The following is a 54358-nucleotide window of genomic DNA, read 5'->3' on the forward strand; positions in this document are numbered from 1 at the left end:
GATCGTCACCACCCACGTCTCCGGCTTCTGATCCGACTGCCGATCCGACTGCCGTGCCGGGTTCCGAGCCGGTTTCTGGGCGGAAGTGCCCTGCACCGGGCGGGAGTTCCGTCCGGTGCAGGGCCCCGGCGGCTCACTGCTGAGGATCGGACTCCGTGTTCCGGGCGGCGATGACGGCGGCGATCGCCTCCGCGACGAAGGTCTCCGCCTCCGACTTGTCGACCTTCAGCCCGGCCAGCACGCCCTGGCCGTTCTCCTGCTCCAGCAGCGCGAGCAGGATGTGCTCGGTGCCGACGTAGTTGTGCCCGAGCTTGAGCGCCTCGCGGAAGGTCAGTTCCAGCGCCTTCTTGCTCTCGGCGTCGAACGGGATCAGCGCGGGCAGTTCGTCGGCGGCGGCCGGCAGGGCGGCGCCGGCCACCGCCCGCAGGGCCTCCGGGGTGACGCCCTGGGCGGCGAGCGCCTTCGCGCCGATGCCCTCGGGCTCGGTGATCAGGCCGAGCAGCAGGTGCTCCGTGGTGATCTCGGGGTTGCCCGCCTTGCGGGCCTCCTCCTGTGAGGCCACCACGACCTTGCGGGCCCGGGGGGTGAACCGGCTGAAGCCCTGGCTGGGGTCGAGGTCGTTGGGGGTGCCCGGGTCCTTGGGGACGAACCGCTTCTGGGCGGCCTGCTTGCTGACGCCCATGCTGCGGCCGATGTCGGTCCAGGACGCGCCGGAGCGGCGGGCCTGGTCGACGAAGTGGCCGATGAGGTGGTCGGCGAGGTCGCCGAGGTGGTCGGCGGCGATGACCGCGTCGGAGAGCTGGTCGAGCGCGTCGGGGTGGACCTTCTTGATCGCGGCGATCAGGTCGTCGAGGCGCAGCGGAGTGCTGTTGGGAACAACGGGATTCTCCATGCGTCAACCGTAGGTTGTCGATCCGGGGATCGTCAACCATCGGTTGACGCTATTCGCGGGCGGTGTTCCGGCGTCCTCAGGCGTCCGGCAGAAGCCGCCGTCGGACGGCGGCGATCCGCTCGGGCGCGACACCCGCCGCGAGCAGGTAGCCGTCCGGGTCGAACCCGTCGAGCGCCGCCGCCAGCGCGGCCTCGGCGGTGGTCCCGGCCTCGGCGAGCGCCGCGTCGATCCGGCGGAACGGGTCCGGCAGGCCCAGCATCCCGTACAGCGGGCGGATGTTGGGGCCGCTCAGCAGGTAGTCCCCGGCGATCGCGTCCCGGTCGACCCCGGACAGGGCGAGCAGCAGCAGGGCGGCCAGGCCGGTGCGGTCACGGCCGGCGCCGCAGTGCACGACCACGCCGCCGGGGCGGGCGCCGGCGATCGCGGAGACCAGCGCGGCGGCGGCGTGCGGGCAGTGGTCCAGGTACGGGCGGAGCGCGAGTGGGGTGCCGTCCAGCTGTCCGTGGGCCTCCCACCAGGCGGGGCCGGCCAGCTCGTCCAGCGGGACGCGGATCAGCTCGACGTCGTCGGGGAGCGGGAGGAGCGGCTTGTACTCCTCGGCGTTGCGCAGGTCGACCACGGTACGGACGCCGTGGTCGAGGAGGGCGTCCCAGCCCTCGGCGGTGAGGCGGTCCAGGTTGTCCGCCCGGACTATCGCGCCCCGGGCGGTGAGCCGGCCGGAGGCGGTGGGCAGTCCGCCCAGGTCGCGGACGTTCAGGCAGCCGTCCCAGACGAGCATGCGGTCCTCGGTACTGCTCGGCGCGTGCGTCGTCCGGTTCATGGGGCTCCCCGTTTCCTCGTCGGGGGTCCCGTTACCCCCTCGTTATGAACGACTCCCGGGAGATCCGGATGGTTCCTCGCTGTTCGAGTCCTCGGAACCGGCTGTTCAGAGAAGGAGGCGGGAGGAGTGGCCGCCCGCTCAGGCGGCGGTCGGGGCCTCGGCCTCGGCGCCGACCAGCCGCTCCATCGGCTCGACCGCGATCTGACCGAGCATCGAACCGCCCACGATCGAGCCGATCAGGAAGACGGTGGACAGCCAGGCCATGGTCGACACCGGCAGGGTGAAGGCGCCGATCACCCGGGCCGCGCACTCGGCCAGCAGCGCGGTGCCCCAGATGCCCGAGAACAGGCGCTCGTGGCGGTGGAAGGCCCGCGACCCGGCCGCCCGGCCCTCGACCAGGCGCTGCCAGGCGGCGGCGCGCTCCCGTCGGCCCTTGGTGACGAAGGGCATCAGCATCGGGGTCATCACCGGCCGGCCGATCAGCGCGGAGACCAGGATCGCCACCGCCACGGTGCCGCTCAGCCCGCCGTCCTTGGCGATCATCATCCGGGCGTCGCCGGTGACGAAGGTCAGCGCCAGGCCAGCCAGGTTGACGGCCAGCATCAGGGAGGCCCACAGGTTGAGCCTGCGCTCGGACAGCAGGCCGAGGACGGTCCGGGCGGCCGGGAAGGCCGTGCTCCAGGCCAGTGCGGCGAACTCGCTCAGGCCGAGGGCCGAGTGCAGCAGGTAGTAGCCGGCCAGCGGGGCGACCACGTCGAGGGCGAGCGGGCGGAGCCCGGAGACCAGCGGGTTGGGGGCCTTGGCGTGGGCGGCGCCGGTGGCGGCGGTGCCGGTGACGGCGGCGACCGGGGAGGCGACGGTGCTGGTGACGGCGGCGGCACTGACGGTCTGGCTCACGGTGGGTTCCTCCCCGGCTGGTGGCCGCGGGCCACTGCCCGCGTCGTGCCTCCAGTCTTTCCGTCCGACCCTCCGTCAGAGCAGTGCCGTCCGTTGCGTCATCCGCGTGACAGTTGTCATGGTGAGCGCCGTGACACCGCCTCCGACCTGCGGCTTTCCGCTCCCGGGCGGCCCTAGTCCTCGGCGGGGAAGGTCCACAGCTCGCGGCCCAGGGTGTCCAGGCAGCGGACGGTACGGAAGCGCTCGTCCCCGGCGGACAGGAAGCCCCGCGCGACACCCGCCAGGACGGTCCGGGCGACACTGTCGCCCCGGGTCCAGGCGCCGGTCAGCAGCAGGGCCTTGTCGGCCAGCTCGGCGCGCCGCACCCGGGCCACCGAGGCGGCCTCCAGCGCGGCGTTGACCGTCTCCAGCTCGGTGGGGAGGAGGTACGTCTCGCCGGTGGGAGCGCGGTCCGCCTCGGCCCGGCGCCGCAGTTCGGGCAGGCCGTAGTGGCGGACGGCGGCGACGGCGTCGTCCAGCGGGAGCTGCCAGCGCGGCCCGGGCAGCACCTCCCACCAGACGTCCTCGCCGACCGGCAGCACCTCGCCGATCCTGGCCCGCCAGGCCTCGAAGCCGTACCGGGTGCGCGGGTCGGGCCGGTGGCCGGGGAGGTCGGCGACGGTCCAGTCGGTGCGGCGGACCACGCTGAGGTCGAAGGTGAAGGGCACCCGGTCGGCGGTGGGGCGCTCGACCAGGCCGAGCAGCAGCCAGTGGGTCTCGTCCGGCAGGCTGAAGGTCCGGCGCCACCCGGTGAGGCCCAGGGCGCGCAGGGCGGGGGCGAGGTGCTCGCGCAGGCCCTTCGCGTGGAGCTCGCGGAGCTCGTGGGCGGTCGTCATCGCGGTCTTTCCCTGCTGGTCGGGCTGCCGGTGGAGGGCGTCGGCGGTGCCGGCTCCCCGCCCCTGCCGGGCCGGCCGGTGGCGGTCCCCGGCGCGACGGCTCGTACCGCCGGGGAGGGGCGTGCGACCGGGGCCCGCACGGGTCGTGCGTGCGCCCTCGGGCACGGCGGGGCCGGGTGGCGGGCCGGGTGCGTCGGCGGACCCGGCGTCCGGGGCGTCGGCGGCCCGGACTGCTTCGCCTACCGACAACGTAGGCCGGGCGGGCCTCTTCGGGCCGTGGGCGAACGGCAGCAGTCCTCGGGACCTTGGCCCCGGCCGGACCGGTCCTTCGGCCGGAGCCGAAGTGTTCGCCCGAATGGCGCATCATGTGGCGGGTGCAGAGTGCAGAGCGCCCCGGAGCGGGCACCGACGGCCCCGTCGGCCGGTCCGGACCAGTACCACCCGCCGGCCTGCCACCGGGCCCGGCGGCCGCCGCTCCCCCCGATCTGACGGAGGCGGTGCGGGCCGCGCAGGGCGGGGACGAGGAGGCGTTCCGGCTGCTGTTCCGGACCGTCCAGCCGGGCCTGCTGCGCTACCTGCGGGTGCTGGTCGGCGGTCGGCCGGAGGGTGCCCAGGACGCCGAGGACATCGCCTCCGAGGCCTGGCTGCAGATCGCCCGCGACCTGCGCGGCTTCTCCGGCGACGGGGACGGCTTCCGCGGCTGGGCCGCCACCATCGCCCGCCACCGCGCCCTCGACCACCTGCGCGCCCGGCGCCGCCGTCCGGTCGCCGACCTGCCCTTCGAGCAGCTGGTCGAGCTGGCGGCGGGGGACGACACGGCGCGGGCGGCGCTGGCCACGGTCGGCACCGCCGACGCGCTGGCCCTGATCTCCCGGCTGCCGCGCGACCAGGCCGAGGCCGTGCTGCTGCGGGTGGTCATGGAGCTGGACGCGGAGAGCGCCGCCCGGGTGCTCGGCAAGCGGGCCGGCAGCGTCCGGATGGCCGCCCACCGGGGGCTGCGGCGGCTGGCCAAGCTGGTCGAGCCGCTCGCGTCCGGGGGCGGCATCCCGGCGGCCCGGAGCGGCGAGGCGGCGGGTGGGGCCGGCACCGGAACGGTGGACGGAACGACGGACACGGCGGCGGCCGGAGTGGGCGCGGGCGAGGCCGCCGGGCGACCCGCGGGGAAACCCGCGAAAAAAAGTTCTCCGCAGGGTGTGACAGAACGCCGGGCCGCGACGCTGAAGGACATGAGATGAGCACCAACCGATCCCGTCGGATCGACCGTGATGCCGCCGAGCAGCTGCTCGGTGGTGCCGTGGGCGGCCCGTCGGCCGGGCAGGACGCCTCGCTCACCGGACCGGACGGCGGTCCCGGGCAGCTCGCCCGGGTGCTCGCCGCGGCCGCCGCCCCCGCGACGGCCGGCGAACTGGCCGGGGAGGAGGCCGCCCTGGCCGCGTTCCGGGAGGCGAGTCTCACGCCCGACCCGACAGTGACCCCCGTCCGGAGACGATCGATGGCAACCGCCGCGCTGGCCAGGGCCTTCAGCACGAAGGCCACCGCCGTCGTGCTCGGCGCCACCGCGCTGTGCGGTGTCGCCGTCGCCGCCGGCACCGGCAACCTGCCGTCCGCCCTGGGCGGTGGCCCGTCCGCGCCGGAGCACACGCTCGCCGGCCAGGACGCGGCCACCGGTCCCGCGGCGGGCTCGCCCGCTGCCGGACCGTCCGCGGGTGCGGCCCCGTACGGTGCCGTGGCGTCCGGCTCCGCCCGTCCGTCCGGAAGTGCCTCCGCCGGACCGCAGGCGGTCGTCCCGTCCGACCCCGCGACGCCCGGCACCCCCTCCGCCGAGAGGCGCGGCGGCCGTTCGGCCGTCCCGCCCGCACTGCTCGGCCTCTGCACCGGCTTCACCGACCGTACGGCCAAGGGCGACCGCCCGGCCCGGCTGGTCGGCGATCCGCTGTACGGCCCGCTGGTCACGGCGGCCGGCGGCGCGGACCGGGTGGCGGACTACTGCGAGGCCGCGCTCGACGACGAGGACGGCGACCACCAGGGCGCCGGCACCCCGACGGGCGACCCCGGCCGCGGCGGCACCGGCAAGGGGAACAGCGCCAACAGCGGCGGCAACGGCAACGCCAACAGCGGTGGCAACGGAGGCAATGCCGACGGCAACGCCAACGGCAATGCCAACGGAGGCCGTGGCAACGCCAACAGCGGCGGCAACGGCGAGGACGGCGGCGGCAGCGGGACCAGACCGGGCAAGCCCGGCGTGACCGTGCCCCCACCGGGCGCCGTCCCCCCGTCGGACGTCCGCCCGAGCAGGTCCGCCCGGCCCGGGAACGAGCAGTAGGCCGGGAGGCACCCCCCCAGGACTCCGGGTGGGCGGCGAGCGACTCCCCCCGGGCTCGCCGCCCACCCGGAATAGCACCACCCGAAGTACCGCACCACCCGCAGGAAGCAGTACCACCCGAAGACCCCGGGTGGCCGGTCGGCTCCCCCGTGCCAACCGGCCGCCCGGCCGGCTCCGGCCGGACCGGTAGGCGCACCCCGGACGCGCCTCCGGCCCGGCCGGCCCGGAAACGTGCGGCCCGCCCTCCCGCAGTCAGGGCGGGCCGCACCCCCGTGCCGGCGGCCGGGGGACCGCTGCCCGGTCCCCCGACCGCCACCCTCCGCCCCCGGCGGACCCGCTCGGCGGTGCGGCTATCGTGCACGGGTGCACGAGGCGGCCCGGGACCCCGGGGCCAGGGCACGTGAGGGGAGCTCCAGGTGATCGGACGGGCGCTGAACGGGCGTTACGAACTCGTCGGGATACTCGGCGTCGGCGGCATGGCGACCGTCTGGCGCGGGGTGGACCGGGTGCTGGGCCGTCAGGTGGCCGTCAAGGTCCTCAACGGAGGCCTCGCCGACGACCCCCGCTTCGCCGAGCGCTTCAGCCGCGAGGCCCAGCACGCGGCCATGCTGGTGCACCCGAGGATCGTCATGGTCTTCGACTCGGGCGTGGACCAGGGCACCCCGTTCATCGTCATGGAGCTGGTCACCGGCCGTTCGCTGGCCGCCCTGCTGGCGGAGCAGCAGGTCCTGCCGGTGGAGCGCGCGGTCGGCATCGCGGCGGCGGTCTGCGAGGCGCTGTCGGTCGCGCACGCGGCCGGGCTGGTGCACCGGGACATCAAGCCCGGGAACATCATGATCACCGACGACGGCGGGGTGAAGGTCGTCGACTTCGGCATCGCCCGGGCCGGCTCCTCCAGCAACCTGACCCAGACCGCGAGCGTGCTCGGCACGGCCGCCTACCTCTCGCCCGAGCAGGCCACCGCCTCGGCGCTGGACGGCCGGACCGACCTGTACGCGGTCGGCTGCGTGCTCACCGAGATGCTCACCGGCGCGACCCCGTTCACCGCCGAGACCCCGGTGGCGATCGCCTTCAAGCACGTCAGCGAGCAGCCGCTGCCGCCCTCCGTCCGGCGCCCCGGCCTGCCGCCCGCGCTGGACGGGGCAGTGCTGCGGCTGCTGGCCAAGAACCCGGCGGACCGCCCGGCCGACGCGGCTGCCGCCCGGGCCGAACTCCTCGGCACGGTACCGGGACTGATGGTCGGGGACCCGACAGCGGAACTGCTCGCGAACACCGCCGGCGCCGCCACCCAGCTGCTGCCGCCCGTGCCCTTCTCCCCGCCGTCGAACCAGCCGTACCAGCCGAACCAGCTGAGTCAGCCGGACCAGCAGCACACCACCCTGCTGCCGCCCCAACCCCCGGCCGCCACCTCGGTGATGGCGCCCATTCCCGGCCCGGTCCCCGCCCCGATGCGCGCCCCGGCGCCCGCCCCCGCCGCCAGGCCCGCGCCCGCCCGTGGCCGCCGAAAGCCGCTGGTGCTCGGGGCGTTGGGCGTGGCGGGCCTGGCCGGCGTCACGGCGCTGGCCCTGACCGCCTTCGACGAGCCGGCCGGCAACGCGGCCGCCGCCAAACCGGCCGCGGCCACCGCCCCCACCACCCCCGCCGGTTCGGCCGCGACGCCCACCCAGAAGGCCTCCCCGACCGCGACCTCGGCGGCCCCCACCACCCCCTCGGCGCCCCCGTCCGCGCCCCCGGCCCCCACCCAGGCCGTCCCGCGCAACCAGCCCGCCGCGCTGCAGATCCAGGCCTTCCGCCAGGCCGTCGCCCAGGCCCAGGTCGGCAAGGAGCGGGACAAGCAGGCGGAGCTGCTCAGGATCCTCGACACCACCGCCGCCCGCCTCAACGAGGGCAACCCGGACGACGCCGCGCAGGAGCTCAAGGACGCCCAGAAGGTGATCCGGGACATGGGCAAGAAGCACGCCGTCGACGTCCCCACCTACGCCAACTGGAACGCCCGCCTCTCCGCCCTGTACGCCACCCTCCACACCACCGCCGACTTCCAGGACGACTGACGGGCCGCCACGATGGCGGTGTGCCGACGCTCGGTACCGTCGCCCTCGGCGCCGAGCGCGTCGACTGGAAGCGCTACCCCGAGGACCCGGACTTCGTGGTCCTGGCCGACACCGAGGGCAATCGCTTCTGCGTGATCGACACCGGCCGATCCTGAGCCCACAGTGTTGTCCACAGGCTGTGGACAACACTGTGCGGCAACCGGTCCATACGTCGGGCCGGTTCAGCCCCGCTCGCGGATCCTGCGTTCGACGTTGCCGCGGATCGCCCGGGAGGCCGTTCCGGCGGCCGCCGCGAGGAAGACGAAGTTGTACCCGATCTGGAGCACCACCACGAGCCGTGCGGTCTGCCCGGCCGGGGTGATGTCGCCGTAGCCCACCGTCGCCATCGTCACGACGGTGAAGTAGAGCGCGTCCAGCCGGGTCTCCAGTCCGGCGAACTCCGCCTTGTGGGCGCCCAGGACGTAGTACGTGGCGGCGAAGATGGTCAGCGCCAGGAAGATCAGGAAGGCCAGCCAGAGCACCGGCTGCCTGGCCGTCCCCCGCATCACCCCGACGATCTTGGCGAGCATCAGCCAGGTCAGCCCGACCAGCGCCCCCGCGAACACCAGCCAGCTCAGCAGCGGCCGGCGCTCACCCAGCAACTGCAGTGGCAGCAGGAAGTACCCGAGCATCAGCAGCGTGGACGCGCCGAGCAGCCAGGACCAGGCCCGCAGGTCGGCGGGCGGCGGCAGCGGGTTCTCGGACATCCCGCTCAGCCTCGGCCACCGCACCCTCCGGCGCGCGTCGGACTGCTCCGCTCAGGCCAAGCCCGGTGCCCGGGCGGGCCGGCCCGCTCAGGCCGGGGCCTGGGTTCCTTCCCCGGGCTGCCCCGGCTCGTCCAGCAGCTCCAGCACCGCCAGGACGGCGACCAGCCCGAGCGCCAGACAGAGCGTCACCAGCACCGTCGGGTAGCTCCACAGGACGAAGGCCAGCGCCGCGAGCGCCACCGCCAGCCAGCCCAGCGGGGCCTTCCAGCGGTGGACGAACCGGCCGACCGGCCCGAGCCGCAGCCCGGACCGTCCGGCCACCCGCCGTACCGCGCCCAGTCCGGCGCGCCAGCCACCCCGGACGGCGCGTGCCCAGCGCCCGGGGCCGATGACCCAGGCGCCGAGCGCGACCAGCAGCCCGAGGGTGACCACCACCCGGACGGCCGAGCGCAGGTACCGCACCAGGGTGTCGTACACCGCCTGGGCGACGGCCTGGTCGACGTCGGCGGGGAGCCGGTCCAGGTAGACGGCCCGGAACACGCTCAGCCCGATGCCCAGCAGCAGCGCACCGCCCGCCATGCCGAGGGCCGTCGTCACCACCGCCTGGCGCCGCCGGGTCGCGAGCAGCACCCCGCCGAGCGCGCAGGCGCCGGCCAGCACCGGGACCCAGAAGCCGGCCAGGTCCAGGACCCGCAGGGCGGTGCGGACCTTGGGGATGGCGTCGGACTGCACCAGCGGGTACGAGGTGTGGATCTCCGGGATCCGGGAGGCCAGCGGGACGCCCTGGTCGACCAGCGCGGACTTCACCCGGGCGATCACCGGGGCGAGGTCCAGCACCACGGTGTCGTTGCGGACCTCGACGGCGCCGCCGCCCTGTCCGGTCACCATCTTCTCCAGGGCGGCGTGCGCGTTCCGGTTGACCTCCGTCCAGAGGGCGACGAAGGCGTCGCTGTCCACGAGCCGGGCGACCTGGGTGTGGACGAGGCCGCTGAGTCCGTCGGTCAGGGCCTGGCCGATGCCGCCCAGCAGGGCGCCGAGCTGGGGCCGGTCGGCCGGGGCGAGGCCGTCGAGCAGCGAGTCGAGCGGGAGCTGCTTCACGATCTCGGCGGTCACCCGGTCGGTGACGGCCGTCTTGATCCGGGGGTCCCTGGCCAGCGGGGCCATCGTCGCGAGGTAGCGGTCGGTGTCGCTGATCTGGGACCTCGCCCAGAAGGCGAGGGCGCTGAGCGGGGTGAGCACGCAGGCCAGCACGATCAGCAGGGCGGCGAGGAAGGAGCGCACCCGGTGCCGGGGCGGCGGACGGTCCGTCGGGTGCGGCGCCGGGCCGGTCGCCAACTGTCGGGCGAGCCGTGCCTCCTGGGCCTCGACGGCGCTCAGCCGGGCCCGCAGCTCGGCCAGCTCGTCGCCGGGCCGGTCGGTCGGCATGCCGGGACTCCGTTCCTCCGGGGGTGCAATCCAGGAGACAACGGATCAGATCGGACGGCCAGTCGGGAGGCGCGGTGGCGCGAACGGCCCCGCGACCAGCCCCTGTGCGGGCCCGCGAACGGCCCCGCGAACGGCCCGGAACGGCGGAAAGCCCCTGGTGGGGTCACCAGGGGCTTTCCGGAGGAGAAAGGAGGATCAGGCGGTCGTCTCGGGCCGCTTGGTCTCGGTGGCCTTGGTCACGTTGGTCGGCGTGACGGCCGGGCGGTCGGCGCTCTGCTGGGGAGCGGCGGTGCTCTGCGCGGTACCGGCGGCAGCGGCGTCCGCCGGGGTGTCGTCCTCGCGCATGGCCTTCGTCTCGGCCTTCAGGATGCGCATGGACTTGCCCAGACCGCGGGCCATCTCGGGCAGCTTCTTCGATCCGAACAGCAGGATGACGACCGCCAGCACCACGAGAATGTGCCAGGGCTCAAGACCGTTCCGCAGCATCCCTGGCCACCGGTCCCTTCTTGTCTAGAGTCGTGGCGGGCGCCAGCGCCCGTGTTGGCCAGTATGCCTGGCCATGACGGAGAACGGATACACCAGCTGGGAAACGCTGGCCAAAAACCAGGTGCCGTTCGAGCGGATCGCGAGCGCCGCGCCGTCCACCTGGCCGAATGCGGGTGCCGAAGCTCACACCCGCCGACCGCTCCGGTCCGATCGGTATCCGATCAGTAGATGAACGGCACCAGACGCTTCGACACCCGGCGGTACTCCGCGTACTCGCTCCCGAGGGCGTCCAGCAGCAGGCGCTCCTCGGCGGAGATCCGCCAGCCGTACGCGGCGAGCAGCAGGGCCGCGACCACCAGGGCGGCGGCCCAGCCGCCGGTGCCGACCGCGTAGCCGACCCAGACCAGCAGGCTGCCGGCGTAGCCGGGGTGCCGGATCAGCCGGTACGGGCCGGTGCGGACCACGCGCTGGGTGTCCACGGTGCGCAGGGTGCGGGTGTAGTAGCGGCCCAGGGTGCGCATGCCCCAGGCCCGCAGCGCCAGCCCGGCGGCCACCGCGGCCACCCCGAACCAGCGGGCCCAGGTGGGCAGTTCGCCGACCGCGGCGCGGTCGAACAGCACCACGGCCAGGACGGAGAGGGCGTAGCAGCCGAGCAGCAGCCGGGTCGACCCGCGGTCGCCGCGGTCGGCGTGCCAGCTGCCGGCGGAGGCGTCCTCGCGCCGGCGCAGCAGCAGCTCGTAGGCGATCCAGCAGAGGAGGCCGAGGAGGGAGAGGAGGGCGGGCAGGGACATGAGGGGCTCCCGGCGGTCGGGTCCGAGGTGTGCCTCCATGGTCCTCCCCGGCGGGCGGCCGGGGCACGCACCCGGGGGTGGACCCACCGCGGTCCACCCCCGGGTGGAGGCCGGGCGCGGGCGTCGCGCGGCGTTCGGGCGGGGTTCGGGGCGCGGACGGCGGAGAGCCCCCGCCCGGGTGGGCGGGGGCTCTCGATGACTCGCGTGGATCGGGCCGGCCGGGTCAGGCGGTGACGGGCTCCGGGGCGGGGGCGGGGGTGGCGGCCGGGAGGTGGCGCATCAGGCGGTAGGCCAGGGCCGCGGCGCCCAGGGCGAAGACCAGGCCGACCACGGCGGCGACGTGCAGGCCGTCGGTGAAGGCGGTGCGGGCGGTCTCCAGCAGGTCGGCGCCGAGCCGGCCGGGCAGGTGGGCGGCGACGGTGGCCGCGCCGCCGAGGGTGTCCTGGGCGGTCCGGGCGGCCTCGCCGTCGACGCCGGCCGGGAGGGCGCCGTCCAGCCGGTGGTGGTAGACGGCGGCGCCGGCCGCGCCGAGCAGGGCGATGCCGAGGGAGCTGCCGAGTTCGACGGCGGTCTCGGAGGTGGCGGAGGCGGCGCCGGCCTGCTCGACCGGGGCGGCGGAGACGACCATCTCGGCGGTCATCGTCATGGTGCCGACCGTCCCGGCGGCCAGTACGCCGGCCGCGGTGAGGGCGAGTGCCAGCGGGGAGTGCGGGCCGACCTGGGTCATCATCGCGAAGCCCGCCGAGCCGACCAGGAAGCCGCCGCCCATCAGCACCGCCGGGCGGACCCGGCCGGCCAGGGCCGAGCTGACGCCGACCGCCGCGCCGACGCCCAGGCTCGGCACCAGCGACCAGAGCGAGGCGGTCAGCGGGCTCATGCCCTTGACCAGCTGGAGGTACTGGGAGGTGAAGAGGGCGAAGCCCATCATCGCGAACATCGCGATGCTGTTGACGCTGATCGCGCCGCTGAAGGTGCGGATCCGGAACAGGCCGAGGTCGAGCAGCGGGTTCGCGGCGGTGCGCTGGCGCTGGACGAAGGCGCCGGCCAGCAGGAGTCCGGCGACGACGGCGAGCCCGGGCAGGAGGCTCCAGCCCTCGACGGCGATCGTCTTGACGCCGTAGACCAGCGGCAGGATCGCGGCCAGCGACAGCGCGGCGCCGAGCAGGTCGAAACGGCCGGTGCGGCGGGTGGAACGGTACTCGGGGAGCAGGACGGGCGCGGTCAGCAGGACCAGGGCCATGACCGGGACGGCGAGCAGGAAGGCCGAGCCCCACCAGAAGTGCTCCAGCAGCAGGCCGCCGGCGACCGGGCCGAGGGTGGCCCCGGCGGTGAGGATGCCGCCCCAGGCGCCGAGCGCGATCTGCCGCTGCCTGGGGTCGTGGAACATCGTGCGGATCAGCGCGAGGGTCGAGGGCATCACGGTGGCCCCGGCGGCGCCGAGCACGGCGCGGGCCGCGATGAGCTGGCCGGCGTCGTGCGACCAGGCGGCCAGCAGCGAGGCGCCCGCGAAGCCGGCGGCGCCGATCATCAGCAGCCGGCGGCGGCCGATCCGGTCGCCCAGCGCGCCCATCGTGATGAGCAGCCCGGCCAGCAGGAACGAGTACATGTCCATGATCCACAGCTGCTGGGTGCCGCTCGGCGCCAGCGTGGTGGAGATGTACGGGACGGCGAAGAAGAGCACGCCCATGTCCATGGTGAGGACGAGGGTCGGGAGCAGGAGGACGGCCAGGCCGATCCATTCGCGACGGCCTGCGCGGCCGGTGGTTGCGGTCATGGGGAAGACGGTACGGATGTGTCAGACGCTTGTCTAGTACACATGTGCAAGACATCTGTTCAGTTCTTCCGTAGGATCGGGGCATGGGAAACCGCGAAGACCTGATGGCCGGCGCCAAGCGCTGCCTGTACGAGAAGGGCTACGGGCGCACCACCGCCCGTGACATCGCGACCGCCTCCGGCGTCAGCCTGGCCGCGATCGGCTACCACTTCGGCTCGAAGGAGACGCTGCTCAACGCGGCGATGATCGAGGCGATCGGGGAGATGGGGGAGGCGCTCGGCGCGGTGGTGATCGCCGCCAACCAGGTGTCGGACGACCCGGAGGTGCGCTTCGCGGCCGTCTGGGACGGGTTGCGGGACGTCTTCGTCGAGCACCGCGGGCTCTGGGCGGCCCAGTTCGAGGCGCTCGCCCAGGCCGGGCACGCCCCCGAGCTGGCGCAGGCCTTCGCGGCGGCGCAGAAGGAGGGCCGGCTGGGCCTCGCCGCGGTGTTCCGGGGGCTGCCGGAGGTGCCGGACACCGAGGAGGAGGTCGCCCGCGGGAGCTTCTACCAGACCCTGCTGGCCGGTTACTGCGCCCAGTGGCTGGCCGCGCCCGAACTCGCGCCCAGCGGGCAGGACTTCCTGCGCGGGCTGCGGCTGGTCAGCGACAGCGTGTTCAACCCCGTGCGGCCGTAGGGAACGTCCCGCCCGTGGGGTGCGCCCCGCCCGGGGGGAGCGCCCCGCGCGCCCGTAGCGGGTGTTCCGCCGCCCGCTACGCGGTGACGGCGGTCAGCAGCACCACCGAGTCGACGTGCGCCAGCAGCCCGTGCCGCTCCTGCGGGACGGGCTCCAGGCGGCCGGCCGCCAGTTCCAGCCGCCGGCCGGCGATGGTCAGCGAGACCCGGCCGCGCAGCACCTGGACGCTGCCCGCGGTGGGCGGGTTGTGCTCGTCCAGCGCGGTGCCGGCGGTCAGCGCGATCACGGTCTGCCGCAGGATCCCGTCGTGCAGGACCAGGTGGGCGCTGCGCCCGTGCGGGCTCTCGGCCGCCCGGGCGGCGTGCTCCACGGCGAGCTGTTCGAGATCGGGCATCGCGCCTCCTCCTCGCTCCGGGCGCACTCCGTGTGCCCAGGGTCGCGGACGCCCGGGGGCCCCGCACCCGGAAGCGCTCCGCACCCCGGAAGGGCCCCGCATCCCGGAGCGGCCCGAGGTGCAGCCCCCGCCGACTGCCCGCATCGTGGAGGCATGGCGACCAACCAGATCTTCAACGGGCTTCAGGTCAACCGCTCGCTGCTGGCCGGCGGCGTGGTGCTCACCGGCGTCGGATCGCTGCTCGGCGCGGCCGGCGCGGCGATGGTGTGCGCCGCGCTGTTCACCGCCGGCCGCGGCTGGCTGCGGAGCCTGGAGACCGCTCCGACCGCGCTCGCCCAGCGGGCCCTGCACGACGCGAAGGTGGCGTCCTCGGCCGGCTGGGACGCCTGGCGCGCCCAGCACGGCTCGCCCAACTGAGCCGGTACGGCTGTCGGGCCGGGTGCGGCGGGTCACGCCTCCGGGCGGCCCGCCGCACCCGGCCCGAACGGCCCGAACGGCCCGGGCGACCCGAACGGCCCTACAGCCCGAGCGACTTGGCGATGATGCTGCGCATGACCTCGCTGGTGCCGCCGTAGATCCGGAACACCCGGTTGTCGGTGTAGAGCCGGGCGATCGGGTACTCCAGGATGTAGCCGTAACCGCCGTGCAGCTGGAGGCACTTGTCGATCACGGTGGAGGCCGACTCGGTGCAGAACAGCTTCGCCGCGGCCGCGTCCGCGACGGTCAGCTCGCCGTCCTGGTACAGCTCCAGCGCCCGGTCCACCATCGACTGCTGCGCCACCACCTGGGCCTCGCAGTCGGCCAGGGTGAACTTGGTGTTCTGGAACTCGGCCACCGCCTTGCCGAACACCTTGCGGTCCTTGACGTACTGCACCGCGAACCGCACCGCCGCCGCGGACGCCGCGTAGGCGCCGACGGCGATCGCCAGCCGCTCCTGCACCAGGTTGTGGGTCAGGTAGGAGAAGGCCCGACCCTCCTCGCCGAGCAGGTTCTCCACCGGCACCCGGACGTCGCTGAACGCCAGCTCGGCGGTGTCCGAGGTGCGCAGGCCGATCTTCTGCAGCTTGCGGCCGACGGTGTAGCCCGCGGAGGAGGTGTCCACGCAGAGGATGGACAGCCCGGCCCGGCGGTTCTCCGGGTCGTACGGGGCGGTGCGGCAGACCACCAGGACGAGGTCGGCCAGCACGCCGCCGGTGATGAAGGTCTTGGCGCCGTTCAGGACGTAGTGGGTGCCGTCCTCGGAGAGCCGCGCGGTGGTGGTGATGCCCGCGAGGTCGGAGCCGGCGCCCGGCTCGGTCATCGCGATCGCGGTCATGATGTCGCCGGAGACGAAGCCGGGCAGCCAGCGCCGCTTCTGCTCCTCGGTGGCGTACTCCAGCAGGTACGGCAGCACCAGGCCGGTGTGCACGCCCGAGGAGCCGAAGCTGACGCCCGCCCGGGCGGTCTCCTCGGCGACCACCGCCTGGTACTTGAACCCGCTCTCGCCCGCGCCGCCGTACTCCTCCGGCACCTCGATGCCGTAGACGCCGAGCGCGCCGAGCTGCCGGTAGAAGTCGCGCGGCGGGTGGCCCTCGGCCTCCCAGCTCTCGTAGACCGGGACGACCTCGTTGGCGATGAAGTCCCGGATGGTCTCCCGGAAGGCCTCGTGGTCCTCGTTGAACACGGTGCGGCGCACGGCGGCGCTCCCTTCGACGGCACCGGCCGGGGCTGCCGGCCGGGGCGGAACGTGCCTGGTGATGGCCCCACAAGTTAATCCGGGGTAGCTTCGACTGTCCAGCGTCCGAAGGCTATTGGAGCACGGGCGGCGGAGGCGGCAAGTGAATCCTTGCTAGCCTGCTGGGAGTGTCCGGGGAGACAGCGGGGAGGCGCGCCATGGTGGTCCGACGGCCGCCCGGGCGGCGCGCCCAGATCCTGGCCGTGGCCGCCGACCGCTTCCACCGCAGCGGCTACCACCAGGTCTCGATGACCGAGGTCGCCGCCGGTGTCGGCATCACCGCGCCCGCGCTCTACCGGCACTTCCGCGGCAAGCCCGAACTGCTCGACCGCGCCGTCCGGTTGGGCCTGGACGCGCTCGCCGAGGGCCTGCGCCCGGCCCGCACCACCGCCGACCTCGGAGCCGCGCTGGCCGCCGTCGCGGTCGGCCACCGTCCGCTCGGCACCCTGGTGCAGCGCGACGCCCGGCTGCTGCCGCCGGCCCGGCGGGCGGCGCTGCGCCGCGAGCTGCGCGCGGACGTCACCCTGATGGTCGCCGTGCTGCGCGCGGAACGGCCGGAACTCGCCGTCGGGGACGCCGAGTTGCTCTGCTGGTCGGCGCTCTCGGCCTGCGCCGGGCTCTCCTACCAGTCGGCGGCGCCGCAGCCCCGACGGGCCGAGGCGCTGCTGCGCGAGGTGGTCGCGGCCGTCCTCGCGGTCTCCCCGGGCGGTACGGCCGCGGGGTCCGGCGCCGTGGCCGAGCCGCGGCCGACGCCGGAGCCCAGGGCGCGGGCGCGCCGGGAGGAACTGCTCGCGGCGGCCGTACGGCTGTTCCACCAGCGCGGCTTCGACAACGTCAGCACCGACCAGCTCGGCGCCGCCGTCGGCATCTCCGGCCCCAGCGTGTACCGGCACTTCGACAGCAAGGCCGAGCTGCTCGCCGCCTCGCTGGTGCGCAGCCGCGAGCGGCTCTGGCACGAGGTGGACGGCGCGATCGCGGCCGCCGCCGGGCCCGGGGCGGCGCTCGACGCCGGGCTGGGCGCGTACGTCGACTTCGCGCTGCGCAACGGGGACTACCTGGGCGCGATGCTCAGTGAGACGGAGCGGCTGGCCCCGCCCGACCGCCGGGCCGCGGTGGACTTCCGGCGGGACTTCCTGCGCACCTGGGTCGGACTGCTGCGGCAGGTGCGTCCCGGGTACGACGCGGCGGCCGCCCGGATCCGGGTGCACGCGCTGTTCGCGCTGGTCAACGACGGGGTGCGGAACCGTCCGCACAACGCCCGGCCGGACCTCGGGGACTGCCTGCTGCGGCTCGGCCGGGCGGTGCTGGGGCTCTCCTGACCGAGGCTCCCCCGGGGCGAGTCGGCGGCGGGGCCTAGTAGAGGACGTGCGGGTAGTAGACCTGCGCGTCGACGCCGCGGTCGCGCCGGGGAGCGTCGCGCCGGAGGGACTTGTGCTGGACGGTGTTGCCCTGGTCGGCGCTGACCGTCCCGCCGTTGCCCGTCACCGCGACGCCGTTGTTCTGGTTGCCCGCACCCGAACCGGTGGCCGTCTGCTGGGTGTTGACCACATTGCCGTGGACGGTGCCGATGATGTTGCCGGAGCCGGAGTCGCTCACCACGCTGCCGTTGGAACGGTCGCCCGCACCGGCGCCGGAGCCGCTGTCGGCGTGCGCGGTGGCGGCACCGAGGCCGACGAGGAGGAGTGCCCCGAGGGCGGTGACGGCGGCGGCTGCGCGAATACGGGACACGCTGGTCTCCCTGGCGAGAAGCGAATGGTGGTGCCGCCCGGAGCGGCCGCCCCGGGGCGCCGGGACCTGGCGTCGCGCCTTCAGCATTCACCAGTGGGGTGGACGAACTCCACCGAACGGGTGGCAATTCCCCCGATGGTGGAGGGGTGGTCAATTCGACGTTGTCGAAGTTGACCGCATTCCGTCATTCCATCGGGAAGGCGTCAAGAAGAAAGAAATGGTCGCCAGATAGTCGCACTGGCACACTGAGGACCCATGTCTGATGGTGCCCCGCCCGAGTTCACCCCCGCCGAGGAGCTGCGCACGACCGAGGTCGATCTCGGCGGCCTGGTGAACGTCCTCGCCACCCACCTCTACTCCACCCCGCTGGTCGCCCTGCGCGAACTCGTCCAGAACGCCCACGACTCGCACACCCGCCGGCTCCTGGAGGACCCGGACGGCGACCACCGCCCGCTGATCCGGGTGCGCGCCGACGCCGCCCGGCGGACCGTCGCCATCGAGGACACCGGCGCCGGCCTCACCGAACCCGAGATCCACTCCTACCTGGCCACCGTCGGCACCGGCTACACCCGGATGCTGCGCGAACTGACCGGCAACCAGGAGCTGATCGGCGCCTTCGGCCTGGGCTTCCTCTCCGCCTTCTCGGTCGCCGACGAGGTCACCGTCACCACCACCTCGCACCGCGAGCCGGGGCTCGGCCACCGCTACCGCAGCCGCGGCGGCGAGCAGTACCAGGTCGAGCCGGTGCCCGCCCGGCCCCGGCCGGGCACGGTGGTCGAGCTGGCGCTCAAGGCCGAGCACGGCCACCTCGCCGACGAGGACGTCCTGCGCGACGTGCTCGGCCGCTACTGCGTGCTGCTGTCGGTCCCGGTGCACGTCGGCGAGGACGAGCGGCCGGTCAACTCCGTCGAGGTGCCCTGGCGCGGGCGTCCGGAAGGCGACCCGTACGCCGCCCGGATGCGCTTCGCCGCCGCCTTCGGCCGCCGCTTCGAGCCGCTCACCGCCTTCCCGGTCGAGCCGGTCGAGGGCGCCACCGACGCGGTCGGCCTGCTCTGGGTCCAGGACGGCGGCAGCTACGGCAGCAGCGACAACCGCGACCTCGCCGTCTACCTGCGCGGCATGCTGCTCGCCGAGGACGCCCGCGACCTGCTGCCCCGCTGGGCCGGGTTCATCGGCGGCGTGGTCGAGTCCGACCGGCTCACCCCCACCGCCAGCCGCGAGGACCTCCAGCGCGACGAGCACTACCACGCGCTCCGGAAGGCCCTCGCCGACGCCATCGTGGACGGCCTGTACGAGACCGCCCGGCTGCGGCCCGCCGCCTGGCGCCGCATCCTCACCCGGCACGGCAACGACCTGCTCGGCGCCGCGCTCTGCGACGAGCGGCTGTTCACCCTGCTCGCCGACGACGTCCCGGTGCCCACCTCCCAGGGCGACCTCACGGCCGGCGCGCTGCGCGCGGCGGGCGGCGGCGCGGTGCACGTCGCGCTCGGCAGCGGCGGCGGCTTCGAGGAGATGCTGTACCGGGCGATGCGGGTGCCGATCGCGCGCGGCGACCGCTACGCCGTCCTGCCGTTCCTGCACCGCTACGCCGAACTGCGCGGCTGCCGGGTGGTCGAGCTGGGCAGCGAACGGGGCAACCGCGAGCTGTTCCGCGACCCGGAGCGCCCGCTGCCGGAGCACGAGGCGGCCTGGCTGGCCGGCGCCCTCGCCGACCCGGGCGAGCAGCTCGTCCCGGCCCGCTTCGACCCGCCCGGCCTGCCGCTGGTGCTGGTGCCGGACCGCGAGGCCGAGCTGAAGGCCCGGATCGAGGACGACCAGGCGGACGCCCGGATACCGTCCGCCGCCCTGCGGCTGGCCCGCGCCTTCACCGCCCGCACCGACGGCGGGGTCCGGGCCCGGCTCTACCTCAACCTGGCCAGCCCGGCGGTCCGGGACCTGCTCGCCGCCTACCGCGCCGGGCACACCGGCAGCGCGACCGCGGCCGGGCTGCTCCGCTCGATCAAGGTGATCATGGCCGCGGCCTCGTCCGGCCCGTCCGAGGGCGACCTCACCGCCGCGCTGGCCGGCATCGGCACCGCGGTCTCCGCGCTGACCGCCGCCGTCCCGGCCGGGCTGCCGGAGGTCCCGGACAGCCCCGGCGCGCTCACGGAGGAGCCGTGACGGACGGACTGTCAGTGGGGTGCGGTAGACAACTCATCAGCACGACGCAGGGGGAACAGCCATGACCACCGACATCTGGGCCTGGGTGCGGGACACCCACCGGCAGCTGGCCGAGGCCGGCCACCACCGGCTGGCCGACGCCATCGTCGAGCTGCCCGAGCACGCCACCGAGGGGCGCAACGAGCAGCTGGACGCGCTCTACCCGGAGGCGGTGGCCGCCGCCCGGGCGCTCGGCCTGCCCTGGGTCGAGGTCTACCTGCGGCACTGGCGGATGCAGAACCTGCTGAACAAGCGCCAGCAGGGCGAGGCGGTGCTGCCCGAGGCGGTCGACCTGCTGGAGTTCGCCCACCGGGAGGACACCGAGGGCTGCCCGCAGTCCGTCTGCGTGGTGCAGGACTTCGCGATCTGCCACGCCCGGGTCGACGGGCCGGGGTACGTGGCCGAGCGCCTCGCCGTGGTCGGCGAGACGCTCGACCGGATCGAGCCCGACCGGGCCTGCTACGACTGCCTCTCCCGCGAGTACTCCGACGCCCTGGAGGACGACGGCCGGGCGGCCGAGGCGCTGGACCACCTGGACTCCGCGGCCAACCGGATGCGGGCGGCCGGCCAGCCGGTCTCGCTCCGCTTCCACCAGGCCCGGGCCGGCACCCTGCACCTGCTGGGCCGGCACGAGGAGGTGCTGGAGCTGCTGGCGACGGCCGAGCGGGCCGAGCAGACGCAGGGGCGCCGCCTGGACGAGCGGGACCAGCGCTGGGGCGCCCTGCTGCGGGCCCGCGCGCTCGCCGCGCTCGGCCGCACCGAGGAGTCGCTCGCCCTGCTGCCCGAGCGGGCCGAGGCCGAACGCCACGCCGACCTGCGCGGCACCTGGGCGGAGACGGCCGAGCTGCTGGTCGCGGCCGGCGCCCGGGAGAACGACGCCGAGCTGGGCGCCGTCCTGGCCGGCTGGGTCGGCTACCTGGACGGCGTCGGCGCGCACCGCCCCTGCGTGGACCTGCTGCTGGCGGCGGGCCGGCTCGCGCTCGCCCGCGGCGCCCGCACGGTGGCCCTGACCCTCGCCGCGACCGGAGAGCGCAAGCTCACCCGGCTGCGGCGCACCGACGGCGTGTCGGAGCAGGTCGCGGCCCTGCGCGCGGCCGCCGAGGCCCTGCCGGAGCCCGAGCTGCCCGTCCCGCCGGGCGAGCTGGCGGCGCACCTGGCCGAGGTCGGGGTGCCCTACGAGACCGGCGCCGACCTGCTCTCCGTCGCCCTGGACCGGTACCGGGGTGAGCAGGCCGGCGCCACCGAACTGGCGGTGCTCCTGGCCACCGTGCTGGGCGGCCTCGGCCACGCCCGCGCCGCGGCCGACCTGCTGTGGCGGCACCTGGAGGACGACCCGGCCGACCGCGAGCTGACCGGCGCGCTCGGCGAGATGCTGATCGACGCCCGGGACGCCGAGGGCATACGCCGCCTCGCCGACCGGGTGGCCGTCACCGCCCCGGCCGACGGGCACTGGATACGGGCCCGCTGGGCCGCCGCCGAGGGCCGCTGGGCCGAGGCGCTGGAGCGGTGCCAGGAGATCCTGGCGCTGGACGACGAGGTGCTCAACACCCGCCGCCTCGCCGCCCACGCCGCCACCGAACTGGGCGACCACGCCACCGCCCAGCGGATGTACCTGGAGCTGCTGGAGCGCGCGGCGCCGGCCGACGGCGCCGCCGAGGAGGAGGACGGCCACCGGACGGTCCAGGAGCCGGACCTCTGGCACCTGATCACCGCCGCCACCGCCAACCGGGACTGGGCCGTGGTCCGCTCCACCGGCGCGCTGCTCGACATCGAGTTCGACGAGCCCGAGGGCCCGGTGGACGAGGAGTGGCAGCTGGTCACCGTCCGCGCCACCCGCACCAACGGCGCGACGTCCGACCTGCCCGCGCTCCGGACGGGCCCGGCCACCGCCCGCATCCTGCCGGTGCTCGGCGACGACCTGACGCTCAACCACGGCGACGTGGTGGTCTTCGCCCCGGCCCTGCTGGAGCGCCCGCCGGCCGAGGACGCCCCCGAGGAGGAGCGGCAGCGCTGGCGCCCGGTGTTCGAGCTGCTCACCCTGCTCGACCCGGCCGGGTACACCACGTACTGGATCGACGGCGGCTGGCCCGGCGACGAGCCGTGGTCGGCGCTGCGCGAGGAGCTGCACGAGGCCGGGTGCGCGGTCTGGGTGTACAGCGGCGACGAGTACCGGATCACCGACCCGGCGGAGGGCGGTGACACCCTGCCCGGCGTCTACGCGGCCCTCGGCGTGCCGCCGACCGCCTCGGCCGCCGAGGCCGACGCCCTGCTGCTGCGGCTGACCGGCGGCTGGGCGCACCCGCTCGCCTGGCCGGAGCTGGCCAAGGCGGCCGGCGCGGACCTCGCCCAGCACGAGGAGACGGTCGAGCGCTACGGGCTCTGACCGCCCCCGACCGTACGGCCCCGGCGGGCCGGCCCTCCCGGGCCCCCGCCGGGGCCGTACGCGTTCCCGGGCTCTCACCGCGCGGCCCGCTCCCTGCCCGCTTCCTGCCCGCGCCGCGTCCGTCCGTCCGACGGGAACCATCCGGTGCCGCCCCGAGTCTTTGTCAATGCTTTACCATTCCATTGCCAAGACCCGACCTTCGGAGTGCCCGCACCGTGACCAGCCTCGCCCTCGGCCCGTCCTGGCTCGATCCGACCACCCTGATCTCCACCTTCGGCCTGATCGGCATCCTGGCCATCGTCTTCGCCGAGTCCGGCCTGCTGATCGGCTTCTTCCTGCCGGGTGACTCGCTGCTGTTCACCACCGGCCTGCTGGTGGCCGGCGGCACCTACCTGCACCAGCCGCTCTGGCTGGTCTGCGCGCTGATCGTGGTCGCCGCGGTGGCCGGGGACCAGGTCGGCTACCTCTTCGGCCGCAAGGTCGGCCCGAGCCTGTTCCGCCGCCCCGACTCCCGGGTCTTCAAGCAGGAGAACGTGGAGAAGGCCGCCGCCTTCTTCGACCGGCACGGGCCCAAGGCGATCGTGCTGGCCCGCTTCGTGCCGATCGTGCGCACCTTCACCCCGATCGTGGCCGGGGTGAGCAGGATGAACTACCGCGGCTTCGTGGTGTTCAACCTGGTCGGCGGCGTGCTGTGGGGCGGCGGGGTCACCGTGCTCGGCTACTTCCTGGGGCAGATCCCGTTCGTCCGGGACAACATCGAGGCCATCCTGGTCGGCATCGTGCTGGTCTCGGTGATCCCGGTGGCGGTCGAGCTGCTGCGGGCACGCCGCTCCGGCGCGGCCGCCGCCGACCGGCACCGCGCCGGGTAGGCGTCCGCCGCTCCGGCCACGGGACGCCGCGTACATGTGCGTCGGGCTGTTCGATCAGGCAAGGTGTAACCCGAGATCGAGCGGTGGCCGGCGGCCGCCAGGGGCGGCAAGGAGTGGAAGTGCCTAAGCGGGGCCGACCGGGTGCGGGCAAGCGGGCGAGGGGAGGCCGGGCGGCCCGACAGCCGCGGCAGGCGTCCCCGAAGCCGGTGCACCCCGCCGACGCCCCGCCCACCGAGGGCCTGCTCGGCCACCCCGCCCCGGTGGTCGAGCCCACCACCGTCGTGCCGCTCGTGCCGCCCGTCCCGGAGACCAGGGGCCTGCTGGCCCCGGAGCCCGAGCGGGTGTCCGAGCCGGTGCCCGCGTCCGTGGCCGGGCGGGTCGAGGCCGGGCGGGTCGAGGACGAGCGCCCGGTCCGCCGCCGCTCGGTCGCCGAGGACACCCTCACCCCCGAGGAGTGGCGGGCGGCCGGCTACACCCCGCCCACCGGCATCCCGGTCCCGGACCTGACCGCCGGCGCCCCCGGCGAGGCGCCCTGGCCGGACCGGATGCGCACCCTGCTGCGCACCCCGATGTCCGAGCGCCCCGCCTTCGAGCGCACCGCCCGCGAGATGCACCCCTCCGCGGCCGTCACCCGCAACGTCCCGCGCATCCTCGACCTGACGCTGCGCATCGGCGAGCTGCTGCTGGCCAGCGGCGAGGCCGCCGAGGACGTCGAGGCCGCGATGCTCGGCATCGCGCACGCCTACCGGCTGGACCGCTGCGAGCCGCAGGTCACCTTCACCCTGATCGGCATCTCGTACCAGCCCTCGCTGGTCGAGCCGCCGGTCACCGCCGACCGCGTGGTGCGCCGCCGCACCTCCGACTACACCCGGCTCGACGCGGTGTACGCGCTGGTCGCGGACATCACCGCGGAGCAGGTGACGGTCAACGACGCCTACCGCCGGCTCGCGGCGATGCGCCGCAACCGGCACCCGTACCCGGCCTGGTTCCTCGCCCTGACCACCGGCCTGCTGGCCGGCGCGGCGACCTTCCTGGTCGGCGGGAAGATCGACGACAAGGCCTGGCTGGTGTTCGCGAGCGCCTTCGTCGCGGCCGTCCTCGGCGACCGGCTGGCCTCCGCCCTGGCCAAGCGCCGGCTGCCGGAGTTCTACCAGTTCGTGGCGGCCGCGATGCCGGCCGCGGCCTCCGGCATCATCCTCTCGCTCAACGACTGGGGCCTGCGCGGCTCGGTCGTGATCACCGGCGGCCTGTTCGCCCTGCTGCCCGGGCGCGCCCTGGTCGCCGCCGTGCAGGACGGCCTGACCGGCTTCTACATCACCGCCGCGGCCCGTCTGCTGGAAGTGGTCTACCTGGTCGCGGGCATCGTGATCGGGGTGATGGTGATCCTCTACCTGGGGGTCGGCTTCGAGGCGAACCTGCGCCCGGACGAGAGCCTGGTGGGCGTCAACTACCCGCCGGTCCAGATGATCGCCGCGATGCTGCTGACCCTGGCCTTCGCGACGCTGCTCCAGACCGACCGCCGGACGCTGGCCCTGGTCACCGTCAACAGCGGCATCGGCTGGGCCAGCTACGGCGCGCTGGTGTACAACGCGGGCGTCAACCCGATCGCGGCGACCGGTGTGGCGGCCGGCCTGGTCGGCCTGTTCGGACAGCTGATGGCGCGCTACCGCAACGGTTCGGCGCTGCCGTACGTGACCGCCGCGATCGGCCCGCTGATGCCCGGTTCGGCGCTCTACCTCGGGATGCTCGCCTTCGCCCAGGGGCACTCCAGCGCCGGTCTGGTGTCGGTCTTCCGGGCGGCGGCGATCGCGATGGCGCTGGCGGTCGGGGTGAACCTCGGCGGGGAGATCGCCCGGCTGTTCCTGAAGCTGCCGGTCGGCGCCGAGCGCCCGTCGCTCTACCCGGTCATGCCCCGCCGGGCGGCCAAGCGCACCCGGGGCTTCTGACCGGACGGCGACCCGGTGTTGGGGGAGGCGTGGGCCCCGGGCCACGTCACGGCAGGCAGGACGCAGGACCAGGAACGAAGGTAAGACCCATGACGACACTGCTGGACGGCTACCGCGAGCACATCGTCGCCGCGCACAAGCAACCGCTGTTCCTGCTGCTGGTCGGATTCATCACCTCCTTCGTCTTCATCCGGTTCAGCGTCCGGATGATCCGCGCCCAGGTGCGCTGGTGGCCGGGCAACGTGACCCCGGGCGGCCTGCACATCCACCACATGGTGTTCGGCCTGGGCTTCCTGCTGCTCGGCGGCATCGGGGTGTTCGCCACCTACGGCGGGCACCCGTGGATCGACTGGTTCGGGCTGGCCTTCGGCATCGGCTGCGGCCTGGTGCTGGACGAGTTCGCGCTGATCCTGCACCTGGACGACGTGTACTGGAGCGAACAGGGCCGCAAGTCGGTGGACGCGGTGATCTTCGGCATCCTGTTCACCTCCCTGCTGCTGGTCGGGTACGTGCCGCTCGGCGTGGTGCCCGGCGAGGAGACCAGGTGGGGGCTGATCACGATCATCTCGGTGAACTCGCTGGCCTCGGTGGTCACCCTGCTCAAGGGCAAGGTGTGGACCGGCCTGCTCGGGATCATGGTCCCCGGCCTGTCCTGGATCGGGGCGATCCGGCTGGCCCGCCCGAGCAGTCCCTGGGCCCGCTGGCGGTACGCCACGCGCCCCCGGCGCCGGGCGCGTGCGCTGCGGCGCGAGCGCCTGCTGCACCGGCGCGCGGACCGGGCCCGCACCTGGCTCTTCGACCTGATCGCCGGGGCCCCCGACAAGGTGCCCGCCAACCACCCGGCCGCGCACCGGGTGGCCGAGCGGATGGCCGCCCGGGCCAGCGCCCACCTCGACGCGCACGCCGCCCGGGCGCTGGCCCGCCGTCAGGCCCGCCTGGCCGACCGCCGCTCGGCGGCCGCCGCCGGGACGGCGGGGCGGGCCCCGGGTGCGGCGGACCCGGCGGCCGGGCCCGGTCCGGACCGCTCCCGCCTGGCGCAGCAGCGTCGCCGTACCGTCCGGGCGGGGCGCAGCCGGGCCTTCGCCGCCGGTCCGACCGGGCTGGAGAGCCGGCCCGCGCGGCACCCCAGGCTGCGGACGCACACCCGCCGGATCGGCCGGTAACCCGCCCGGCCGCCGCCCGCTCTCGTCCGCCCTTCTCGGCCCGCCCTCGGGCGCCCGGTCGGAGCCGACGTTTGGTCAGATCATCTGATCGTCACCCGACCGGCGGAGCACTTTTCCAGGTGTGAAGCCTGCCGGAATTGAGAACATGAGCGTCATGTGACCGTTCTGTCACGTGATGGGATGATTCATCGGACTCCCCGCCACCACCGGGCCGCCGGGCCGTCGCCCGCCCGCCCCGATGCCGCGCACCGTCCGACGCCGTCCCCTCCGGACCCGTCAGAAGGGATGATGTCGCGTGGCTCGCAGGCTCCTGCCGACCCTCCTGTTGTCCCTCACCGCACTGCTCGGACTGCTCCCCGCCGCCCAGGCCGCCCCCGCGCTCGGCGAACCCGTCACCGGTGTACCGGCGGTCGGCCGGCCCGCGGACGAGGAGCCGTACCCGACCACCGAGGAGATCGACCGGGCCCGGGCCGAGGCCGAGGGCAAGGCCTCCTCGGCCGCCGCCCTGGAGGCCGCCCTCACCGCCGCCCGGGCCGAGCTGGACCGGGCCGGGCGCACCGCCGAACAGGCCGTCGAGGCCTACAACGGTGCCCAGCTGGCCCTCGCCCGGGCCCGCGCCGAGGAGGCGGCCGCCGCACAGCGCGCCGCGGCCGCCGAGACCGAGCGGGTGGCTGCCGCCGAGGACGCGGCCCGGCTCGCGGCCGAGACCTACCGGCAGGGCGCGGGCGCCGAACTGTCCGCCCTCAACGCCCTGCTCGGCGCCCACGGCCCGCGCGAGGCGGGCGAGCGCGCCGCCGCGGTCGGCCAGGTCAGCGAGCGCACCCGGCAGATCCTGGACGCCGCCACCTCCACGGCCGCCGCCGCCCGCCGCGCCTCCGCCGAGGCCCGGGCCGCCACCGGGGCCGCCGGGAAGGCCGCCGCCGAGGTCGGCGCGGCCAAGGCCCGGGCCGAGCAGTGGCTGGCCGCCCAGCAGAGCGAGGTGGCCGCCGCCGGGCAGCGCCGCGAGCAGCTGCTCGTCGAACTGGCCGCCGCCCGGAACACCACCGTCGAGCTGGAACGCCGGCGCCGCGAGGCCCTGGAGGCGATCGCCGCCCGCGAGGCCGAGGCCGCCGCCCGCGCCGCCGCCGAGCAGGCCGCCCGGGAAGCCGAGGCCGCGGCGGCGGCAGAGGCGGCAGCGGCCGCCGCTGCCAGGGCCCAGGCCCCGCCCCCCGCCCGTCCGTGGTCCGCCGAGGGCGCGGCCGCCGCCATCGCCTTCGCCAAGTCCAAGATCGGCCTGCCCTACGTCTGGGGCGGCGAGGGCCCGGGCGGCTACGACTGCTCCGGGCTGACGATGATGGCCTGGCGCGAGGGCGGCCGGCAGCTCAACCACTTCGCCGCCGACCAGTACGCCCAGAGCACCCCGATCGGCTACCGCCAGCTGCGCCCGGGCGACCTGGTCTTCTGGACCGACACCGGCCGCGCCGCCGACATCTACCACGTCGGGCTCTACATCGGCGACGACCAGATGATCGAGGCCCCGCGGGCCGGCATGCCGGTCAAGCAGGCCAGCCTCTGGATCATGGGCACCCCGAACTTCTACGCCCGCCCCTGACCCCCGGGCCGGCGAGCCGCGGTCAGCACCTCGACGGGGGCGGTCGGCACCACCCCCTCGGCGGCGGCCGCGAGGGCGGGGTCGAGGGTGACCAGGGCGTCCGCCTGGAGCCGGGTCAGCGCGAGGTACTCGGCGTCCAGGGTGTCCGGCAGGCCGAGCCGCTCGGCGATCCGCCAGGCGGTGGCCTGCAGGACGCGGTCGCCGAGCAGCCGGATCCGCAGCGCCCGCACCGCGTCGAGCGCGCGTTCGGCGTCCCGCTCGGCCAACTCGCCGTGCCGGACGGCCCCGTAGAGGAGCGACAGCAGCTGCGAGCGCAGCAGGGTCGGGGCCGGCAGCTGGTGCCCGGCGGGGGCCGCGGCCCCGTCCCGGACCAGGTGGAGGGCCACCTCCGGAGTGATCACGTACGTGGCCATGGCGGTGGCGGCCTCCTCGGGGCGCGGGGATCGCCGACCAGTCAACTCCGGCGGGCGCCGCCGATGGTGGACGCCACGAGGACCGCCGTGAAGGCCGTCACGAAGGCCGCCGCTCCGGCGGGCTACCGGTCGGCCAGGTCGGCCAGGGCCTGGCGGCTGTCGCGCAGCCGCACGACGGTCCAGCCCCAGGCGGCGGCGAACGGGATCGACACGAGGAACACGGCGAGCGCGCCGCCGATCCGGCCGATCATCTCGGAGTCGCAGGCCTCCGCCATGTGGAAGCCGGTCGGCTCGTAGAAGGCCGGTGTGCCGCAGATCCCCGCGGCCGGGAGGAAGACCAGCCACAGCGCCCAGAGCCAGCCGGCCACGGTCAGCCCGCCGACCAGCTTCACCGCCAGCGACCAGCTCTCGTAGTCCTTCAGCCGGCGGACGTACTGGTCCTCCATGGTTCCCCCCGAAAACGGATCGTTTGTGCCTGAACCGGCACGAGGATGCCAGGTCGGGCCGCCGGGGCGCCACTGTCGGCGGGTCGCGCTAGCGTGGCCGCCGGACCGGCACTGAGGAGGCGTCATGCGGCTGCGGGATGTTCGGGCGGGGGACGTCGAGGCGTACGTCCGGATGCGGTGCGACCCGGTGATGATGGCCGAGCTGGGCGGGCCGCTGCCCCGGGAGAAGGTGGAGGCGCGGCTGCGCAAGGACCTGGCCGAGGTGGCCGCGGACGGCGCCTGGATCAGGATGATCGTGCCGGACTCCGCCGGGGGCGACGAGGCCGCGGGCGTCGTCACGCTCTGGTCGGACGAGGAGGACGGCGTGCCGGTCTCCGAGATCGGCTGGATGGTGCTGCCCGAGTACCAGGGCCGCGGCCTCGCCAAGGCGGCCGTCCGCCTGGTGCTGGACGCCGCCGCCGAGGACGGCCGCTGGGGCGAGGTGCACGCCAACCCGGGGACGGCCAACGGGCCGTCCAACGGGATCTGCCGGGCGCTCGGCTTCCGGCTGCTCGGCGAGCGGGACCTGGACTTCGCGGACCGCGTCCTGCGGACCAACCACTGGGTGGTGGTGCCGGGCGAGCACACCGGGTCGCGCACGGAATAAATCGGATGCCGCCCCCGAAAGGCCGCCGTACGGTGGCCCCATGGGCAACAGCAACGATCACGCGGCCGTCGACACCGTGAGCGGGCTCCAGGTACGGGCCGTCTCGGTGGACGAGGTCGCAGAGTGGAACCGGGCGCTCAACTTCGGCTTCCTGCGCCCCGAGGTGGCCGTCGCGGAGGACCTGCGCCGCCGCTACTGGGAGCCCGGCCGGATGCTGGCCGGCTTCGACGGCGAGCGCCAGATCGCCACCTTCCGCAGCTTCGACACCGAACTGACCGTCCCGGGCGGGGCCGTCGTGCCGGCCGACGCCATCACCAACGTCGCGGTCACCGCCACCCACCGCCGCCGCGGCCTGCTCAGCGCGATGATGCGGCGGGACCTCGCGGCCGCCGCCGAGCGCGGTAGCGCGGTCGCGATCCTGGCCGCCGCCGAGTACAACATCTACGGCCGCTTCGGCTTCGGCCCGGCCACCCAGGGCGCCGGCTGGAACATCGAGCTGCGCCGCACCCGCGGTCTGCGCGAGGGCCTGCCGGGCGTCCCCGGCGGCCGGACGGACTTCGTGACCATGGCGGAGCTGCGCGAGCTGGGAGCAGACCTGCACGAGCGCTGGCGGCGCACCCAGCCGGGGGCGATCGAGCGCGACACGCTCTGGTGGGAGCGCACCTCCGGCGAGGTGCGGGCGCCGGGCGACGAGTTCAAGGAGCCCTTCGCCGCCGTCCACCGGGACGCCGCCGGGGAGGTCACCGGCCTGGTGCTCTACCGGATCGCCAACAAGTGGGACGGCGCCTACCCCGACTGCAAGCTCACCGTGAGCGAGTTCATCGCCCTCGACCTGCCCACCGCCGTCGAGCTGTGGCGCCTGGTGCTGTCGGTCGACTGGGTGTCCCGGGTCGAGGTGCCCAAGCTCGCCCCGGACGACCCGCTGCCGCTGCTGCTCCAGGACCCGCGCGCGGCCACCCCGCACGAGGGCAACGGGGACCTCGTGTGGCTGCGGGTGCTGGACGTCGAGGCCGCGTTCGGCGCCCGGAGCTACGGCGCCCCCGGCCGGGTGGTGCTGGAGGTCGACGACAGGCTCGGCTACGCCTCCGGCCGTTGGGCGCTGGAGACGGCCGAGGACGGCACCGGCCGCTGCGTCCGGACCACGGACGACGCCGACCTCGCGCTCGGCGCCTCGGAGTTGGGCTCGCTCTACCTGGGCGCGGAGACGGCGTCGAGGCTGGCCGCGGCCGCCCTGCTCACCGAACTGCGCCCGGGCGCGGCCGCCGCCGCCGACCTGCTGCTGCGCACCCCGCTGCGGGCCTGGACGCCGACCGAGTTCTGATCCCGTGCGCACACCGGAGGCCGACCCGTTCGCGGGCCGGCCTCCGGCATGGCGGCGGACGCAACAGCCGCGCGGGGCTCAGGAGATGGTGTAGACCTGCTTGCTGCTCGCCCGGTAGGAGTCGAGCAGCACGGCGCGCCACGAGCTGACGCGCAGTTCCAGCTTCTCGCCCTTGTTCAAGGTCCCGGAGACCTTCACGTCGGCGACGTGCGGCGACTTCTTGCAGTCCGCCTCGTTGGACTGCTTCCAGCTCTGGCTGGCGCCTCCGTACTCGAGCCACGTGGTGACCCTGGTGGGGCCGTCGCAGGTCGCGTCGGCGGTTCCCGTGAAGGAGTATCCGCCCTCGCCGTTCCAGGACAGCGTGCCCTTGACCGCGCCCATGCCTTCGGCGTTCTGCACCCAGAGGTCGACGGCGGTGGAGCCCGGTGCCACCGAGTTCGGGGCCGCCACCGCGTGGGGCGCGGCCAGGGCCGTCGTGCAGGCGGCGAGCAACACCACGGGAGCCATACGGGACTTGAGAGTCGAGGCCAGGGAACGCATGTGAACTGATCTCCTTGTCTTCCTGTCGGATTTGCATGTTCACGCTAGATCGCTGCGGTGGGCGTTTCCATCCCTCGAACGGGTGAATGATCTTCGGCCACATCGAATCCCAGGCCGTCTCGATCCGGCGCGGGAGGGGCGATTGACGATGAGTCAGGATATGGAGGGCGGGCCCCCGAACGCATCCGGCCGGGCACTCCCGGTGGGGGAGTGCCCGGCCGGAGCGTTCCGTCCGTGGCCGGGGCGGGCGCTACTTGACCGCCGCCTTGCCGATGGTGGGCAGGATGAAGTCCTGGATCAGGCCCTTGGCGTCGCGGACGATCGGCCGGAAGACCCGGTAGCGGGACAGGTTGATCATCCGCGCCGCGAGCGGCGTCGAGCGCCGGACGAACTCCCTGGTCCGCTCGGTGTCCGGGGTGCGGTCGAAGACCCAGTACAGCACCACGATCATCAGGTAGAGCCAGAGCACGTCCGGCAGCAGCTCGACCAGTTCGGCGTCCAGCTTGGGCGCCAGCTCCGAGCCCTGGAGGACGTCGCGGAACAGCTCGACCGCCGTCGCCCGGGCCGGGTGGGACTCGTTGGAGAACGGGCTCAGCGAGCTGGTCGGGTCGGCGGCGGTGCGGAAGAACTGCGCGGAGAACTCGTGGTACGGCGCGGCCGTGTCGAGCCAGGAGTCCAGCGCGATCCGCAGCCGCTCGGAGAAGTCCCGGGTGTGGGCCATCCGGCGCCTGGCGTCGGCCGCGTGCTCGTAGGTCATCCGGTCGTAGAACCCCTGGATCAGGAATTCCTTCGCCGAGAAGTAGTAGTAGGCGTTGCCCACCGAGACGCCGGCCTCGGTGGCGATGGCGCGCATGGTGGTCTTCTCGTAGCCGCGTTCCTGGAACAGCCGCATGGCCGTCTCCAGGATCAGGGCACGGGTCGCCTCACTCTTGTCGGTCTTCGGCTGGGCCCGGCCGCCGGGCAGGGGCCCGCCCTCCGGTGCGGGGCCGCCCTCCGGTCCGGGCACGGCCGGAGCCCCGGCCGTGCCGTTCCCGCCGTCCGTTCGGTTCGTCGCTGCCAGGTCGTCCACGAGGACGAGCCTAGCCGGAGACGACGTTCCATCCGGTGTCGGTGTTCGTGGCACCGGATGCCCCCTCCGCACCCGGTACCACGATGACCCCCCGAATTTCGAACGCGTTCAAAAGCTGAGGGGAACTGTAGACGCTTCGGTTGAACATGTTCAACTCCATCTCTGTGGGAGGCTGGTCACATGATCAGTTCAGGACAGATCGTCATTCGGCGCGGCGGAGTGCGGGACGCCGAGGCCGTCGCCGAGCTGCACGCCCACAGCTGGCGCACCACCTACCGGGGGATCGTCCCGGCGGAGGGGCTGGGCGACGGGATGGCGGCCCAGCGGCGCGAGCTGTGGGAACTGCGCCTGGACGCCGACTACGGGGAGCCGGAGAACACGCCCGAGCTCCTGATCGCCGAACGGGCCGGTGCGGTGGTCGGGTTCATCTACCTCGTCCCGCAGCCGGACGGCGGGGTGCTGATCGACAACCTGCACGTGCGCCCCGGCCTGAACGGTGGCGGCATCGGCCGCGAGCTGCTGACCGCGGGCCGCGCCCATGTCGCCGAGCGGCACCCCGGGGCCGCACTCTCCCTGGAGGTGCTGCGGGACAACACCCGCGCGATCGCCTTCTACGAGCGCGAGGGCGCCGAGCGGGTCCGGGCACAGGAGGGGGAGTTCCCCGGCGGATTCCTGCTGCCCGAGTACGTGTACGCCTGGCCGGCCGAGCGCGTGGCGACCGGGGCCGACCGGCCGGAGCTGGCGGACCGGTAGGAACGGACCGATGGGAACGGATCAGTAGGAACGGACCGGTGGACGTGGAAGCGGCGCCGGAGCGGCCCGGTCAGTCGAAGTCGTAGACCGTCACCGGGACGCCCCGGTCCGTCAGCCGGGCGGTGACCAGCGGCTCGACCCGCTCCCAGCGCCCGCCCGCCAGACCGCAGCCGATCCGCGGCATGTGGACGGAGGCGCCGAGCCGGAGCGCGTGCCCGCCCAGCGCGTCCAGCCCGGTGTCGATCGCCTCGTACCGCACGGGCACCCCGGTGGAGCGCCCCGTCCGGATGCCGCGCTGGCCGACCAGGTTGGCCACCCAGACGTGCGGATCGACCCGCACCAGCTGGACGGCGCCGAGCCCGAAGTCGTTCGTCGCCCGCTCCCGGTGCCAGCGCCGGTACGCCGCCTCCGGCTCGGGCCAGCGTCTGGAGAGCGCGAGCACGAAGCCCTTGCCCCAGCCGCCGAGGTCGTTGCAGACGTGCGCGATCACCTTCACGCCCTTGCCGTGCGGCGTGGTGGCATCGCCTCGGACGTAGGTGATTTCCTCCATGCCTCGACGTTAGAGGGAGGCACTGACAATCCGCTCGGAATTATCCGCCGCAGCCGAACCCGCCGAGGCCGCCGTACCCGCCGCACCTGATGCACCGTCCGAGCCGGGGCCCGAGGCGCCGCCGGTCGCCGCCGTCCCCGGCGTCGCCAGGTGCCGCCGCCCCGCCAGCGCGATCAGCAGCGCGAGCCCGGCGGCCGCGGCGGGCAGGGCGTAGCCGGTGCCCGGAGCGGCCCGCTCGGCGACCGCCCCGGCGAGCGCCGCCCCCGCCGAGATGCCGACCACGATGCCGGACACCGCCATCGCCATCCCCTCGTTGAACTGCCGCCGCGGCAGCAGCTCCTGGACCAGCGTCATTCCCGTCACCATGGTCGGCGCGGTGGCGGTGCCGGCCGCGAACAGCGCCACGCCGAGCAGTCCGAGACCGGCCCCGCCCAGTCCGGCGGCGAGCGGCAGCAGCAGCACCGCGACCATCGCCGTGGCGCCGAGCAGGAAGCGCGGGCCCGGCGCCCGACGCGGGGCCAGCAGTCCGAACAGCAGCCCCGCCAGGCAGGAGCCGGCCGCGACCAGGGCCAGCAGCAGGCCGGCCGACGCCTTGTGGCCGAGCGCGTCGGCGTACGCCACGGTGGTGATCTCGGTCGCGCCGAAGACCATGCCGGTCGCCAGGAAGGTCAGCACCAGCACCCGCAGCCCGGGCACCCGCAGCGGGGAGCCGGCTGGGTCAGCCGAGCCGGCCGAGACGGGCGGCGGCAGCGGCGGTTCGGTGCGCCGCTGGGCGGCGAACAGTAGGGCGCCGGTGGTGCCGAGGGCACCGGCGGTGACCAGTCCGGCCTCCGGGGCGAACGTGGTGCAGAGCACCATCGCGAGCACCGGTCCGGCCATGAAGCAGAGTTCGTCCAGCGCCTGCTCGAAGGAGTTGGCCAGGTGCCGGGCGGCCGGGTCGTCCCGGTGCAGGTGCGCCCAGCGGGAGCGGGCCATGCCGCCGAGGTTGGGCGCCGCCGCCCAGGCCGCGGAGCAGAGGAGGAGCGTCCAGTCGGGTGCGCCGAGCCGGACGCAGAGCAGCAGGCCGGTCAGCGGAACGGCGTTGTACAGCGCGGCCGGTACCGTCACCCGCGCCTGCCCGTACCGGTCCACCAGCCGTCCGATCAGCGGCATCCCGATCGCGCCGGTGACCAGCCCGGTCGCCGAGACCGCCCCGGCCAGCCCGTACGAGCCGCGCCGTTCGGAGAGCAGCACCACCAGTGCGACGCCGTTCATCGACAGCGCCAGCCGGCCGAGCAGTCCGGTCAGGGTGAAGGCGACGGCGCCGGGGGCCGCGAACAGCCGCCGGTAGGAGGTGAGGAGGGCGCGCGAGGGCATCGGGCTCCTGTGAGCAGGCGGGAAGGGGGTGCCCCCAGCCTGGTGCCGGCGGCGGGCGGCCGTCCAACACCTGTTTCGCCGCACTCACAACACCCTGTTGTTAATCTGCCGCCCATGCCCCGTGACCTGCACCCCCGTCTGCTCCGCGGCTTCGTCGCGACCGCCGAGACCCTGCACTTCGGCCGGGCCGCCGAGCGGCTGCACACCGCCCAGCAGGCGCTCAGCCGGGACGTCCGGACCCTGGAGGGGCTGCTCGGCGACGCGCTGTTCACCCGCACCACCCGCAGCGTCGAACTCACCCCGGCCGGGCGGCGGTTGCTGCCCCGGGCGCGCCGGTTCCTCGCCCTGCACGACGAGATCCTCGCCGAGGCGGCGACCGGGGCCGGGGCCGCGGCCCGGCCGCTGCTGCTCGACCTCAACAGCGACGTCAACGGCCCGGACCTCGCCGCCGACCGGGTGCTCGAACGGGCCCGCGCCGCCTGGCCGGAGGGCGAACTGCTGGCCCGCTTCCACGGCGGGCTGGCCGCGGCCGCCGCCGAGCTCCTGGCCCACCGGCTGGACGCCTCCTTCGGGCGCTTCGCCGGACTGCCCGCCCCGGTGCGCGGTCAACTCGTCCAGCTGCCGGTGCGGTTGGAGCGGGTTTCGGTGATGATGGCGGACACCCATCCGCTGGCCGACCGCGCCGCGCTGCGCCTGTCGGACCTGGTCGGGCACCCCGTCGACGTCTGCGTGGGCAATCCGGCCACCACCGAGTGGGCCGACCTCGGCACCCGGCTGCTGCGCGAGCACGGCCTGACGGCGGCCGCGCCGTACGCGCCGCCGGTCGGCGTGGACGAGACCGCCCGTTACCTGGTCCGGCACGGCGATCCGATGCTGACCACGGTCGGCGGTCCGCGGATGCCGGGGACGGTGAACGTGCCGCTGGTGGAGCCGGTGCCGCTGACCCTGGTCAGCCTGGTGCACCGGCCCGGCGAGCGTCACCCGGGGCTGCGGGCGCTGGCCGCGGCGGCGGACGAGCTCGGCGCGGCCGAGGGCTGGCTGCGCCGCCCGCCGGGCAGCTGGCTCCCCGCGGCGGACGCGGCGCTGCTGCCCCCGGGGTAGGCGAAAACCGCCCCTGCCCCCGGGGGGAGGGGCAGGGACGGTGCTCAGGGGGCGGCCCGCGACGGGGCGAGGCCGGCCGCGACGGGGGCGACCCGCGACGGGGACGGCCGGCTCAGGCCGCCTTGACGGCGGAGATCTCGAAGCTGAGCTTGACCTTCTCGCCGATCAGCACGCCACCGGTCTCCAGCGCGGCGTTGTAGGTCAGGCCGAACTCGGTGCGGTCGAGGACGGCCTTGCCCTCGAAGCCGACCCGGTCGGCGCCGTACGCGTCGGTGGCGCTGCCGGTGTACTCCAGGTCGAGCACGACCGGGCGGGTGGTGCCCTTGATGGTGAGGTCGCCGGTCATCCGGTACGAGTCGCCGCCGACCAGCTGGGCGGAGGTGCTGCGGAAGCGGATCTCCGGGTGGGCGTCGGCGGCGAAGAAGTCGCCGGTGCGCAGGTGCTCGTCGCGCTGGGCCTGGTTGGTGTCGACGCTCGCGACCTTGATCACCAGCTCGGCCGTGGAGTTGCCCGGGTGGGTCCCGTCCAGGTGCAGCGCGCCGTCGTACTCGGTGAAGCGGCCCTTGACGTTGGTGACCATGGCGTGGCGGACCGAGAAGCCGATCTCGCTGTGCGTGGTGTCGATCGTCCAGTCGCCGGTCAGGTGGGCGAGGTCCGGGCCGGCCGGGGTCCGGATGGTGGCCGCGGCGGGGGCGGTGACGGTCTTGGTGCGGTTGAACAGGCCCATGGCTTCCTCCTTGGTTCGAAGCCAGTTGTTTAGGCTTCAACTTGTTGGCTCCAGCATAGGACAACTTCGTTCAACTTTCAACCATGGCGTCCGGGCTTCCCCCGAACGGCTCAGCGGACCGGTCCTGTCGGCCCTCCCGGTTAGGCTGCGAAGGACGGTTCCCACCCCGCCCGGAAGGCCCCCGATGTTCGTCCTGCACGCGCTCTGGCGGGCGGACGGGCGGCTGGCGCTCTGGGCCGAGGACGCCCGCGCCCACCCCGGCGCCCCCGAGCCGCACCCCGACCGGCCCGCCCCGCGCGCCCACCCCTACGCCTGCCCGGCCGGCGAGCTGGCCGCCGTGCTCGGCGGCATCGGCCCGGGCCTCGGCTGGCTCGCCGGCCAGGCCCCCGAGCGCTGGGCCACCCTGCTGCTGCCCACCGTCGGCACCGTCCCCGCACCCTCGCCCGACCTGCCGGTCACCCCGCCGCGCGGCGGCGCCGTGCTCACCCCCTGGCGGGTCCCGGCCCTGCTCTTCGACGCCGGGGCCGCCGCCCAGCTGCTCGGCGAGGTCTTCGACCCGGTCTGGGCCGTCACCGGCACCGACCTGCCCGGCGCCGGACGGGTCGAGGTGGTCCACGGCCCCTCGCTGCGCTGGCTCACCGGGGTGCACGACCTCGCCTGGCGGACGGTCGGCCGGGGCCGGGTGCTGCCGCTGCCCGTGACCGCCGCCGACGGCCGGCCGCGGGCCCGGTGGCGGCCCGACCCCACCCCGGCCGGGCGCCGCGAGGCCGCCGCCCTGGCCGCCGGCTGCCCGCCCGTCCTGCTGGGGGAGTGGCCGCACGGGCCCGGCAGCGGCGAGGCGCTGCTGGGCGCCGCCCTGGGCGCACTGGTGGACGCCGAGGCCCGCGCCGCACTGGCGGACACCCCCTTCCCCGCGCCGGGGGAGGCCGTCGCCGAGCGCTGGCTGCACGCCCTCGCCACCCCCGACGGCGCGATCGACGGCGCCCCGGCCGGGGAGGTCGCCGAACTGCGCCGCCGGCTCGGCGCCTGGTACGCCGCCGCCGAGCCCGTCGACCCGGCGCTGCGGCTCTGCTTCCGCCTGGTCGAGCCGCTCGGCCCCGACGCGGACGACCCCGAGGGCCGCCCCTCCGACGACGCCTGGCGGCTGGAGTTCCTGCTCCAGGCCGTGGACGAGCCCTCCCTGCTGGTCCGCGCCGCCGACCTGCACGAGGGCGGCGCCGCCCACGCCGCGCTCGCCCGCAAGGCCGCCGACCCGGTCGACGTCCTGGTCGCCGAACTCGCCCGCGCCGCCCACCGCTGGCCCGCCCTGGACGGGCTGCGCCACCGCTCCCGCCCGTCCGCCCTGCCGCTCGACCGGGCCGGTGCGCTGGACTTCCTGCGCACCGCCGCGCCCGCCCTCGCCGAGGGCGGCTTCGGGGTGCTGCTGCCCGCCTGGTGGCGCCGCCGCCCCCGGCTCGGGCTCGCCCTGCGCGCCACCACCCCGCCCGCGCCCGGCACCCTCGCGGTCACCAGCCAGGTGGACCGGGACGCCGTGGTCGCCTTCCGGTGGCAGGCCGCGCTCGGCCCGGAGGGGGAGCCGCTCACCGAGCGCGAACTGGCGGAACTCGCCGCCGCCAAGCAGGGGTTGGTCCGGGTGCGCGGCACCTGGCTGGAGGCCGACCCGGCCCAGATCGCCGCCGCCCTCGCCTTCCTCGCCGACCGGCGCGACGGCGTGCTCGCCGCCACCGAACTGCTCCGGCTCGCCCTCGACCCGGACGCGACGGTCGCCGGGCTGCCGGTCACCTCGGTGCGCGCGGACGGCCCGCTCGGCGACCTGCTCGCCGGGCGGGGCGGCGGCGCGGTGGCGCCGGAGCTGCCGCCGGACTTCCGGGCCGAGCTGCGCCCGTACCAGGAGCGCGGGCTGGCCTGGCTGCGGACCATGTCCGGGCTCGGCCTCGGCGCCGTGCTGGCGGACGACATGGGCCTCGGCAAGACCGTCCAGACGCTCGCCCTGCTGGTTGCGGAGAAGGCCTCCGAGAAGGTCCCCGAGCAGGCCTCCGGGAAGGCCCCCGAACGGCCCGGTGGCGCCGTCGGCCCGACCCTGCTGGTCTGCCCGATGTCCCTGGTCGGCAACTGGCAGCGCGAGGCCGAGCGCTTCGCCCCCGGCCTGCGGCGGTACGTCCACCACGGGGCCGGCCGCCTCGGCGCGGAGCAACTCGCCGAAGCCGTACGGGGCGTGGACCTGGTCATCACCACCTACGGGCTGGTCCAGCGCGACCTCGCCGCCCTGCGCGCGATCCGCTGGCGCCGGGTGGTCGCCGACGAGGCCCAGCACATCAAGAACACCGGCACCGCGCAGTCCCGGGCGATCCGGTCGCTGCCCGTCACCCGGCACCGGATCGCCCTCACCGGCACCCCGGTGGAGAACCGGCTCGCCGAACTGCACGCCGTCCTGGACTTCGCCAACCCCGGCCTGCTCGGCCCGGCCGAGCGCTTCAAGGAGCGCTACGCGATCCCGGTCGAGCTGCACCGCAACCCCGAGCGCACCGCCGAACTCCTGCGCCGCACCGCCCCGTTCGTGCTGCGCCGGGTCAAGTCCGACCCGGCGGTGGCGGCCGAGCTGCCCGCCAAGCAGGAGATGACCGTCTGGTGCAACCTCACCGCCGAGCAGGCCGGCCTCTACCAGGCCGTGGTCGCCGACCTGCTGCGGCGGGTCGAGGGCATCCGGGGCGTGGAGCGGCGCGGCACGGTGCTGGCCTCGATCGGCAAGCTCAAGCAGGTCTGCAACCACCCGGCCCAACTGCTGCACGACGGCTCGGCGGTGGCCGGGCGTTCGGGCAAGGTCGCCCGGCTGGCCGAACTGCTGGAGGAGGCGCTGGCCGAGGGCGACCGGACGCTGGTCTTCACCCAGTACGCCGAGTTCGGCGCGATGCTCCGCCCGTACCTGGAGCGCAGGCTCGGCGAGGAGGTGCTCTACCTGCACGGCGGCCTGGCCCGGGCGCGCCGCGAGGAGCTGGTCGACCGCTTCCAGTCCCCGGACGGGCCACGGGTGTTCCTGCTCTCGCTGCGGGCCGGCGGCACCGGCCTCAACCTGACCGCCGCCAACCAGGTGATCCACCTGGACCGCTGGTGGAACCCGGCGGTCGAGGAGCAGGCCACCGACCGCGCCTTCCGGATCGGCCAGCGCCGGGACGTCCAGGTCCGCCGACTGGTCTGCGTCGGCACCGTCGAGGAGCGGATCGACGAACTCCTCACCGCCAAACGCTCGTTGGCCGAGGCGGTGGTGGGGGAGGGGGAGCGCTGGCTCACCGACCTGCCGGTCGACGCACTGCGCGAACTGGTCGCCCTCACCCGGGAGGACGCCGTGGCCGAGGAGGACCTATGACCGGTTCCGGCACCGAGGAGGACGCGTGACCGACGAACCGAGACCGCCCGTGGTCAACGTCGCCGCCTACTGGCGCGGCGACTTCACCCTGAGCCCCGCCCCGGCGGAGGAGGACGGCCCGGACGAGCCCTCGCTGCGCCGCCTCGGCCGCTCCGGCATCACCGCGTACGGCCGCGACCTCTCCGCCGTGCTGGCCCCCGCCTACGAGGCCTTCCGGAGCTGAGCGCGACGACTACCGTGCGGTAGCGTCGCGCGGGTGACCGACACCCACGAGACCGGGCCGGCCGGTGAAGCCGGGCAGACCAGCGCGACCGGGCCGACCGACCCCCGGCTGGCCGACTTCGAGCGGCACCGGCGCACGGTCTTCGGCATCGCCTACCGGATGCTCGGCAGCGTCGCCGACGCCGAGGACCTGGTCCAGGACACCTGGCTGCGCTGGAGCGGCGTCACCGGCCCGGTCGCCAGTCCCGGCGGCTTCCTGGCCCGTACGGTCACCAACCTCGCCCTCAACAAGCTGGACTCGGCCGCCGTCCGCCGCGAGTCCTACGTCGGCCCCTGGCTGCCCGAGCCGCTGGTCGCCGAGCCGGACGCGACCGACGGCGTCGAGCGGGCCGAGACCGTCTCGGTCGCCCTGCTGGTGGTGCTGGAGAGCCTGTCCCCGCTGGAGCGGGCGGTGTTCGTGCTCAAGGAGGCCTTCGGTTTCTCCTACCAGGAGATCGCCGAGGCCCTGGACCGCACCGAGGCCGCCTGCCGCCAGGTCGGCAGCCGGGCCCGGGCGCACGTGCGCGCCCGCCGGCCGCGCTACGACGCCCCGCCCGAGCTGCGCCGCCGTGCCACCGACGAGTTCCTGGCGGCCTGCGTCGGCGGCGACCTCAACCGGATGCTGGAACTGCTCGCCCCCGACGTCACCAGTTGGACGGACGGCGGCGGGGTGATCAGCGCCGCGCTGCGGCCGGTCACCGGCGCCGACAACGTCGCCCGCTTCGTTCTCGGGGTGCTCCGCCGGCTGGGCGAGGGGGCCGGTGTCCGTCCGGTGCTGGTCAACGGCGTGCCCGGCGTGCTGGTCACCGTGGACGGCGCGGTCGACTCCGTCACCGTCTTCGAGTTCGCCGAGCAGCCCGACGGCGCCGTGCGGATCTCCGAGATCCGGGCGGTCCGCAACCCGCGCAAGCTGGCCCACCTGGCCGGCCCGGCCCCCGCTCCCGGCGCCGACGGCAGCGCCGACCGCTCCGGCCCGGCTTGACCCTCGACCAGGTCGAGCCCGCAGAGTCACCGGCATGGAGAGCGAGCTGCACAGCATCGGCGAACTGGCCCGCGCCAGCGGCCTGGGCGTCGGCACCCTGCGCTACTACGACGGCGCCGAGGTGCTCACCCCCGCCTGGGTGGACCCGCAGACCGGCTACCGCTGGTACCGGCCCGGCCAGCTCGCCGACGCCCGGCTGCTGGCCCGGCTGCGCCGGGTCGGCCTGCCGCTGGCCGGCATCCGCGCCGTGCTCGGCGCCGCGCCCGGCAGCGGCGAGGCCCGGCAGGTGCTCGACGCACACCTGCGCCGGCTGGAGGACGGCCTCGCCGACGCCCGCCGCGAGCTCTCCCTGATCCACGCGATGATCGACCAGAGGGAGCAGCCGATGACCACCACCCCCGCCGGACTCCGGCTCACCGTCCCGGCCGAGGAGCTCGCGGCCGCCCTGGACGCGGTCCGCTTCGCGGTCTGCGGGCGCCCGGAGCTGCCCTCGCTCGCCGGCGTGCTCTTCGAACCGGACGGACCGGTGCTGCGCCTGGTTGCCACCGACCGCTACCGGATGGCCCTCGCCGAGGTGCCCGCCACCGGCGACACGCCCGAACGGCCGGTGGCCGGCACCGTCGTCCCGACCGCGCTGGTGGACGCGCTGCGCGCACTGCTCGGCGCGGGCCCGGCCGAGGTGGCGCTCACCCTCGGGGACGGACCGGTCCGGGCCGAGGTCGGGGAGCACCGCATCGAGGGCGTCGCGTTGGACGTCGACTACCCCGACCACCGGGCCGTCACCCGGCTCGAACCGGAGCACCGGATCACCCTGTCCGCCGCCGAACTGCGCGCCGCCGTCGAGACCGGCGCCACCCGCACCCTGCCCTCCGGCCCGGACGGCGCCGACTGCGAGGTCACCGTCCTGACCCTGGCCGGGGACGGAAGCCTGACGGTCGCCGACGACCCGGCCCCCGAGGGCTACCGACTGGCCGTCAACCGGGACTTCCTGCTCGACGCCCTCGACGCCGGGCGGCCCGGACAGCTGCTCCTCGAACTCGGCGGCCCGATCGCCCCGTTGGCCGTCCGCACCCCCGGGCGGGCGGGCACCTTCTCGGTCCTGATGCCCGTCCGGCTGCCCGAGTCCGCCTGACCGCCTGACCGCCTGACCGCCTGACGGCCTGACCGCCTCGGCCTGACCGGCCTGACCGGCCGGGCCTGCGCGGGCTCTGGAAGGATCACCGCATGAGCCCGCACACCGATCCCCGTGCCTCCGAGGTCCACGTCCCGGCTCCCGGCGGCGGCCGGCTGTGGGCGGAGCGCCGCGGCACCGGCAGCCCGGTGGTCCTGCTGCACGGCTCCGGCATGGACTCCCGGCTGTGGGACGCCGTCGCCCCGGCGCTGTCCCGGCACCACGACGTGATCCGCTACGACGCCCGCGGCCTCGGCCGGTCCGCCGCGCCGGAGCGGGCCTTCGACGACGTCGCGGACCTGCTCGCCGTCCTGGACCACTTCGGTCTGCGCCGCGCCGCGCTGGTCGGCCTGAGCATGGGCGGGGAGACCGCGCTGGACTTCGCCCTCGCCCACCCCGACCGGGTCGCCGCGCTCGGCCTGGTCGGCGCCTCGGTCAGCGGCCACGACTGGCCGCCGTCCCCGGAGACCACCGCCTACGCCGAGGCCCGGCGCCGGGGCGACACGGCGGCGCTGGCCGCGCTGGAGCTCTCCGTCTGGGCCGCCATGGGCCGCGACGCGCCGGGCGGCGAGCTGGTCGCGACGATGGTCGAGGAGAACGCGGCCCGCCGGATCGTCAGCGAGCACCACCTCGCGGGCGCGCCGGCCCGGGCGGCCGAACCGCTCCTCGGCACCGTCGCCGCGCCCACCCTGGTCGTCCACGGCGACCGCGACCACCCGGAGATCGCGGCGATCGCCCGGCGGCTCGCCGCCGACATCCCCGGCGCCCGCGGCCACCTCGTCCCGGACGCCGACCACTACCTCCCGCTGCGCACCCCCGAACGGCTCATCGAGCTCCTCCTCGCCCACCTGGCCTGACCCCCGGCCCCGGCCCGCCCACCCGGTCGGTCTCCCGGCAGGGCCCGTTTGCTGCCGCTAGCACCCTGCTTGCATTTGCAAGCAGGGTGTTGCAGGCTGTCCGCATGGCCTCACTGAACGTCGGCTCGCTGGGCGAGTACATCCGCGAGCAGCGCCGCAACGCCCAGTACTCGCTGCGGCAGCTGGCGGAGGCCGCCGGAGTGTCCAACCCGTACCTCAGCCAGATCGAGCGCGGGCTGCGCAAGCCGAGTGCGGAGATCCTCCAGCAGATCGCCAAGGCGCTGCGGATCTCGGCGGAGACGCTGTACGTCCAGGCCGGGATCCTGGAGGAGCGGCGGGGCGAGGGCCTGGAGCTGCGGGCCTCGATCCTGGCCGATCCGCTGATCAACGAGCAGCAGAAGCAGGCGCTGCTCGCGGTCTACGACGCCTTCCTCAAGGAGAACGCGTCGTCGGCTCCCAAGCCGACGGCCGACGGCCCAGCCACCCAGAACACCCACCGGGAGGACCGGTAACCATGCCCATCACCGACGAGATCAAGAAGACCCTCGGAGACCCGACCCCGCTGTACGCCCTGGCCGGCGCCGGAGACCTCGCGTACGAGAAGCTGCGCGAGGTGCCGGGCCGGGTCGAGGCGCTGGCGGCGGACCGCAAGGGTGCGCAGGAGAAGGCGACCGCCAGGCTCCAGGAGGCGCAGTCGCTGCTGACCGGGGCGCAGGCCAAGGTCACCGAGACCGTCACCACCCTGCCGACCGACCTCAAGGCCCTGCAGGAGCGGGCCCAGGGCTTCGCCCTGCAGCAGGTGGCCCGCGCGGTCGAGCTGGCGGTGAAGGCCAAGGAGACGTACGACGAGCTGGCCGAGCGCGGCAAGGTCGTGGTGGACAAGGCCCGCCCGGGCACGCCGGACGAGGCCGAGCGGCCCGAGCCGGCCGCGGAGCTGGTCGAGGCCGAGCCGGTGGCGGAGGTCGCGGAGGTCTCGGAGCTCGCGGAGGTCGACGCCGAGCCCGCCCCGAAGAAGTCCGCGCGGGCCCGCAAGGGCGCCGCCGACGCCGCGGAGTGACCCGGGGCGTGTCCGACACGCCCCCGTACCCCGTGGGGCACATCCGGTGACCACGGGACGTTGAGCCCGTCGCGGACGGTCGTCGTGCCAGGATGGGCAGCGGTCGCAGCGCCGGAGTCGAGAGCAGAGGAGATCGAAATGGTCGGAGTGTTGCAGATTCTGGCCTTTTCCTACCTGAACCCGATCTGGTGGGCGACCATCGCCATCCTCGCCTACAAGCTGTTCGCCCTGGCCGACGCGGTCACCCGCCGGGAGGACGCCTACCGGGCGGCCGACAAGAAGACCAAGGGCTTCTGGGTGGCGATCCTGGCGATCTCCTTCGGCTGGGACTTCCTGTTCGGGGTGAACTTCTTCACCGGCATCGGCACCCTGGCCGGCCTGGTCGCCTCGATCGTCTACGTGGTGGACGTCCGCCCGGCGATCCGGGCGCTGACCGGCGGCAGCGGCGGCCGGGGCGGTCGGAGCAACACCGGGCCGTACGGCCCCTGGTAGGAGCGGCAGCCGACAACACGACGGCCCGGGCGGGGAGTTCACCCGCCCGGGCCGTCACGTTGTCCGCCCTCGTTCTTCGTCGACCGCTTCCGCGCCTGTCCGCGCGTCCCTCGGCCGGGGATCAGCCGAGGATCAGCTGCACCGGGTTGCGCTCCAGCAGCAGCACCGCGACGTCGTCGGTCAGCGCGCCGCCGTTCAGCTCCTCGACCTCGGCGATGGCGCTGTCGATCAGCCGCCCCCGGGTCAGTCCGGCGGCCTGGTGGTCGCCGATCAGGTCCGCGAGCCCGTCCTGGCCCAGCCGGCGCGATCCGGCCCCGACCCGGCCCTCGATCAGTCCGTCGGTGTAGAGCAACAGCCGCCAGCCGGCCCGCAGTTCGACCTCGTGGGCGGGCCAGGCGGACTGCCCGTCGTGGCACGGCAGCAGGCCGAGCGCGGGCCCGGCGAGGTCGGCGGGCAGGGTGATCGGCTCGTGGTCCCGGCCGAGCAGCAGCGGCGCCGGGTGCCCGGCGAGGTAGAGCCGGGCCCGCTCGCCGGTGCCGAGCGAGTCGAGGCCGCTGCCGGGGCCGCCGGGCTCGATGACCAGCATGCAGAGCGTCGCGAAGATCTCGTCGCTGCGCCGTTCGTGCTCCAGCACGTGCTGGAGGGTGGTGAGCAGGGTCTCGCCGGTGAGGCCCGCGAAGACCAGGGTGCGCCACGCTATCCGGAGCGCGACGCCGAGCGCGGCCTCGTCCGGGCCGTGGCCGCAGACGTCGCCGATCACGACGTGGACGGCGCCGTCGTCGGTGCGCACGGCGTCGTAGAAGTCGCCGCCGAGCAGTGCGCGGCGGCGGCCGGGGCGGTAGCGCCGGGTGAAGGAGAGCCCGGCGCCGTCGAGCAGCGGGGTGGGCAGCAGGTGGCGCTGGAGGCGGGCGTTCTCCTGGCCGCGCAACTCGGCCTCGACCAGGCGGCGCTGGGACTCGTCGGCGCGCTTGCGCTCGACGGCGTAGCGCAGGGCGCGGGCGAGCAGCGGGCCGTCCGTCTCGTGCTTGAGCAGGAAGTCCTGGGCGCCGGCGGCGACGGCGGCCGCTCCGAGTTCGGCCCCGGCGGCGTCGGTGAGCACCACGACCGGGGTGTGCGGGGCCCGGCGGAGCAGTTCGTGCAGGCCCGCCAGCCCGTCCGAGGAGTCGGTCGGGTGCGGCAGGTCGGCGGGCGCGGCGAGGTCGAGCAGCACGCAGCCGAACTCGGGGGTGCGGGAGCGCCCGCGCCGGGCCCAGTTCACCGGCGGGGCGAGCAGTTCGGTGGCCTGGTCCAGGCCGCGGGCCCAGTGGATCTCGATCGAGGTGCCGCTGTCGGCCACCGCCGCCTTGATCAGCTGGGCGTCCGAGGCGTCGTCCTCGATGACCAGCAGCCGCAGCGGGGCGCCGTCGGCCGGTCCGTCCGCCGCCGGGCCGCCCGGGTCGGAGATGTGGGACGGGTGGGAGGCGTGCGCGGCCCGCGAGCGGGGGTGGGGTATCGGGGGAGCCGCCGAGGCCGGTCCGGTCGTGACGCGGCTTCGGGCATGACCGACGGGGGCGCCGTCATGGGCGCCCGGCAGGCCCGCGGCACCAGGTGCCCGCCCGTCTCCCGTTGCGGGCATCGGTGGTTCCTCCCTTTCCCCGACTGCGTAACGGTCGACGTCCGTCCGCAGTGCCCGCCTGGCACCGCGCGTCGGGGAACTTCTCGCGACCATAACGTGATCTCCGGGGATTTCTCTGGCCGACCGGCGCCGTTGTGGCTATTGCCACGCCGGTGGTGGTGTGGTGACTGGACTCGGACGAGCACCCGGGCTCCGTCGGGTGGCTGCCGGAAAGGCTGCCGGGCGGCTCCGGGAAAGGGGAGAGGGCGATGGTTGCGCGGATCACTCTGGTGGAGGGTGACATCACGGAACAGCCGGTGGACGTCGTGGTGAACGCCGCCAACTCGTCCCTGCTGGGCGGTGGTGGGGTGGACGGCGCGATCCACCGCAAGGGCGGACCGCAGGTCCTGGAGGAGTGCCGCCGGCTGCGCGCCTCGCACTGGGGCAAGGGGCTGCCCACCGGTCGGGCGGTGGCGACGACGGCCGGACGGCTGCCCGCCCGGTGGGTGGTGCACACCGTCGGGCCGGTATACCGGGCGGAGGAGTACGAGGAGCGGGCGGAGCTGTTGGCCTCCTGCTATCGCGAGTCGCTGCGTGCCGCGGCGGGGCTCGGCGCGCGCACGGTGGCCTTCCCGGCGGTGTCGGCCGGGATCTACGGCTGGCCGCCGGCGGACGCGGCCCGGATCGCGCTCGGCACCGTCGCGGAGGTGCTGGACGGCGGTGACGCGGAGGCGGGCGCGGAGCTGGCGGAGGTGCGGTTCGTGCTGTTCGGGTCGGAGATGTACGGGGTGTTCGAGCGGGCCCGGCGGGAGCTGTTCGGCCGGGAGGTCTGAGGGCGGGGGTCTGAGGGCGGGACCATCGTGGTGTGTCGGGGCGTCAACACGCCAGAGATATTCGATAACTCGTTCGAGTGAACGTATCGAATCGCTCACCGGCTCCCGGCGCGCACCGCCCGCACGACGGCCACGACGGCCACGGCGGCTACGGCGCGAGCGCCGACCAGGGCACCGTGACCTCGCCCTGCCGCCACCGCCCCCGCGCGTCCACCAGCGGCCAGCTGCCCGCCAGCGCCGTGCAGGCCGCCACCCAGCGCTGCCGCGCCCCGAACGCCCCGTACGGCGCGGCCGCCGCCCAGGCCCGGTCGAAGTCGGCCAGGAAGGCGTGCACGGGCCGCCCCGGCACGTTGTGGTGGATCAGCGCCTTCGGCAGCCGCTCGGCCAGGTCGGAGGGCTGGCCCAGGCCGCCCAGCCGGGCCGCGAAGGTCACCGTCCGGGGCCCCTCCGGGCCGAGCGCGACCCAGACGTGCCGCCGCCCGATCTCGTCGCAGGTGCCCTCGACCAGCAGCCCGTCCAGGGCGAGCCGCGCGCACAGCCGCTCCCACACCCCGGCGACCGCCGATTCGTCGTACTGCCGGAGCACGTTCGCGGCCCGGATCAGCTGGGCCGGCCCGCCGCCGTCCAGCGGCACCTCGAAGCCCCCGCGCCGGAAGGTGAGCAGCGGCGGCTCGGCGTACGGCAGTGCGGCGGCGACCCGCTCCGGCTCGATCTCGATCCCGACCACCCGGACGTCCGGCCGCACCGTGCGCAGCCGTCCGGCCAGTTCGACGGCGGTCCACGGCGCGGCGCCGTAGCCGAGGTCCACCGCGACCGGCGGCCGTCCGGCGGCGCGCAGCTCGCGGCCGAGGGTGTGGGCGATCCAGCGGTCCATCCGGCGCAGCCGGTTGGTGTTGGTGGTGCCCCGGGTGACCGTCCCGACCGGGCGCCCGGTCCGTCCGCGGGCGGGCGCGGCGGGAGCGGGGTCGAAGGAGGCAGCCATGCCCAGAAGGGTAGTCGGGTCGCCGACGGCACCGTGCTGACCTGGGGCGATGGCGGCCGTTCCGGCCGGTGGGCCGGGGCGGGAATGCCGGGCGCGGTCCGTGTGGTTGGCACCCTGATGGTGATGTGTGCCCGGACGGGGCAGCGCACACCGGACAACGGGCGGCCCGGCGCGGACCGCCTCGACGGGCCGCACAGAGGAGGCTTCAGCCAGGTGATCCAGCACCCCGTCCGTTCGGTACGCCGGGCCCAGCCCGCCGCCCCCGCGCGCGGCCGGCTCCAGTCGCTCGTCCCCGGTCGCCGCCGCCCGCGCCGGATAGCCATGCTGAGCGTCCACACCTCGCCGTTGCACCAGCCCGGCACCGGGGACGCCGGCGGGATGAACGTCTACATCGTGGAGCTGGCCAAGCGCCTGGCCGACCTCAACATCGAGGTCGAGGTGTTCACCCGGTCGATCTGCTCGGACGACGCGCCGACGGTCGAGCTGGCCCCGGGCGTGCTGGTCCGCCACGTCACCGCCGGTCCGTACGAGGGCCTGGTCAAGGAGGACCTGCCGGCCCAGCTGTGCGCCTTCACCCACGGGGTGCTGCGGACGGAGGCGGGCCACCGCCCCGGCCACTACGACCTGGTGCACTCGCACTACTGGCTCTCCGGGCAGGTCGGCTGGCTGGCCGCGCAGCGCTGGGGGGTGCCGCTGGTGCACACCATGCACACCATGGCGAAGGTCAAGAACGCCGCGCTGGCCGAGGGCGACACGCCCGAGCCCGCGGCCCGGGTGATCGGCGAGACCCAGGTGGTGGAGGCGGCCGACCGGCTGATCGCCAACACCACCGAGGAGGCCGCCGAGCTGGCGCTGCACTACGCCGCCCGGCCGGACCAGCTGGCCGTCGTGCACCCCGGGGTCAACCTGGACGTCTTCCGCCCCGGCGGGCCGCGGACGCCCGCCGCCGCGCGGGCCCGGCTGGGCCTGCCGCAGGACGCCGCGGTGCTGCTGTTCGCGGGCCGGATCCAGCCGCTGAAGGCCCCGGACGTGCTGCTGCGGGCGGTCGCCGCGCTGCTGGGCCGCCGCCCGGAGCTGCGCGAGCACCTGGTGGTGCCGGTGGTCGGCGGGCCGTCCGGCACCGGGCTGGCCCGGCCGGAGAGCCTGCACAAGCTCGCCGCCCAGCTGGGCATCGGCGACGTGGTGCGGTTCCACCCGCCGGTCGGCCAGCCGGATCTCGCCGACTGGTACCGCGCGGCGTCGGCGCTGGTGATGCCCTCGTACAGCGAGTCCTTCGGGCTGGTCGCGCTGGAGGCGCAGGCCTGCGGCACCCCGGTGGTGGCGGCCTCGGTGGGCGGCCTGCCGGTCGCGGTGCGGGACGGCGAGACCGGCACCCTGGTGCAGGGCCACGACCCGCTGGACTGGTCGTACGCGCTGGAGCCGTACGTCACCGACCGGGGCCTCGCGGCCCGGCGCGGCGAGGCGGCGGCCCGGCACGCGTCCCGCTTCGGCTGGGACACGGCCGCGGCGACCACCGCCGAGGTGTACGCCGGGAGCATGGCCCGCCCGGCGGGCCGGCTGGCCGGGGTCCGTCGCCGACCGGCCTGAGCGGAGGCCCGGGCGGAAGCCCCGGGGTCGAGCGGCCTGGGGCTGCGCCCGCCCGGTACCGACGAGTAACGTCACCCCCATGGCAATCCGCACCAAGGACGAGGCCCTGACCCTCCTGCGCGCCGCCCTGGACGACGCCGGGGTGGCCTGGGAGCCGGCCGCCACCGACCCGTACACGCTGGTGGCGGCCCTCCCGGGCACCCGCAAGCTGAGCACCACCTGCGCCCTGCGGGTCGGCGACCACACCCTGTCGGTGAACGCCTTCGTGATCCGCCGTCCGGACGAGAACCACGAGGCCGTCTACCGCTGGCTGCTGGAGCGCAACACCCGGCTGTACGGCGTCGGGTACGCGATCGACGCGCTCGGCGACGTCTACCTGGCCGGCCGGCTGCCGTTGGAGGCGCTCACCCCGCAGGTCGTGGACCGGCTGCTCGGCACGGTGCTGGAGAACGCGGACGAGCCGTTCAACACCCTGCTGGAGCTGGGCTTCGCCACCGCGATCCGGCGCGAGTGGGAGTGGCGGACCAAGCGCGGGGAGTCCACCCGCAACCTGGCCGCCTTCGCCCACCTGGCCGCCCCGCGGGACGCCTCGGCCGAGGCCCCGGATGCCCCGGACACCCCGGCCGCCGGCTGACCCGCGGGCCGGTCAGGCGCCCGCCGGGGCCTTCCCGGCCGGCTCCACCGCGGGCTCCGCGGCCGCGGGCGCCGTGGCCGTGCGCGCCGGAGCCCCCACCGCGGGCGCCGGGACCTCCGTGGCCACGGGCCGACGGCGCCCGGCCGCGCCGGTCCGGCGGGCCAGCACCACGTACCCGAGCGCGGTGACCGTCCCGACCGCCCCGCAGGCCGTCCAGAGCACCGCCGGCCCCGCGTGCTGGAGCAGCAGCCCGCCGCCCGCGGGGCCGAGGAACGAGGCGAGCGACCAGGAGAGGCTGTGCACGCCCTGGTAGCGGCCGCGTCCGTGGGTCGGCGCCAGCTCGGCGACCAGGCCCATCATCACCGGCGTGTTGAGGATCTCGCCGACCGTCCAGACGGCCACCGAGAGCGCGAACAGCCAGGCCGAGGACCCGGCCAGCGCGGCCAGCCCGAAGCCCCAGCCGGTGAGCAGACAGCTGGTGATCAGCAGCCCGGTCCGTGAGCGGCCCTCCATCCAGCGGGTCAGCGGGATCTGCAGGACCACGATCAGCAGCCCGTTCAGGCCGATGACCAGGCCGTACTCGGTGGAGGTGATGCCGGAGGCGCCCATGTCCACGGCCAGCGTGGTGCTGCCCTGCTGGAAGACCAGCGCGAGCAGCAGGGTGAGCCCGACCAGCGCCATGAACGGGGCGTCCCGGAACACCGAGAGCAGGCTGACCGGCGGTTCGGCGGAGCCGTCCGCCCGGCCGGGCGCGGCCTGCGGCCTGGTCTCCGGGATCCGGATGAAGATCACCACCGCGCAGACCAGGGTGGAGAACGCGTCCAGCAGGAAGAGCGTGAGGTAGCCGTGGGTGGCGATCAGGCCCGCCACGGCCGCCGAGAGGCCGAAGCCGATGTTGATCGCCCAGTAGTTCAGCGAGTACGCGCGGACCCGGTCCTCGGCCGGCACCAGGTCGGCGATGATCGCCGAGGTGGGCGGCCGGGTGGCGTTGTTGCACAGGCCCACCAGGAAGGCCACCACGGCGATCGCCACCTGGCCGTCCGCGAAGCCGAGCACGGCGGTGAACAGCGCGGTGCCGAGCTGGGCGGCGAGCAGCGTGGGCCGGCGCCCGATCCGGTCGGCCAGCACGCCCGCGAGGATCGCCGCGACGGCCGAGCCGAGGCCGAACAGCGAGGCCACCAGGCCCGCGTAGGAGGCCGAGTACCCCCGGTCGACGGTCAGATACAGCGCCAGGAAGGTGACGACGAACGCGCCGAGCTTGTTCACCAGCGTGCTCACCCAGAGCCACCAGAACTGTCGCGGCAGTCCGCCCACGGTCTCCTGTACGAGTCTTCGGATCCGGGGGTTGGCGACCAGGGCGACGAGCATGTGGGGGCTCCCGTGGGCAGGCGTCCGCCGAACGGTGCGGCAGGCCCGGTCAGCCGACGCATGTAAGTGTCAGATGCGCGGAGCACACATTACACATCGGCCGAAGGTCCCCACCAGGGGTTTTCCGACCCCCCACTAAGCTGGGGGCCATGGCTGACACGACGTACCGACTCATCCTGCTCCGCCACGGCGAGAGCCAGTGGAACCAGAAGAACCTGTTCACCGGTTGGGTCGATGTCGACCTCAACGAGAAGGGCGAGAAGGAGGCCGCCCGCGGTGGCGAGCTCCTGGCCGCCGAGGGTCTGCTCCCCGACGTGCTGCACACCTCGCTGCTGCGCCGCGCCATCCGCACCTCCCAGATCGCCCTGGACAAGGCCGACCGGCACTGGATCCCGGTCAGCCGCAGCTGGCGGCTGAACGAGCGCCACTACGGCGCGCTCCAGGGCAAGGACAAGGCCCAGACCCTGGCCGAGTTCGGCGAGGAGCAGTTCCAGCTGTGGCGCCGCTCGTACGACACCCCGCCGCCGGTGCTGGCCGACGACGCCGAGTACTCGCAGGCCGGTGACGCGCGCTACGCCGACATCCCGAGCGAGCTGCGTCCGCGCACCGAGTGCCTGAAGGACGTCGTCGACCGGATGCTGCCGTACTGGTACGACGCCATCGTCCCGGACCTCGCCGCCGGCCGGACCGTCCTGGTCACCGCCCACGGCAACAGCCTGCGCGCGCTGGTCAAGCACCTCGACGGCATCTCCGACGAGGCCATCGCCGGCCTGAACATCCCGACCGGCATCCCGCTGGTCTACGAGCTGGACGCCGACTTCAAGCCCGTCACCCCGGGCGGCCGCTACCTCGACCCGGACGCCGCCGCGGCCGCCATCGAGGCGGTCAAGAACCAGGGCAAGAAGTAGGCCGCTTGCCGCTACGGCCCCGTCACCCGGTCCGACCGGGCGGCGGGGCCTTCGTTCGTTTTCGGTCGGTTCGGGGTCAACCCGCTTGCCTGGTGGGGGAGTTGGGTAGGTGGCAAAATGGTTCAGACCATTGACGGCCGCAGTCGGCGGCTCCTACCGTGAGGGCACCGGACTGGCGCAGGCATGCCAGGATCTCCCCGTCCGGGCCGCCGCACCCCCACGCGCGCGCGTCTGTGCCCCCGGCGCACACTCCATCCACCCCCACGGAGGAGCATCATGCGCACACGCCACATCGTCGGGGCGGCCGTCGCCGCGCTGGCGATTCCGCTGACCCTCGCCTTCCCGGCCGCGTCCCACGGCTGGATCACGACCCCGCCCAGCCGGGCCGCGCTCTGCGACACCCACGTGGACGGCGTCCCGTGGGACTGCGGTGACATCCAGTGGGAGCCGCAGAGCGTCGAGGGCCCCAAGGGCTTCCCGGCCCTCGGCCCCTCGGACGGCACCATCTGCGCCGGCGGCAACGCGCGCTTCGCCGAGCTGGACGACCCGCACGCGGGCGCCTGGCCGACCACGCCGGTGACGGCGGGCGGGCAGCTCACCTTCACCTGGAAGTTCACCGCCCGGCACGCGACCACCGACTTCCGGTACTACATGACCAAGCCGGGCTACGACGCGAGCCAGCCGGTCACCCGGGCCAACCTGGACCTGACGCCCTTCTTGACCGTCCCGTACGGCGGGCAGCAGGTGCCGAGCACGCTCAGCCACACCGCGACCATCCCGGGCGGGCGCACCGGCCACCAGGTGGTCGTCGCGGTCTGGACGATCTCCGACACCGGGAACGCCTTCTACTCCTGCACCGACGTCGCGTTCTGACGTCCGGTCCCGACGCCCGGCCCGACGCGGACACGGGCACGGACGCGAACGAGGTGCACGGCCGCCGGAAGACCGTGCACCTCGGGGACTCCTCGGACGGCGGCGCGCTCAGTGGCCGCCGCAGCAGCCGCCGTCGGCACCGCCGCACTGGCAGGGCGCGCCGGACTGGCAGCCGCAGCCGCAGCCCGGGCCGCAGCCGCAGCCGGCGGCGAGGACGGGGAGCAGCTTCGGGGCGGGTGGCTCGACGGTGGTGTGGGCGGATGCCGGTCGGGTCGGGTGGGCCTTCATCGAGCTTCCCTCCTTGTGACGGGCACAGTCCTGTGCCCCCAACGTCGAGTGAAGCCGCCGAATGGACGGAGCGTCAACGGGCGCGCGGTGGTGGGGCGCACGGAGTGCCGTGCGCCCGCACCACCCTCGTCGCAGGTTTACTCACCCCGGGGGGTGAGCCGGGAGCGGCCACGAAGCACCGCCCGGACCGGAGGTCAGTCGACCGGCGCGGCCTCGGCGGCCTCGGTGGCGGCCACGAACTCGGCCACGTGCTCGCCCGTCACCAGGTACACCACGCGCTTGGCGACCGACACCGCGTGGTCCGCGAAGCGCTCGTAGTAGCGGCCGACCAGGGTGATGTCGACGGCGGTCTCGATCCCGTGGTGCCAGCGCTCGTCGATCAGGTGCGACAGCAGCTCGCGGTGCAGGGTGTCGATCGCGTCGTCGTCCTGCTCCATCTCCAGC

General features: G+C 75.0%; 55 protein-coding genes (2 of these 55 running past the window's edge). 31 read left to right on the forward strand and 24 right to left on the reverse strand.

Features of this window, described 5'->3' with window-relative positions:
• Positions 1-31, forward strand: partial view of an NUDIX domain-containing protein gene (locus tag ACWDD9_RS10000; RefSeq protein ID WP_380780593.1) — the 3' portion only. 461 nt of this gene lie to the left of the window's left edge; 31 of the gene's 492 nt are visible here — the last part of the coding sequence; its start codon lies off the left edge, out of view; its stop codon occupies positions 29-31.
• Positions 32-133: 102 nt separating this feature from the next.
• On the opposite strand, the gene ACWDD9_RS10005 is transcribed toward ACWDD9_RS10000, so the two are convergent.
• From ACWDD9_RS10005 to ACWDD9_RS10020, 4 genes are all read right to left on the reverse strand, one after another.
• Positions 134-892 (reverse strand): Clp protease N-terminal domain-containing protein, encoded by a 759-nt coding sequence (locus ACWDD9_RS10005; protein WP_117488476.1) that lies wholly within the window; start codon positions 890-892, stop codon positions 134-136.
• A 76-nt stretch (positions 893-968) separates the two neighbouring features.
• The gene (locus ACWDD9_RS10010) at positions 969-1712 is read right to left on the reverse strand and encodes a tyrosine-protein phosphatase (protein WP_449811308.1); all 744 of its coding nucleotides are present in this window, start codon (positions 1710-1712) and stop codon (positions 969-971) included.
• Positions 1713-1850: 138 nt separating this feature from the next.
• Positions 1851-2609: a VC0807 family protein gene (locus tag ACWDD9_RS10015; RefSeq protein WP_449811309.1), complete on the reverse strand. Its 759-nt coding sequence runs from the start codon at positions 2607-2609 to the stop codon at positions 1851-1853.
• Between the two features lie 173 nt (positions 2610-2782).
• Positions 2783-3484 carry a hypothetical protein gene (locus tag ACWDD9_RS10020; RefSeq protein WP_449811310.1) on the reverse strand — a complete coding sequence of 234 codons (702 nt, stop codon included), beginning with the start codon at positions 3482-3484 and terminating at the stop codon, positions 2783-2785.
• Between the two features lie 365 nt (positions 3485-3849).
• On the opposite strand from ACWDD9_RS10020, the gene ACWDD9_RS10025 reads away from it, so the two are divergent.
• The 4 genes from ACWDD9_RS10025 to ACWDD9_RS10040 all read left to right on the forward strand — a co-directional run bounded on the left by ACWDD9_RS10025 (position 3850) and on the right by ACWDD9_RS10040 (position 8013).
• A complete protein-coding gene (locus tag ACWDD9_RS10025; protein WP_449811311.1) occupies positions 3850-4719 on the forward strand; it encodes an RNA polymerase sigma factor in 870 nt (289 codons plus the stop codon).
• The gene (locus ACWDD9_RS10030) at positions 4716-5807 is read left to right on the forward strand and encodes a hypothetical protein (RefSeq protein WP_449811312.1); all 1092 of its coding nucleotides are present in this window, start codon (positions 4716-4718) and stop codon (positions 5805-5807) included. Before ACWDD9_RS10025 ends, ACWDD9_RS10030 begins: the two co-directional genes overlap by 4 nt.
• A gap of 416 nt (positions 5808-6223) precedes the next feature.
• Entirely contained in the window at positions 6224-7858 is a 1635-nt protein-coding gene (locus tag ACWDD9_RS10035; RefSeq protein ID WP_449811313.1) for a protein kinase domain-containing protein, read from the forward strand.
• Between the two features lie 20 nt (positions 7859-7878).
• Positions 7879-8013, forward strand: a complete 135-nt coding sequence (locus tag ACWDD9_RS10040; RefSeq protein ID WP_449811314.1) for a VOC family protein — start codon at positions 7879-7881, stop codon at positions 8011-8013.
• Between the two features lie 66 nt (positions 8014-8079).
• Here ACWDD9_RS10040 and ACWDD9_RS10045 read toward each other — a convergent pair whose 3' ends face one another.
• From ACWDD9_RS10045 to ACWDD9_RS10065, 5 genes are all read right to left on the reverse strand, one after another.
• Entirely contained in the window at positions 8080-8604 is a 525-nt protein-coding gene (locus ACWDD9_RS10045) for an ion channel (protein WP_053112473.1), read from the reverse strand.
• An 87-nt stretch (positions 8605-8691) separates the two neighbouring features.
• The gene (locus tag ACWDD9_RS10050; RefSeq protein ID WP_449811315.1) at positions 8692-10029 is read right to left on the reverse strand and encodes a hypothetical protein; all 1338 of its coding nucleotides are present in this window, start codon (positions 10027-10029) and stop codon (positions 8692-8694) included.
• A 195-nt stretch (positions 10030-10224) separates the two neighbouring features.
• A complete protein-coding gene (gene tatA / locus ACWDD9_RS10055; protein ID WP_049659292.1) occupies positions 10225-10515 on the reverse strand; it encodes a Sec-independent protein translocase subunit TatA in 291 nt (96 codons plus the stop codon).
• A gap of 221 nt (positions 10516-10736) precedes the next feature.
• A complete protein-coding gene (locus tag ACWDD9_RS10060; RefSeq protein WP_117488457.1) occupies positions 10737-11306 on the reverse strand; it encodes a methyltransferase family protein in 570 nt (189 codons plus the stop codon).
• Between the two features lie 223 nt (positions 11307-11529).
• The gene (locus ACWDD9_RS10065) at positions 11530-13080 is read right to left on the reverse strand and encodes an MFS transporter (protein WP_449811316.1); all 1551 of its coding nucleotides are present in this window, start codon (positions 13078-13080) and stop codon (positions 11530-11532) included.
• An 83-nt stretch (positions 13081-13163) separates the two neighbouring features.
• Here ACWDD9_RS10065 and ACWDD9_RS10070 point away from each other — a divergent pair, with 83 nt between their 5' ends.
• Entirely contained in the window at positions 13164-13754 is a 591-nt protein-coding gene (locus tag ACWDD9_RS10070; protein WP_049659214.1) for a TetR/AcrR family transcriptional regulator, read from the forward strand.
• Between the two features lie 76 nt (positions 13755-13830).
• Here the strand turns inward: ACWDD9_RS10070 and ACWDD9_RS10075 are convergent, their stop codons facing one another.
• The gene (locus tag ACWDD9_RS10075) at positions 13831-14148 is read right to left on the reverse strand and encodes a cupin domain-containing protein (RefSeq protein WP_049659213.1); all 318 of its coding nucleotides are present in this window, start codon (positions 14146-14148) and stop codon (positions 13831-13833) included.
• Positions 14149-14301: 153 nt separating this feature from the next.
• Here ACWDD9_RS10075 and ACWDD9_RS10080 point away from each other — a divergent pair, with 153 nt between their 5' ends.
• Positions 14302-14565 (forward strand): hypothetical protein, encoded by a 264-nt coding sequence (locus tag ACWDD9_RS10080; protein WP_074001753.1) that lies wholly within the window; start codon positions 14302-14304, stop codon positions 14563-14565.
• A 100-nt stretch (positions 14566-14665) separates the two neighbouring features.
• Here ACWDD9_RS10080 and ACWDD9_RS10085 read toward each other — a convergent pair whose 3' ends face one another.
• Complete coding sequence (locus ACWDD9_RS10085; protein ID WP_049659211.1) at positions 14666-15823, reverse strand: acyl-CoA dehydrogenase family protein; 1158 nt, start codon at positions 15821-15823, stop codon at positions 14666-14668.
• A gap of 197 nt (positions 15824-16020) precedes the next feature.
• On the opposite strand from ACWDD9_RS10085, the gene ACWDD9_RS10090 reads away from it, so the two are divergent.
• Complete coding sequence (locus ACWDD9_RS10090; protein ID WP_449811317.1) at positions 16021-17181, forward strand: TetR/AcrR family transcriptional regulator; 1161 nt, start codon at positions 16021-16023, stop codon at positions 17179-17181.
• 34 nt (positions 17182-17215) lie between these two features.
• On the opposite strand, the gene ACWDD9_RS10095 is transcribed toward ACWDD9_RS10090, so the two are convergent.
• Complete coding sequence (locus ACWDD9_RS10095) at positions 17216-17590, reverse strand: hypothetical protein (protein WP_074001750.1); 375 nt, start codon at positions 17588-17590, stop codon at positions 17216-17218.
• A gap of 255 nt (positions 17591-17845) precedes the next feature.
• On the opposite strand from ACWDD9_RS10095, the gene ACWDD9_RS10100 reads away from it, so the two are divergent.
• The 6 genes from ACWDD9_RS10100 (at position 17846) to ACWDD9_RS10125 (ending at position 27741) form a co-directional block, all read left to right on the forward strand.
• Entirely contained in the window at positions 17846-19750 is a 1905-nt protein-coding gene (locus tag ACWDD9_RS10100) for an ATP-binding protein (protein ID WP_049659465.1), read from the forward strand.
• Between the two features lie 61 nt (positions 19751-19811).
• Complete coding sequence (locus tag ACWDD9_RS10105) at positions 19812-22172, forward strand: hypothetical protein (RefSeq protein WP_449811318.1); 2361 nt, start codon at positions 19812-19814, stop codon at positions 22170-22172.
• Positions 22173-22387: 215 nt separating this feature from the next.
• Positions 22388-23041, forward strand: a complete 654-nt coding sequence (locus ACWDD9_RS10110) for a DedA family protein (RefSeq protein ID WP_049659017.1) — start codon at positions 22388-22390, stop codon at positions 23039-23041.
• A gap of 113 nt (positions 23042-23154) precedes the next feature.
• Positions 23155-24987 carry a threonine/serine exporter family protein gene (locus tag ACWDD9_RS10115; protein ID WP_449811319.1) on the forward strand — a complete coding sequence of 611 codons (1833 nt, stop codon included), beginning with the start codon at positions 23155-23157 and terminating at the stop codon, positions 24985-24987.
• A gap of 89 nt (positions 24988-25076) precedes the next feature.
• Positions 25077-26150, forward strand: a complete 1074-nt coding sequence (locus ACWDD9_RS10120; protein WP_449811320.1) for a hypothetical protein — start codon at positions 25077-25079, stop codon at positions 26148-26150.
• Between the two features lie 295 nt (positions 26151-26445).
• The gene (locus ACWDD9_RS10125; protein WP_449811321.1) at positions 26446-27741 is read left to right on the forward strand and encodes a C40 family peptidase; all 1296 of its coding nucleotides are present in this window, start codon (positions 26446-26448) and stop codon (positions 27739-27741) included.
• Here ACWDD9_RS10125 and ACWDD9_RS10130 read toward each other — a convergent pair.
• Together ACWDD9_RS10130 and ACWDD9_RS10135 are read right to left on the reverse strand one after the other, a co-directional pair.
• On the reverse strand, positions 27726-28154 hold the full coding sequence (locus tag ACWDD9_RS10130) for a type II toxin-antitoxin system VapC family toxin (protein ID WP_449811322.1): 429 nt from the start codon (positions 28152-28154) through the stop codon (positions 27726-27728). The two genes, ACWDD9_RS10125 and ACWDD9_RS10130, sit on opposite strands and share 16 nt — an antisense overlap.
• Before the next feature lie 122 nt (positions 28155-28276).
• Positions 28277-28600 (reverse strand): hypothetical protein, encoded by a 324-nt coding sequence (locus tag ACWDD9_RS10135; protein WP_380745194.1) that lies wholly within the window; start codon positions 28598-28600, stop codon positions 28277-28279.
• Between the two features lie 124 nt (positions 28601-28724).
• Between ACWDD9_RS10135 and ACWDD9_RS10140 the strand changes: the two genes are divergently transcribed.
• Both ACWDD9_RS10140 and ACWDD9_RS10145 read left to right on the forward strand, forming a co-directional pair.
• Entirely contained in the window at positions 28725-29246 is a 522-nt protein-coding gene (locus ACWDD9_RS10140) for a GNAT family N-acetyltransferase (RefSeq protein WP_074001743.1), read from the forward strand.
• A 40-nt stretch (positions 29247-29286) separates the two neighbouring features.
• On the forward strand, positions 29287-30567 hold the full coding sequence (locus ACWDD9_RS10145; protein WP_117488441.1) for a GNAT family N-acetyltransferase: 1281 nt from the start codon (positions 29287-29289) through the stop codon (positions 30565-30567).
• A gap of 78 nt (positions 30568-30645) precedes the next feature.
• Here the strand turns inward: ACWDD9_RS10145 and ACWDD9_RS10150 are convergent, their stop codons facing one another.
• Both ACWDD9_RS10150 and ACWDD9_RS10155 read right to left on the reverse strand, forming a co-directional pair.
• Positions 30646-31107, reverse strand: a complete 462-nt coding sequence (locus tag ACWDD9_RS10150) for a hypothetical protein (RefSeq protein ID WP_387967272.1) — start codon at positions 31105-31107, stop codon at positions 30646-30648.
• A 250-nt stretch (positions 31108-31357) separates the two neighbouring features.
• Positions 31358-32176 (reverse strand): TetR/AcrR family transcriptional regulator, encoded by an 819-nt coding sequence (locus ACWDD9_RS10155; RefSeq protein ID WP_234348640.1) that lies wholly within the window; start codon positions 32174-32176, stop codon positions 31358-31360.
• A gap of 180 nt (positions 32177-32356) precedes the next feature.
• Here ACWDD9_RS10155 and ACWDD9_RS10160 point away from each other — a divergent pair, with 180 nt between their 5' ends.
• Positions 32357-32929: an N-acetyltransferase family protein gene (locus ACWDD9_RS10160; RefSeq protein WP_449811323.1), complete on the forward strand. Its 573-nt coding sequence runs from the start codon at positions 32357-32359 to the stop codon at positions 32927-32929.
• 70 nt (positions 32930-32999) lie between these two features.
• On the opposite strand, the gene ACWDD9_RS10165 is transcribed toward ACWDD9_RS10160, so the two are convergent.
• Both ACWDD9_RS10165 and ACWDD9_RS10170 read right to left on the reverse strand, forming a co-directional pair.
• Positions 33000-33479 carry a macro domain-containing protein gene (locus tag ACWDD9_RS10165; RefSeq protein ID WP_049658671.1) on the reverse strand — a complete coding sequence of 160 codons (480 nt, stop codon included), beginning with the start codon at positions 33477-33479 and terminating at the stop codon, positions 33000-33002.
• A 9-nt stretch (positions 33480-33488) separates the two neighbouring features.
• A complete protein-coding gene (locus ACWDD9_RS10170) occupies positions 33489-34835 on the reverse strand; it encodes an MFS transporter (RefSeq protein WP_449811324.1) in 1347 nt (448 codons plus the stop codon).
• Between the two features lie 114 nt (positions 34836-34949).
• Between ACWDD9_RS10170 and ACWDD9_RS10175 the strand changes: the two genes are divergently transcribed.
• The gene (locus ACWDD9_RS10175) at positions 34950-35936 is read left to right on the forward strand and encodes a LysR family transcriptional regulator (protein WP_387967266.1); all 987 of its coding nucleotides are present in this window, start codon (positions 34950-34952) and stop codon (positions 35934-35936) included.
• Between the two features lie 112 nt (positions 35937-36048).
• Here ACWDD9_RS10175 and ACWDD9_RS10180 read toward each other — a convergent pair whose 3' ends face one another.
• Positions 36049-36663, reverse strand: coding sequence for a YceI family protein (locus ACWDD9_RS10180; RefSeq protein ID WP_449811325.1), 615 nt, complete (start codon positions 36661-36663; stop codon positions 36049-36051).
• 184 nt (positions 36664-36847) lie between these two features.
• Here ACWDD9_RS10180 and ACWDD9_RS10185 point away from each other — a divergent pair, with 184 nt between their 5' ends.
• The 8 genes from ACWDD9_RS10185 to ACWDD9_RS10220 all read left to right on the forward strand — a co-directional run bounded on the left by ACWDD9_RS10185 (position 36848) and on the right by ACWDD9_RS10220 (position 44847).
• Complete coding sequence (locus ACWDD9_RS10185) at positions 36848-40027, forward strand: SNF2-related protein (RefSeq protein WP_449811326.1); 3180 nt, start codon at positions 36848-36850, stop codon at positions 40025-40027.
• A 25-nt stretch (positions 40028-40052) separates the two neighbouring features.
• Positions 40053-40250: a hypothetical protein gene (locus tag ACWDD9_RS10190; protein ID WP_449811327.1), complete on the forward strand. Its 198-nt coding sequence runs from the start codon at positions 40053-40055 to the stop codon at positions 40248-40250.
• A gap of 33 nt (positions 40251-40283) precedes the next feature.
• Complete coding sequence (locus ACWDD9_RS10195) at positions 40284-41270, forward strand: RNA polymerase sigma-70 factor (protein WP_380777193.1); 987 nt, start codon at positions 40284-40286, stop codon at positions 41268-41270.
• A 34-nt stretch (positions 41271-41304) separates the two neighbouring features.
• Positions 41305-42402, forward strand: a complete 1098-nt coding sequence (locus tag ACWDD9_RS10200) for a DNA polymerase III subunit beta family protein (protein ID WP_449811328.1) — start codon at positions 41305-41307, stop codon at positions 42400-42402.
• 92 nt (positions 42403-42494) lie between these two features.
• Complete coding sequence (locus tag ACWDD9_RS10205) at positions 42495-43298, forward strand: alpha/beta fold hydrolase (RefSeq protein WP_449811329.1); 804 nt, start codon at positions 42495-42497, stop codon at positions 43296-43298.
• 104 nt (positions 43299-43402) lie between these two features.
• Positions 43403-43810 (forward strand): helix-turn-helix domain-containing protein, encoded by a 408-nt coding sequence (locus ACWDD9_RS10210; protein WP_049654148.1) that lies wholly within the window; start codon positions 43403-43405, stop codon positions 43808-43810.
• A 2-nt stretch (positions 43811-43812) separates the two neighbouring features.
• Entirely contained in the window at positions 43813-44355 is a 543-nt protein-coding gene (locus ACWDD9_RS10215; RefSeq protein ID WP_449811330.1) for a hypothetical protein, read from the forward strand.
• 138 nt (positions 44356-44493) lie between these two features.
• Complete coding sequence (locus ACWDD9_RS10220) at positions 44494-44847, forward strand: DUF2516 family protein (RefSeq protein ID WP_049654152.1); 354 nt, start codon at positions 44494-44496, stop codon at positions 44845-44847.
• Positions 44848-44968: 121 nt separating this feature from the next.
• On the opposite strand, the gene ACWDD9_RS10225 is transcribed toward ACWDD9_RS10220, so the two are convergent.
• Entirely contained in the window at positions 44969-46462 is a 1494-nt protein-coding gene (locus ACWDD9_RS10225) for a PP2C family protein-serine/threonine phosphatase (RefSeq protein WP_449811331.1), read from the reverse strand.
• A 248-nt stretch (positions 46463-46710) separates the two neighbouring features.
• Here ACWDD9_RS10225 and ACWDD9_RS10230 point away from each other — a divergent pair, with 248 nt between their 5' ends.
• Positions 46711-47274, forward strand: a complete 564-nt coding sequence (locus tag ACWDD9_RS10230; RefSeq protein ID WP_049654154.1) for an O-acetyl-ADP-ribose deacetylase — start codon at positions 46711-46713, stop codon at positions 47272-47274.
• A gap of 148 nt (positions 47275-47422) precedes the next feature.
• Here ACWDD9_RS10230 and ACWDD9_RS10235 read toward each other — a convergent pair whose 3' ends face one another.
• Positions 47423-48256: a class I SAM-dependent methyltransferase gene (locus ACWDD9_RS10235; RefSeq protein ID WP_449811332.1), complete on the reverse strand. Its 834-nt coding sequence runs from the start codon at positions 48254-48256 to the stop codon at positions 47423-47425.
• Positions 48257-48472: 216 nt separating this feature from the next.
• Between ACWDD9_RS10235 and mshA the strand changes: the two genes are divergently transcribed.
• Complete coding sequence (gene mshA / locus ACWDD9_RS10240) at positions 48473-49843, forward strand: D-inositol-3-phosphate glycosyltransferase (RefSeq protein WP_449811372.1); 1371 nt, start codon at positions 48473-48475, stop codon at positions 49841-49843.
• A gap of 79 nt (positions 49844-49922) precedes the next feature.
• On the forward strand, positions 49923-50477 hold the full coding sequence (locus ACWDD9_RS10245; RefSeq protein ID WP_449811333.1) for a YbjN domain-containing protein: 555 nt from the start codon (positions 49923-49925) through the stop codon (positions 50475-50477).
• Between the two features lie 12 nt (positions 50478-50489).
• Here ACWDD9_RS10245 and ACWDD9_RS10250 read toward each other — a convergent pair whose 3' ends face one another.
• Positions 50490-51845: an MDR family MFS transporter gene (locus ACWDD9_RS10250; RefSeq protein ID WP_375876598.1), complete on the reverse strand. Its 1356-nt coding sequence runs from the start codon at positions 51843-51845 to the stop codon at positions 50490-50492.
• A 149-nt stretch (positions 51846-51994) separates the two neighbouring features.
• Between ACWDD9_RS10250 and ACWDD9_RS10255 the strand changes: the two genes are divergently transcribed.
• Both ACWDD9_RS10255 and ACWDD9_RS10260 read left to right on the forward strand, forming a co-directional pair.
• Complete coding sequence (locus ACWDD9_RS10255; RefSeq protein WP_049657900.1) at positions 51995-52753, forward strand: phosphoglyceromutase; 759 nt, start codon at positions 51995-51997, stop codon at positions 52751-52753.
• A gap of 276 nt (positions 52754-53029) precedes the next feature.
• Positions 53030-53626, forward strand: a complete 597-nt coding sequence (locus tag ACWDD9_RS10260) for a lytic polysaccharide monooxygenase (protein ID WP_074001728.1) — start codon at positions 53030-53032, stop codon at positions 53624-53626.
• Positions 53627-53734: 108 nt separating this feature from the next.
• On the opposite strand, the gene ACWDD9_RS10265 is transcribed toward ACWDD9_RS10260, so the two are convergent.
• Complete coding sequence (locus ACWDD9_RS10265; RefSeq protein WP_074001727.1) at positions 53735-53914, reverse strand: hypothetical protein; 180 nt, start codon at positions 53912-53914, stop codon at positions 53735-53737.
• Between the two features lie 194 nt (positions 53915-54108).
• Positions 54109-54358, reverse strand: partial view of a phosphate signaling complex protein PhoU gene (gene phoU, locus ACWDD9_RS10270; RefSeq protein ID WP_049657907.1) — the 3' end only. 440 nt of this gene lie beyond the right edge of the window; only the last 250 of its 690 coding nucleotides appear in the window; the start codon falls outside the window, past its right edge; its stop codon occupies positions 54109-54111.

The organism is Kitasatospora sp. NPDC001119 (genome assembly GCF_053598475.1).

Bases quoted from the DNA above. Each gene is read 5' to 3' on its own strand.
- ACWDD9_RS10005 (WP_117488476.1), bottom strand. From the start codon at position 892: ATGGAGAATCCCGTTGTTCCCAACAGCACTCCGCTGCGCCTCGACGAC.
- ACWDD9_RS10010 (WP_449811308.1), bottom strand. From the start codon at position 1,712: ATGAACCGGACGACGCACGCGCCGAGCAGTACCGAGGACCGCATGCTC.
- ACWDD9_RS10020 (WP_449811310.1), bottom strand. From the start codon at position 3,484: ATGACGACCGCCCACGAGCTCCGCGAGCTCCACGCGAAGGGCCTGCGC.
- ACWDD9_RS10025 (WP_449811311.1), top strand. From the start codon at position 3,850: ATGTGGCGGGTGCAGAGTGCAGAGCGCCCCGGAGCGGGCACCGACGGC.
- ACWDD9_RS10030 (WP_449811312.1), top strand. From the start codon at position 4,716: ATGAGCACCAACCGATCCCGTCGGATCGACCGTGATGCCGCCGAGCAG.
- ACWDD9_RS10045 (WP_053112473.1), bottom strand. From the start codon at position 8,604: ATGTCCGAGAACCCGCTGCCGCCGCCCGCCGACCTGCGGGCCTGGTCC.
- ACWDD9_RS10050 (WP_449811315.1), bottom strand. From the start codon at position 10,029: ATGCCGACCGACCGGCCCGGCGACGAGCTGGCCGAGCTGCGGGCCCGG.
- tatA (WP_049659292.1), bottom strand. From the start codon at position 10,515: ATGCTGCGGAACGGTCTTGAGCCCTGGCACATTCTCGTGGTGCTGGCG.
- ACWDD9_RS10060 (WP_117488457.1), bottom strand. From the start codon at position 11,306: ATGTCCCTGCCCGCCCTCCTCTCCCTCCTCGGCCTCCTCTGCTGGATC.
- ACWDD9_RS10065 (WP_449811316.1), bottom strand. From the start codon at position 13,080: ATGACCGCAACCACCGGCCGCGCAGGCCGTCGCGAATGGATCGGCCTG.
- ACWDD9_RS10070 (WP_049659214.1), top strand. From the start codon at position 13,164: ATGGGAAACCGCGAAGACCTGATGGCCGGCGCCAAGCGCTGCCTGTAC.
- ACWDD9_RS10075 (WP_049659213.1), bottom strand. From the start codon at position 14,148: ATGCCCGATCTCGAACAGCTCGCCGTGGAGCACGCCGCCCGGGCGGCC.
- ACWDD9_RS10080 (WP_074001753.1), top strand. From the start codon at position 14,302: ATGGCGACCAACCAGATCTTCAACGGGCTTCAGGTCAACCGCTCGCTG.
- ACWDD9_RS10090 (WP_449811317.1), top strand. From the start codon at position 16,021: ATGGTGGTCCGACGGCCGCCCGGGCGGCGCGCCCAGATCCTGGCCGTG.
- ACWDD9_RS10100 (WP_049659465.1), top strand. From the start codon at position 17,846: ATGTCTGATGGTGCCCCGCCCGAGTTCACCCCCGCCGAGGAGCTGCGC.
- ACWDD9_RS10105 (WP_449811318.1), top strand. From the start codon at position 19,812: ATGACCACCGACATCTGGGCCTGGGTGCGGGACACCCACCGGCAGCTG.
- ACWDD9_RS10120 (WP_449811320.1), top strand. From the start codon at position 25,077: ATGACGACACTGCTGGACGGCTACCGCGAGCACATCGTCGCCGCGCAC.
- ACWDD9_RS10130 (WP_449811322.1), bottom strand. From the start codon at position 28,154: ATGGCCACGTACGTGATCACTCCGGAGGTGGCCCTCCACCTGGTCCGG.
- ACWDD9_RS10135 (WP_380745194.1), bottom strand. From the start codon at position 28,600: ATGGAGGACCAGTACGTCCGCCGGCTGAAGGACTACGAGAGCTGGTCG.
- ACWDD9_RS10140 (WP_074001743.1), top strand. From the start codon at position 28,725: ATGCGGCTGCGGGATGTTCGGGCGGGGGACGTCGAGGCGTACGTCCGG.
- ACWDD9_RS10145 (WP_117488441.1), top strand. From the start codon at position 29,287: ATGGGCAACAGCAACGATCACGCGGCCGTCGACACCGTGAGCGGGCTC.
- ACWDD9_RS10150 (WP_387967272.1), bottom strand. From the start codon at position 31,107: ATGCGTTCCCTGGCCTCGACTCTCAAGTCCCGTATGGCTCCCGTGGTG.
- ACWDD9_RS10160 (WP_449811323.1), top strand. From the start codon at position 32,357: ATGATCAGTTCAGGACAGATCGTCATTCGGCGCGGCGGAGTGCGGGAC.
- ACWDD9_RS10165 (WP_049658671.1), bottom strand. From the start codon at position 33,479: ATGGAGGAAATCACCTACGTCCGAGGCGATGCCACCACGCCGCACGGC.
- ACWDD9_RS10170 (WP_449811324.1), bottom strand. From the start codon at position 34,835: ATGCCCTCGCGCGCCCTCCTCACCTCCTACCGGCGGCTGTTCGCGGCC.
- ACWDD9_RS10175 (WP_387967266.1), top strand. From the start codon at position 34,950: ATGCCCCGTGACCTGCACCCCCGTCTGCTCCGCGGCTTCGTCGCGACC.
- ACWDD9_RS10180 (WP_449811325.1), bottom strand. From the start codon at position 36,663: ATGGGCCTGTTCAACCGCACCAAGACCGTCACCGCCCCCGCCGCGGCC.
- ACWDD9_RS10185 (WP_449811326.1), top strand. From the start codon at position 36,848: ATGTTCGTCCTGCACGCGCTCTGGCGGGCGGACGGGCGGCTGGCGCTC.
- ACWDD9_RS10200 (WP_449811328.1), top strand. From the start codon at position 41,305: ATGGAGAGCGAGCTGCACAGCATCGGCGAACTGGCCCGCGCCAGCGGC.
- ACWDD9_RS10205 (WP_449811329.1), top strand. From the start codon at position 42,495: ATGAGCCCGCACACCGATCCCCGTGCCTCCGAGGTCCACGTCCCGGCT.
- ACWDD9_RS10210 (WP_049654148.1), top strand. From the start codon at position 43,403: ATGGCCTCACTGAACGTCGGCTCGCTGGGCGAGTACATCCGCGAGCAG.
- ACWDD9_RS10215 (WP_449811330.1), top strand. From the start codon at position 43,813: ATGCCCATCACCGACGAGATCAAGAAGACCCTCGGAGACCCGACCCCG.
- ACWDD9_RS10220 (WP_049654152.1), top strand. From the start codon at position 44,494: ATGGTCGGAGTGTTGCAGATTCTGGCCTTTTCCTACCTGAACCCGATC.
- ACWDD9_RS10225 (WP_449811331.1), bottom strand. From the start codon at position 46,462: ATGCCCGCAACGGGAGACGGGCGGGCACCTGGTGCCGCGGGCCTGCCG.
- ACWDD9_RS10230 (WP_049654154.1), top strand. From the start codon at position 46,711: ATGGTTGCGCGGATCACTCTGGTGGAGGGTGACATCACGGAACAGCCG.
- ACWDD9_RS10235 (WP_449811332.1), bottom strand. From the start codon at position 48,256: ATGGCTGCCTCCTTCGACCCCGCTCCCGCCGCGCCCGCCCGCGGACGG.
- ACWDD9_RS10245 (WP_449811333.1), top strand. From the start codon at position 49,923: ATGGCAATCCGCACCAAGGACGAGGCCCTGACCCTCCTGCGCGCCGCC.
- ACWDD9_RS10250 (WP_375876598.1), bottom strand. From the start codon at position 51,845: ATGCTCGTCGCCCTGGTCGCCAACCCCCGGATCCGAAGACTCGTACAG.
- ACWDD9_RS10255 (WP_049657900.1), top strand. From the start codon at position 51,995: ATGGCTGACACGACGTACCGACTCATCCTGCTCCGCCACGGCGAGAGC.
- ACWDD9_RS10260 (WP_074001728.1), top strand. From the start codon at position 53,030: ATGCGCACACGCCACATCGTCGGGGCGGCCGTCGCCGCGCTGGCGATT.
- ACWDD9_RS10265 (WP_074001727.1), bottom strand. From the start codon at position 53,914: ATGAAGGCCCACCCGACCCGACCGGCATCCGCCCACACCACCGTCGAG.